The following is a 57,671-nucleotide window of genomic DNA, read 5'->3' as shown; positions in this document are numbered from 1 at the left end:
AAAAAAGGTATAACCCATAGCAAGTCTTGCGGATTCAGGAGATTGATCTGGCACTTTTCCTGGGAAAGGAGAATGAAGATAGTGTGTGAGTGGTTCAGCTACACCCCAAAAGACAATACCAACACCTAAGCCAGCAGAGAATAACATACCAAGCCATGACATGAAAGAAAATTCAGGTTCTTCATTATCGTCTCCTAATTTGAACCGACCATATCTAGAAGCAGCTAAAGAAATTAGAAAAATATCTAAAATAAATATAATAAGTAAGAAAAGCCAACCAAAAGTATTTGAAATAAAATCGTACATCGTTTGAGCATGTGTACCAAATGTCTTAGGAAATATACCAGCAATTGCAGTGATAATAATAATAATAGACACTGAAATGATATAAACCAGTCTGTTATTTCTTTTACGTTTGTCATTCATGAATCAATTAAGTCATCCCTTTATAAATTAGTTGTTTTGATTATACATATAATTATGAATATTTTCAAAATTCATTTTAATCGTTTATATATTATTTTAAAGAAAGTTAACATTAAATTTGAAAATTTTTTCCAAAAGAAGAAATAGCCTAATGATGACAATATGAAATGATATAATATCTTTGAAATGATAAGAAATTTTATAGAAAAGAAGGGGTATCATGTCTCAATATGTCATTACAAATGGAAGAATTTATACGGAAGCACAAGTTATTGAAAAAGGGTATCTTGTCGTAGAAAATGGCAAAATTAGTGATATTCAAAAAGGTGATTATAAAGGTCATTTAAATCAAATAGATGTAGCAGGAAAGCATGTGTTACCAGGTTTTATCGATATTCATATTCATGGTGGCTATGGAGAAGATGCGATGGATGCATCGTATGACGGCTTAAATCATTTAGCTAAACAATTATTGTCTGAAGGGACAACAACATTTTTAGCAACAACGATGACGCAATCTGATGAGAATATTGAAAAAGCATTAAACAATATTGTCGCTTGTTATGAAAATCAAACGTTAGGTGAAGCGGCTGAAATCGGTGGCGTACATTTAGAAGGACCATTTATTTCTGAACACAAAGTAGGGGCACAAAACCCTAAATATGTACAACGTCCTACTGTTGAAAAAATTCGACATTTTCAAGAGGTAGCGAAAGGATTAATTAAAATCATTACTTTTGCCCCAGAAGTTAAAGGTGCTCATGAGACGTTAAATGAATTGCGTGATGATATCATCTTTTCAATGGGACATACTGTCGCCACATTTGAAGAAGCAAATGAAGCGGTAGAACGAGGTGCGAAACATGTAACGCATCTTTACAACGCTGCAACACCTTTTGAGCATCGTAATCCAGGTGTGTTTGGTGCCGCATGGACCAATCAAAGTTTAAACACTGAAATTATTGGTGATGGGATTCATTCACATCCTGCTGCTATAGATATTGCATATAAGCAAAAAGGACCTACTCACATGTATTTAATTACAGATGCCATGCGTGCCAAAGGTATGAAAGATGGTGAGTATGATTTAGGTGGACAAAATGTGATTGTTAAAGGGAAAGAAGCACGTTTAGAAAATGGCGCACTTGCAGGCAGTATTTTAAAAATGAATGAAGGACTGCATAATTTAATTCAATTTACGCATGATAGTTTAGACCACTTATGGCGAGTGGCAAGTTTAAATCAAGCCATTGCACTTAATATTGATAAGCAAAAAGGAAGCTTAAGCATAGGAAAAGATGCAGATATCGTAATTGTAGACGACCATATACAAGTGGATACAACGATTAAATCAGGTACCATTCATCATTTTTAAGACTACTCGCATGGTGAAAAATGAATAATTTAGTATCTCTTTATCTTTTTAGGTTTATATATATGAAGTTTAGTGTATATACATAGTAAATCTACATAATATATGAATTCGAAGTAAAGGAGGGATAGATAATGCAAAATGATTTGAGATTTCCAAGTGCAAAAAATTTCTTTACTACTTTAGGGTGGTTATCAGTCATTGCTTTATTAGCGGTTGTAGTGGTCAATGCGCTTTATAATAGTTCTTTTAAAAGTTGGTCAGATATCAGTGTGAAATTCACTCAAACGGATTTAATTTTCTTGATTACTTTCGCAATTATTGCGATAGTTTGTATTATTATTTCATTGCTTTTAAAATTATTTAAACATCCATAGTAAGTAAAGTTAACATATTAAAAGGGACAGAACTCGAGCGTTCTGTCCTTTTTAGTGGTTTAAATAATTAAATATGACATCATCAATGATAATGTCTACATTCGGATGCGTTTGTAAAATAGAAGCAGGTAATGTTTCAGTTTTCGGTCCATTCATTAAACGCTCAACAGCTTCTTGTTTACGTTCTCCAAAAGCTAATAAAATGATACGTTTTGCGCGCATAATAGATTGTAATCCCATAGAAATGGCTTGTTTTGGAACATCATCAATCGTATCAAAATGAGTACTATTTGCTTTAATCGTAGAATCAGTTAAATCTACAACTCGTGTTTGACTATCAAAAGATGTACCTGGTTCGTTGAAACCGATATGACCATTTTCTCCAATACCTAATAATTGAATATCGGGTTGTCCTATAGAGGATAGACGCTGTTCATAAGCATGTGCTTCGTCTTCAAGATCAGATGCGTCTCCTCTTGGAATGTAGATATGATCTTCATTCCATTCGTTATGATTAAATAACAGCTCATGCATATATGTGTAGTAGCTTTGAGGGTGTGATGAATTAAGACCCACATACTCATCTAAGTTAAATGTTTTAATATCATTTAAATTCACACGATTTGCCGTTAATAATTCAGATAATCGTGGATAGATTTCTGTCATCGTATTACCTGTCGCTAATCCAAGAGTAGCTGTCGGCGTACTTTGTATTAACTTTAATAACTCAACTGCTACATAATCACTTGCGATAGATTTGTTTTTTAAATTGATCAATTTCATCATCTAAACGCCTCCATATGTTTATGAATGATTTTTTACTGCTTCAACAAATCGTTCGGTAATTTGTTTAGGTCGTGTAATCGCACCACCAACTACTGTACAATGAACACCAAGTTCGTTCACTTTTTTATACATGTCAGGTGTGATGACATTACCCTCTGCAATGACTTTTGTGTTTACTTGATTAAGTACTTCTTTTAAAAATTCAAAATCATTTTCATATAATATATGACCCTTTGTATAAGATGTATACCCTCTTAGAGTGGTTCCAATATAGTCAAAACCTAATTGATCTGCATAAATAGCTTCTTCAATCGTTGAGATATCAGCCATAATTTCAATATCAGGCGCTTTTTCTCTAATATATTTCACAAGTTCTTCAAGAGATTCTTTTGGACGTTTTTGTTTAGTAGCATCTAAAGCAATGACTTCACAACCGCTTTCAATGAGTTCATTTACCTCTTTTGAAGTTGCAGTTATAAATACACTTGAGTTAGTGTAATCTCGTTTAACAATTCCGATAACTGGTAAATTGATTTCCTTGCGAATAGCTACAATATCTTCTATAGAGTTAGCACGTATACCTACTGCACCGCCTTGATAAGCAGCTAAAGCCATTTTTGACATAATGAACGAAGAATGTAAAGGTTCTTCAGGTAAAGCTTGGCAAGAAACGATTAATCCTTGTGGTAACATATCATTCACTCCGTAACATTTATATTTATAAATAGAATATATCGAGTTTGTGGTTATTTATACAATACTGTTGAATTGATTTACTCATATCATAACATTGAGAAAATTATTATCAATTTAAAATTATAAATTGAAAAATATTTTCATTTATAATAAATTAGACATAAGTTATTTAATTGAGTAAAGAGGATGATTGTAAAATGAAATTTGAAAATAGAGTTCAGCGTTGTCGTCATTTATTAACAAAAACAGATAAACGAATTATAGAATATATACAAAAGCATCCACTTGATGATAGTTTCTCAACAATTAATTCATTGGCTTATGCAATTGAAACATCGCCAGCTACAATAACGCGTTTCAGTAACAAATTAAATTACGATAATTTTCAAGATATGAAGTTTAGTTTGCAACATGAAAAATCAGAGAAATCTGTAGAAAATGCACCATTAGTACAACTTATACATCGTTATCATCAAAATATCATTCAACAAACTGGAGAGTTTATTTCTGAGGAAAAAATTAAACGCTTAGCACATAATTTAAAAACATGTAGACAGGTGAATTTCGCAGGTTTAGGGAGTTCAGGTTTAACAGCAAGTGAATTTTATTATCGTGCCATGCGTATGGGGATAAAAGGTTTAGTATCCACAGATGCTCATCAAATGAAGATTTCTGCGTCATTATTATCATCGAATGATATGTTTGTAGCAATTTCAAATAGTGGTGAAACAAGTGAGCTTATCGATGCGGCTAAAATAGCACGAAATCAAGGCGCTTATGTTGTTGTAATTACTAATTTTGAAGGAAGCACAATTACTAAAAATGCAGATTTAGTGCTGATTACGTCTGCGCAGTCCAATAATAATGATACAAGATTTATTAATTCACAAATTGCAACTCACTTTTTATTAGATCTTGTGAGTTACATTCTTCTTGGAGATCCTTACATGCATAAACTCTATCAACAAACACGTCAAGTTGTGCTAAACCATGGGAGCAAATAAATAAGAGGACTAGAATGCGTAGTCCTCCATGTTTATAACTACTATTGTATTGCACCGTACAAAGCTGCATTATTACCACTTCGAGTCGTCTGAAGACGTGCTATTCCATAATGAGGCGGAAGGTAATAATGAATTTTAGGCTTAATATATTTTAATAGTGTATCTTTTTGAGAAGAGATACCTCCACCAATCAAGATAAGTTCAGGATCATAGATAATTTGTAATTGAGCGATACCTTCAGCTACTGAATGGCTCCACTCTTCTAAAATATTGATTGCTACAGTGTCATTTTCTTCAGCTAATTCAAATAATTTTGGTACGTTAGTGTCATACTTAAAGTGATGTAATAGCATTAAATCTTTTAGCGCTGAAGTTGAAGCTCTTTGTTCAAATGTTTTGTCATCGGAAGAACGATAAAGCAAATAACCAATTTCATTTGCTCGATGACGTGCACCTTGATAGATTCCAATAGATTTATTATAAAATGCACCGCCAATTCCTGTTCCTAAAGTAAGACAAAAGATGTTATTTTCTTCATAATTATGCAAAGAAAGCTCCCCAAGTAATGCTGCATCTACATCGTTGTAAACAGTTATATTTGAGGACAATTCCTTGAAAACATTTAAAAAATTTGTACCATCAAAATTTTGAATAGTTGGTCCAGTGTAAACAATTTCTCCACGAGTTGAATCTACAACGCCAGCACTTGAGATACCAATGTGAGGATTTTTAAGCTGATATTTTTTTATAAATGCATCAATGATTAAGTATATTTCGTTCGTTATTAAAATGTGAATATTGTCTGGAGTAGCAATTGTTTTATAATCAATAATGTTTAATTCATTGTTAATTACTGCAAGTTTTATATTAGTGCCCCCGATATCAACTGCAATTTTATACATATAAAAAACCTCCTTAGTTTTCTTTATAACTACTATAAATCATTTTTAGTACTCTAGTTTTAATTTGAAAATTATTTTCATCAAATTTAGAATTATTTGTTAATATTTTTCATATAGTATTGTATAAAAATATGATAGCGTTTACAATTCGAAATATAAATAGAATATATTGCTGTTGAATTAATAATAAAATTATAAAAAATTCAGATCATATATTGGAGGATTTCGAATGGAAGAACAATTAAAAGGATTATATGCAGCGTTACTTGTCCCATTTGATGAAAATGGTCAAGTTAAAGAAGAGGGATTAAAACAAATCGCAAAGAATGCAATAGAAGTTGAACAATTAGACGGTTTATATGTAAATGGAAGTTCTGGAGAAAATTTCTTAATTAGTAAAGAACAAAAGAAACAAATCTTTAAAGTTGTAAAAGAAGCGGTTGGAAATGATGTGAAATTAATTGCTCAAGTAGGCTCACTAGATTTAAATGAGGCCATTGAACTTGGGAAGTATGCCACAGATTTAGGATATGACGCATTATCAGCAGTAACACCATTCTATTATCCGTTTTCTTTTGAAGAGATTAAGCAATATTACTTCGATATTATTGAAGCAACGCAAAATAAAATGATAATTTATGCCATCCCAGATTTGACTGGTGTAAATATTAGTATCAACCAATTTAAAGAATTGTTTAATAATGAAAAAATTGTAGGAGTAAAATATACTGCGCCAAATTTCTTCTTACTTGAAAGAATTAGAAAAGCATTTCCAGATAAGTTGATTTTGTCAGGATTTGATGAAATGTTAGTTCAAGCAGTTATTTCTGGAGTAGATGGTGCAATTGGTTCTACATATAATGTGAATGGCCGTCGTGCACGTCAAATTTATGACTTAGCTCGTGAAGGTAAAATTGAAGAAGCTTATAAAATTCAACACGATACTAATAATATTATTGAAACAGTTTTAAGCATGGGTATTTACCCTACTTTAAAAGAAATATTAAAAACACGAGGCATCGATGGTGGAGTACCTAAACGTCCATTTTCACCATTTAATGAAGCAAATCGTAAAGAATTAAATCAATTAATTGAAACTTATAGCTTGTAATTACGACACAATTTAAACGACAGAATATAAACAAGGGGTGATCCTTATGCAACATATAGGATTTGGGTTATGGAATTGGATAGCAGTTATCGTCTATCTTGTAGCAATGTTATTAGTAGGTGCCTATTTTACTAAACGTGCAAGTCAAGATACTGATAGTTTCTTTAAAGCAAGCGGACGTTTACCATCGTGGGCAATTGGCTTTTCTATTTATGCGACTACATTAAGTGCAATTACGTTTATGTCTACACCTGAAAAAGCTTTTTTAACTGATTGGGCCTATATAGCAGGAAATATTGCAATTGTAGCAATCATTCCAATATTAATTGCTTTTTATGTTCCATTCTTTAAAAAATTACATGTAACTTCAGCTTATGAGTATTTAGAAGCACGATTTGGACCAAGTATACGTTTAATTGGATCATTATTATTTATTATTTTTCACTTAGGACGTATTGCAATCGTTATTTATTTACCAACTTTAGCAATAACTGCTGTATCTGATATTAATCCATACATTGTAGCAAGTTTAGTAGGTATTTTATGTATTTTATATACATTTTTAGGTGGATTCGAAGGAGTCGTTTGGAGCGATTTTATCCAAGGTGTCATTTTACTTGGTGGAGCACTGCTTATCATTATCATCGGTGCTTTTGAAATAAAAGGTGGATTTGGCACAATTGTACATGATGCTATTGCGAATAAAAAAATTCTTAGCGCAGATAATTGGAAACTTAACTCAGCAGCAGCGGCGATCCCAATTATTTTCCTGGGAAATATTTTTAATAATTTACATCAATATACAGCGAGCCAAGATGTAGTACAACGTTATCAAGCATCAGAATCTATGGAAGAAACCAAAAAATCATTATGGACAAATGGTGTCTTAGCACTAATTTCAGCGCCTATTTTCTATGGCATGGGTACGATGATGTATTCATTTTATCAGCATCAAGAAACATTGCCTAAAGGTTTTAATACATCATCAATTGTTCCATATTTTATTTTGACTGAAATGCCCCCATTTATTGGTGGATTACTTATTGCAGCAATATTCGCTGCAGCACAATCAACAATTTCATCAAGTTTAAATTCAATTTCAGCATGTACTTCTGAAGATATTAAACATCGCTTCTTTGGAAAAAGGGATGATAAATCAGAAGTGAAATTTGCTCGATTAATTATTGTGATAGCAGGTTTATTAAGCTATGGTATTTCGATGTATTTAATTGCAGCAGATTCTAATAATTTATGGGATTTATTCTTACTTATTACTGGATTATTTGGTGTGCCGTTAGCTGGAATATTTGCAGTTGGGATATTCACAAGACGTGCAAATACATTTGGTGTCATTGTCGGACTATTTGCAGGAGTAATTATCGCTTATTTACTTCATGGAATAGGTGGAGGAAACTCACCATTTTACGTATCAATTATTTCATTTTTAGTTGCTTTTATTTTAGGTTATATCGTAAGCTTGCTTGTACCATCTAAAAATGTAAAAGATATTACTGGTTTAACGATTTACGACAAAAATAAAGCTTCTACATATATATCTAAAATAGCAAAAAGAAATTGATTTTTAATATTAAGAGAGTAGGAAAATGAATTCATTGTCAATTCAATCTTACTCTTTTTTCTATGCTATGATAAATTTATATACATCACTTATATTGGAGAATAAAAATGAAAATAATAAAAATTGTTGGTATGTTTCTTTTAGCGATAATCATTATGGTTATTTCTCAAACGATTGCGCTATTATTTGATACATTGATACCATTTTATGGAATTGGAACAATTTTATCGAGTATCACTTATATTTTACTTACATTTTTCATCGTAAGATGGATAATTACTCATGTATTTAAAGAGGCGCTATCTTCATATCGAATTACAAAACCTGTATTTCATCCGATTTATTTGATTTTAGGGATTGCATTACCGTGCGTAGTATATGCGATTTACTTTATTTTTATACCGGGAGATTTTAAGATACATCATTTTAACTCAATCAGTAAGACGATACACGACTTGAGTTACATTATTTTTATGCAAGCTGCAGCTGGTGCTATTGTCGAGGAAATGGTGTGTCGAGGTCTTTTAATGGGCTATATTGAAAAGAAAACGAACATTCGAATCGCAATCGTTGGTACTTCACTGTTTTTTGGCGTGATTCATTTATTGAATGGTGCTCTAAATGTTACAAGTTTCCTTTTATTGTTAGCTAGTGGCACTTTAGTTGGTATGATGTTTGGTATAGCAACATATCGATTTAACACCATTTGGGCGAGTATCACTTTACATTTCTTTTGGAATGTCTTTCAAGTCGTTTATATCACTACAAAAGAAACTGACTATAACGTCTTTCAATATGTTTTACGTTTTAAAAATATGGTGCTTACGGGAGGACAGTTTGGTTTTGAAGCATCTATCGTCTCTATCATAGGCTATATCATTGTGATTATTGCTCTGTTAATGTGCCGTACTCCATATAAAGATAGCAACTTATAACGCATTCAAAAATAGTCGTAATTGGTCTATACTTAAAGTAAAGATGAATAAACGTAGTTAAGGAGAAAAGTTATGAAAAAGATAGTGATAGTAACGCTTATTCTCATATTATCTATTGGCTTAGTGGGATGTCATCGATTGTCTAAAGAGGATAGTGACCATTCGGACAAAGCGGATACACAAGAAGAACATTCAACAGAAGACAATAAGAGTTCTGATGATCAAGATATCAGTCTAGAACCAGATACAAAGGTACCGGATCATGTTTTTGAAAAAACATCAGTACGACATGTACAGATTTCTGAGAAAACGATTAAAAAAGATATTAAAAAGTATATTAATATTGATAAAAAAATCAATGATACGATGAATACATATAAAATGAAATTATATTCCAATCAAAAATTATCCAATACAGAAGCAAATAAATTAAAGAAACTTGTTCAATTAGAGAATGAGAATGATGCAAATTTTGCACAATACATTCAAAATAATCAGATGCCAAATAATGACTATGCGATCTATACTGATAAAATAAGTCGTTATATTTCAACAGCCAATCGCATAGAGCAAAAAAGTTTAGAAATATCATTAAAATCAGATGATGATACATCTATTTTTAATGATATTGAGCAAGTGAATAAAGATCAAGATATTGTAAATGATCGAGAAAAACAAGATATTACAAATTTCTTGGAAGAAAAAAATATTAAAACTGAAGCGTTTAATGAGGATTCAAATCATATTGATATAGATTAATCGAATGAATTAAAAAAGGAGTGGGCCGACGAATTTAAAATGAATTCCGTTCCACTCCTTTTTTGGCGAGATAGTTGTCGACTTAATTTAACTAGTATACTTTTTTAGCTAAACATTGCGATAAAGTAACTCACAATAATTACAATACCCGTCACGCCATTATGAATCATATGAACCATCATACTGTCTCTAACGTTATGACGACGATGATAAGCGAGATAAAAAATCATCGCCATCGTGATATACATTAAAACAGCTACCCAATTTGAAATACCATGTTGAGAAGCGAAAATAAGTGAAGATAAAATAAATGGTAACCAAAAACTGCTACGTTTAAATAGTGTCTCTTTAAAGATACCTCGATAAATTAATTCTTCTAAATAAGGTGCTACAAACGTAAGGGTGAGTGCAAATACAATGACAGGAAACGCTTGTCCAAGTTGATCGGGAGAAGGTTTCGCGCCTTGAAAGTTACCAAGTAATGCTTTATCATTTTCTGTTTGTGCTTGACCTGTTATTGCCATCATTAGAAAACTCATTCCAATAACAATAACGCGAAGTAATAGTGCCCATCCGATATTAATCATAATATCTTTGCGTTTAAACGGTTTAATTGGCTCATATGTATGCCGTTGATAATAACGTCTAACCAGCCAAATAACGACAGCGGCTAACATCATAAATAATAGTGTTGCTAGTGTTCCACTTGTAATATCCATTTTTGCAGAAAAGTTAGTAATAAATAAAATAAGAACAATAGGAATCTGAGCAAGTAACATCCATCCTATAAAAATAAGAACATTTAAGAAGCGATTTCCTTTAGGATAGCGTTCATCATTTTTATAATGGTGAGAGTCAAGATTTGAATCTGAATGCATACGTGTTTCTGTAATACCTTGTTGAGTCATGGTTGTATCACCTCTAATGTTTTTATTTGAACGACGTATACTACAACTTGAACATAACATACTCTGATTTCAACCTACAACTTACTTTATAAAATAGTTGAACGATTTATGAAAAGAGTGAGACAAAACGCATTATGAATTTGTTGTCCCACTCTTTATTTTGAACTAACCAACATTTAAATGTTTACCAGACAAAGCTTGTAATACATATGAATCATGCGTAATGATAATTAATTGTAAATATTGAAACTCTCGTAACATCTGTAAGATGATATCTTCATTCATCACATCTAAATTTGTTGTTGCTTCATCTAAAATCAAGATATTTGGTTCTACAAGCAATGCTTTTGCTATCCATATGAAAATTTGACTGCTTTTGCGTTGAAAGTTGAACCGTCATTAAATTTAATGTTGTGTTTTAAATGGAATGTAAAATCTTTTCCATTATTAGATACTTCCCAAGATTTAGCTAAACCAGGTTCAATCTTTCCATTTTCTCCATATGTAACAAAAGATTGATATATTGCACTGTAGACAGGCATTGGAATGTCAAATGATTGTGCATCTAACTGACTCGGGTTAAATTCTCGTGCAAGAGATACTTTCACTTCTTTGTGTTGATGCTAATCATGTGTACATCCAGTTAATAGTAGTGAGGCACACATCACGAATGACAAAAGCAGATGCTTTCTCAAATTTAAAACCTCTTTCAATTTGTATTCATCACTTATTAATGATACATGGAAACATTTATTTTGAAAGTAAAAAACGTCTACAAAATTATATATTTTGTAGACAAAAAGAATTGTTTTAATTATAGAAATTGTATCTTATCTATAACTAATTATCTCATTTTCTAATGTGTTTCTCCTAAAGCTACTTTAACATCAGGATGGTCTGAAATCGCATGGATTGCTGCTGTAATTCCTTTTGTAATCGTATCTAAAGACAGCGAAGGTGTATTAGGTTTATCTATGACTTGTTCTGGAATAAAGGGAACATGGATAAAGCCAAATCGTAAGTTAGGATAAAACTTATCTGCAAGGTAGCCTAATTGATAAAGTACATGATTGCAGACAAATGTGCCTGCGGTATTCGATAAACTTGCTGGAACACCCGCTTTTTTAATCGCTTCTGTCATTGATTTTATAGGAAGATTTGAAAAGTAGGCTGGTGCACCATCTGGATGAATGGCAACATCAATGGGTTGATTTCCTTTATTATCCGCAATACGTGCATCATCAATATTAATGCCTACACGTTCAGGTGTAATATTAAAACGTCCCCCTGCTTGTCCAATCGATAATACCACGTCGTAATGATGATGTTCTAATTCATGTTGAATCACATCTTTTGATTTGTGAAATACAGTTGGGATTTCTAATGTTGTAATGGTATGTGCCCCAATAGTAGGGTCCAGTTGTCTAACCGCTTCTAATGCCGGATTTACCTTTTCTCCGCCAAACGGATCAAATGCAGTAACTAAAATATTCATAAGAAAACCTCTCCTTTAATTTTTTACAGTTTAATACGTAAGGTATAAACACTTATTTACATCATTAAACAGATGATGATATAAGGCAACGTAAAAGATATATGAACAGTTTGTGAATTATTTAAAATTAAGAATAAAATTAAACTAGAAGGGTAAAATAATTATGTAAAAGGAGTGGTATTATGACAAAAACAGCAGTCATTACAGGTTCAGCAGCAGGATTAGGAAAAGGAATTGCTCAACGTTTAGCCAATGATGGATTTAATATTGTGATTCAAGATATTAATCAAAAAGCTCTAGAAAAAACAGAACAAGAATTTAAAGAGAATGGATATAACGTGGTAGCATTTCATAGTGATGTTTCTAAGAAAAAAGAGCAAGAAGAATTAGTTCAATTTGCAGTGGCAGAATTTGGTCAAATTGATGTATTTGTAAATAATGCTGGTGTAGATGCGGTATCACCTATTTTAGATATTACAGAAGATGAATTGGATAAATTATTCCATATAAATGTATATGGCACGTTATTTGGAATTCAAGCGGCAGCAAAACAGTTTATTAAGCAAAATAGTAAAGGTAAAATCATTAACGCATGCAGTATTGCAGGACATGAATCTTATGAGGTATTAGGTACATACTGTGCTACTAAACATTCAGTACGTTCTCTCACTCAAACTGCAGCGAAAGAATTAGCTGAAAAAGGTATTACGGTGAATGCTTATTGTCCTGGAGTTGCTAAAACTGAAATGTGGGATCGTATTGATGCTGAAATGGTTAAATTAGATAGTAATCTAAAACCTGGTGAAGCATTTGAACAGTTCTCATCAGCAATTAAACTCGGGCGTTATCAAGAACCAAAAGATGTGGCTTCTTTAGTATCATTCTTAGCATCATCAGATTCAGATTATATTACTGGACAAGCCATTTTAACTGATGGTGGATTAGTTTATAGATAAAATAAAGAATGATAAAAGTAAAAAAATAATAAGCCTCTCTTACATCAAATTGTAAGAGAGGTACTTTATTAGATTTAAAAATATGTTAGTCATTCACTTTTTCAGTATATAACCCTTTATTCTTTCTCGAAAAGACTACCAAATCGTCACGATTTATTAAGTCATCGGTAAGTTGTAATTCTGTAATGGTATTCGAGTCATAATATTTAATATAGAGTGTTTTTGTCGTTAAATTAAAAACAGTTTGATATAACGTATAATAAAATCCATTGTCTGAAGGGCGAACAGCGCCTTTTGGTACACTCACATGGTCTAAAATTCTAAATGCATCTAAGATAGGATGGTCATCGCTATTTGGTAATAAGTGATGAACAAGATAAGCTGCTCGAACAAAACGTTCGCCAGATGTATACCCTCCAGGTAAACCGAATGTGCCATTCGTATTCCCTAAGTTCAATTGTTTTGAAAATGCATTGTCAATGTTATATGGTGTCACATGCATATAGTGTTTCAAATTTTCATAATGCCAATTTAAATCTGGGTTATTTGTGAGTACGCCAATTGGATTATCAATCACGACGATACGTCCTTCAACAAATGTCACTTCCACAGTGCGCCCTGTCGCATCAGATAAATGATAATGTAATGGAGGAACTTCGTTAATATCACTATATGAATAGGCTACAACGTTAACTTGTTTCGCATTTTCAATAAGTTCTTCAATAGTTCTGTTATAGCCGAGCGCCCACACAAGGACTTCTGTTTGCGAAATATTGATATAGCCTTCACGAATGTCTGTCGCATATGACGCATATCCACGATCGTATTGATTTGACATGGCAAGTCCATGTTCATTGACGCCATCTCCAAAAACAAATCCCTCCATATCAGAACCAGCACCTGCAAAGGCATACAACGTTTCCCCTTCATAGTCGACATGCGATTTAAAGGAGTATCCTCGAGGTTGAACTGCAGGAAACCCGTTCAAAGGATAATCGTAATCCATCGTTCTTCCAAAAATAACATCTCCATTGCTGGCTTGAAATGTAATGCCTGTACACATATCGTCGTCTCCTCGTAAATTAATTTTTAATTGCTGTTTTAAAATATAAACCTAAAACAAATGTTAACACATAAGCAACGCTACTAATTACATATGCCCACATCACTCCTTGATTATCTACAACAAGAGAAATACCTAAAGTACCAAGTGAGAAAAATATACTGCTTAATAAATTATTCAGTATATAGGTGGATGTTAGGGCTTCTTTTGGTACTTCACGTTGTACAACTGAGTTTAAAGAAATATAGCGTGAATCTTCGAAAATTCCCATTAATAATGACATGAGTAAAGCAAGTAACACAGATTGATGTAGGATAAAGCTGGCATTAATAAAAGCTAATATGAGCGGAATATAAATAATAATAGGGTAACTTATTTTTGTGAAAAATTGATCTTTACCATTTATCCATAATCCAGCAATAATCGTCCCACTAAAGAAGGCAGCATTGATGAGTCCAAACCAAAAATCATCGACATGTAAAAATGTTCTCGTATATGTAAGGATAATTGCAGCAACCCAAATGGACGTTGCGACAGATTCGAAAATTGTAGATAGATTTAGATATAAACTCAGTTTATTGGAATAGTTATGATGTAATACAGTTTTAAAGCTATTTAATATATTTTCTTTTTCATTATTATAAATATGCCGTTCTGAAAGTTGAATAATAAAGAAGTAGGATAGGATTTCTAGTACAAGCGCAAATAAAAATAAATATTTAGCGCCAATCAGACTCATCAGAAATCCACCTAATGCCCATATCGACAATTGAACCATACTACTCATCATATTCATTAAAGCGTTCGCCGAAGTTATGTATTCTTTCTTTTCAATAAAAGGAATCATCGCGTTCTTAATTGGATTGGTAAATCCATCAAATAGAGCATTTATAAATAGTAGAATAAAAATAAATATTGGAGATTCCTCGAATATAAGTAGACTTGCGATGATGGATAGACTCACAAGTTTAAGCCCTTGGAAAATCCATAATACTTGTTTTTGAGTAAAATACTGATAAATATAATTTGAAATAAAGCTACTAACAAAGAGACCGGAAGTAAAAATAATTGGAATCATAGAAGCGGCAGTCGTTTTTGAGGTCATACTATATACTACCGAAATTAAGCCGACAACGGTTAACACGTCTCCAGTATTTGCGAATAGCTGACTATAAAAAAGATGGAAGTAATCTTTACTGTGCTTCTTCATAACAATCACCTTAGGTAAGTTTCAATTTAAGTTATTATAGCACAGTAATTATGTAAAAGTACCCTTTAAAAGTAGGTTGATACTTATAAAGGGTACATGTCATTATGCGTGAATATGTTCAGGAACATCTTTAAAGTTTTCTAAACGACGATTCCATTCCTCATCACTAATATGGTGTTTTGCAACGTAGCGATTACGTTCATGTTTGGCACAGTCATATGAACATGCGCCAAGATATTTTGCTTCATTTTTTTCGGATACTAAAATTTGTTTATTACATTCTGGATTTGCACAGTTAATATAACGTTCGCATGGAGTGCCATCAAAGTGTTCTTTACCAATCACTGTTTTATCTACATGGTTCACATCGACACTAATACGTTCATCGAAGACGTACATTTTGCCATCCCAGTACTCACCTTTTGTTTCTGGGTCTTTACCATACGTAGCAATACCGCCATGTAATTGTCCTACATTTTCAAAGCCTTCTTTTACAAGCCAGCCTGAGAATTTTTCACAACGGATGCCACCCGTACAATACGTCACAATGTTTTTACCATCTAATTTTTCTTTATTTTCACGAATCCAATCTGGTAAATCTCTGAAGCGTGTAATATCTGGGCGAATGGCGCCGCGGAAATGACCTAAGTCAAATTCATAATCATTACGTGCATCTAAAATAACAGTATCGTCATCTTCTAATGCAGCTTTAAACTCACTAGGTGAGTAATATTTACCAGTTGTCACACGTGGATCTACATCATCTTCTAAACCTAAAGCAACAATTTCTTTTCTAGGACGTACGTGCATTTTTTTGAATGCATGCCCCTCAGCTTCATCAATTTTGAAAGTCATATCTTTAAAACGTTCATCTGCATGCATATGTTCAATATATTGATCTGTATCTTCTTTTGTACCAGATAATGTACCGTTGATACCTTCTGTAGATACTAAGATTCTACCTTTTAAGTTATGCTCTTTACAAAATGCTAAATGTTCGGTAGCAAATGTGTCAGGGTCATCAATTGTTGTATATTTGTAATACAATAACACTCTATAATCCATTTTCTGATTCTCCTCTAAAAGTTAATTTATCTGTATGTTAAACGTATCTAAATTGTTATTTATATAAAAATCGACATTATAATATTTTAACAAAATTATAACTTCTTTCAATATTTGCGCTCATAAATCAGTCAATTGACCTATACAAGGAGAATCATTTTACTTATTGAAATCGATTACATATAGTAAGCTTAAGTTTAGAATGTTTCAAGCGTATAATAAACTATGTAAATGAATGACATAAGGAGGCTTATTTAATATGACAAATAATGAATTACCTAAATTAACGTATAGTGGTAAGTCTAAAAGTGTGGTTCCTATTGTTTCTGAAAGTGAATTACAAACAGTTACAGCTGAACCATGGCTAAAAATTTCAGATGAAGGACTTCAACTTGAAGGACTTAATTTTGATAGAGAACATAACTTATTTTTATGTGAAGTATTTGGTGGAAAGATTTTCAAAGTTAATCTACCAAGTAAAGATATTTCTGTAGCGTTTCAATCAGAAAAACAAAATCCAGCTGCAGTAAAAATTCATAAAGATGGACGATTGTTTACATGTTACTTAGGTGACTTTGAATCTACAGGTGGTATTTTTGCAACTGATGAACATGGAGAACACTTTGAAGAGATTATTTCAGAAATCAATACAGATTATTGTATTGATGATATGGTATTTGACAGTAAAGGTGGTTTTTATTTCACCGACTTTAGAGGGTATTCAACGAATCCTAAAGGTGGCGTCTACTACGTTTCTCCTGATTTTAAAACGGTAACACCAGTGATACAAAATATTTCTGTTGCTAATGGTATCGCACTTAGTACCGATGAAAAAGTCCTGTGGGTAACTGAAACAACGACGAATCGCCTTCATCGTATCCAATTAGAAGATGATGGTGTGACTATTGCACCGTTTGGAGCAACCATACCGTATTATTTCACTGGTCATGAAGGACCTGATTCTGTTTGTATTGATAGTGATGATAATTTATATGTTGCGATGTATGGACAAGGCCGAGTTCTTGTCTTTAATAAAAGAGGGTATCCAATTGGACAAATTTTAATGCCAGGTCGGGACGAAGGAAAAATGCTACGTTCTACGCATCCACAATTTATACCAGAAACGAATCAGCTGTTAATATGTACAAATGATATTGAAAATGGCTCAGAAGGTGGATCAATGATTTATACAGTGGAAGGCTTCGCTAAAGGTCATCAAAGTTATCAGTTTCAATCCTAGACAAGTAACAGAGGCGTTTTCAATTCAATACTCCCTTGCTCATTATAGTAGTGAGGGAGTTTCTTAATTTAAATACATGTTTATGTTGTAAGTTATGACGTGATAAAGATCGTTCAATTTAAAGTATAATGTGAAACATCAAAGAATATAGATTATACTATAAGAAATAATATGACATACATCATGTATGAGAGGAGTATTGGATGAAAGACAATTGGATAAAACATAAAGCAGATAGTCTCGTAGGATCATTCTATGACCAACAATCATCTCAATTTCAACAAGAAGGGTTTGAAACGACACTTTCCTTTGGAACAGCAGGTATTCGTGGTCAATTTGGTTTAGGACCAGGACGTTTAAATCGATATACCATTCAACGTCTAGCTTTAGGAATTGCATATTATTTACAAGATAATATGACACAACCTTCCATTGTCATTCATTATGACATTCGTCATTTATCAGCTGAATTTGCAGAAATTATCGCACATATTTTAGCAACACATCATATAAAAGTGTATTTATCAGATACATATCAAACAACGCCTCAATTATCCTATGCAGTGAGGTTTCTTCAAACATCTGCAGGCATTATGATTACAGCCAGTCACAATCCTAAAGACTATAATGGCATTAAAGTGTATGGTGCTGATGGAGCACAGCTCGATGATATCGCCTCACTTGAAGTGGCTAATTATATTGAGCAATTAGATGATCCACTTCATTTAGAAATTGAATTAAATGAGGCGTTAATTAAAGAAAATATTTTACCCTTACCAGAAGAGATTAATAAATACTACTTTTCGGAAATTAGCCAATTGATTGGTGACATACCTCCATCAAACTTAAATGTGGTGTATACGAGTTTGCATGGTACAGGAACACCTATTATTCCGAAGGTGCTAAGCCACCTTCACTTTAATAACATTGAACTTGTTGACTCACAATGTAAAATTGATCCTGATTTTAGTTCTGTAAAAAGCGCCAATCCAGAAGAACATGAAGCGTTTGATTTAGCTATCAAACAAGCCCAATACTCTAAAGCTGATTTAATCATTGCGACAGATCCTGATGTGGATCGAATGGGATTCGTTGAACGAGATCATGATGGTCATATTCACTATTTTAATGGTAGTGAGATTGGTGCGTTAATGATTAAATATTTAGTTGATCATACGACGCTTCCTAAATATCCAGTCATGATTCAATCCATTGTAAGTGGTGAACTAGGAAAACGTTTCGCAAAGCAACATGGAGTCACTGTGAAGGAAGTCTTAATTGGTTTTAAATTTATTGCCAAGGCCATTCGCGAATTAAATAACGATGAAGCGTTTATCTTTGCTTACGAGGAAAGTTATGGTTATCTTGCGGGAGATTTTGTGAGAGATAAAGATGCCATTCAAATTGTGCCACTTGTGATCAAATATGCGTCAATTTTAAAAAATGAAGGTAAAACCTTACGCGATGCATTAACTGACATTTACGAAGAAATAGGATATTATTGTGACCAACCTATATCTAAAGTATTTGAAGGGCAAAAAGGTCAACAAGAGATTGCAACGTTAATGGAACATCTTCGTCAACACATTCCAGATACGTTGGGCGGATTAAAAGTGATAGCGGTTGAAGACTATCAAAGTCAAAAGAGAATCAATAAACGGGATGATAAAGTTGAAACGATATCTCTGCCAAAGTCAAATGTGATTCGGTTAATCTTTGATGAGGGATTTGTTGCATTACGTCCTTCAGGAACAGAGCCTAAACTCAAATTCTATCTTTCACTTAATGTTGACGATTTTGAACAAGTTTCGCATGATATCTATCAATATATATTTAATGATAATAAATAAAAATAGAAAAATAAGTATAAAAGAATAACACCTTATATCGAGTCTTTATACTCATGATATAAGGTGTATTTTAATTAATATTTTCTTAAAAAGTCGAGTTGGCGATGATACAATTTATCAGCAATATAAGCTTGGACGCGTGTAAGCACTTCTTCAATTTCTTGTGTCAGATTAGATAATACACGTACTGTAAAACCATGTATAGGTAATTGCGTAATACCAATACGGTAATCGTATTGTTTTGTATAATCATTAATGTCATCATACACATCTTCAATGAATTTTTGCATTATATCAGGGTGTATACAATAAGCCGAACCAAGATGTGTATAGTTTTCCATATAACCAATCGGACTCATTTTTGTTTCTCTTGGAGGCATGCGTAATTTATCGTAGATGATAAGCGCATCATCTACATAAATTTCGTTAATTAAATGCATGTAGTCGTAAGTGAACGGTGTGCTTTAGGCATTAAGATGTTTCTAAAAAGCATCAATGTGTTTAAAAATATGAACTATAGGGGTAATTATTAAGAAAAGGTAAAGGTGAGCTTGTGAAGTATTTAGAAATATTTTTAAAAAATGTTGCTCAAGTTGTATTTATGAATAATAAATGGTCTGGGCTGTGTATTTTGATAGGATTATTTATTGCAAATTGGAAGATTGGATTAGGAGCAACAGTGGGAAGTCTCATTGCACTTATTCTAGCGCCGCACTTTAATTATAGTGAGGATGAAGTCCATGATGGATTAGCTGGATACAATTCAGTATTAACAGCAATCGGGTTAGCGTTATTCTTAGAAGCATCTTTAGTGAATTGGATTGTACTTATTGTAGCGACCACTCTTACTTTACCAGTTGGAGCTGCAATCCGAGAAATTTTAAAACCATATGGTCTACCCATGTTAACTTTTCCATTTGTCTTTATGACTTGGTTAATTTTAGCAATGGGCATGCAATTTTCAAAAATGCATATCACAATAGATATTTTGCCTACTAAAATTAAACATCCAGACATCAGTCATTCACATGTGAATTTTATTAGCGGTATCATTACAAACTTTAGTGAAATTTTCTTAGTGACATCAATCATTGGTAGTCTGTTAATTATTATTGGTATTTTTATTGGTTCAGTAAAAGGCGGGATCTATGCAGTAGTATCAAGTATTTTAGCAGTGATATGTATCACATTACTAGGTGGAGACTATCCCACTATTACTGATGGATTGTACGGCTATAACTCAATATTAACGGGTATTGCGTTGGGTGCGACGTTTAAAACAAAATTCAATCCGATTCTTGCAGTGATTACTGGTTTATTATTAACAGTAGTGATGCATGGTGCATTAGCTACAACATTAGCCCCAATTGGTCTTCCTATTTTCACCGCTCCATTTATTTTTGCAACGTGGCTTGTGATGTTTGCAGGTAAAGAGCAGCATGAAGTTAAAAGTTAGAACATATTAATGAGAGTGAGACCGCATTTCTTTTTAAATGTGTTGTCTCACTCTTTTTTTTATTATTTATGCTAATTTAGATATGATATGGATGAGAAAGAAAAAGGAGAGGGTTAATATGAAACGTATATATGTTGTGGGAAGTATGTCGATGGATTTGGTTGTGTCGACTGACCAAGTGCCAAGTAAAGGTGAAACAGTATTAGGAAATACATTTTTCACTACACCAGGCGGTAAAGGCGCGAATCAAGCAGTGGCAGCAGCAAGATTAGGTGACCATGTTCACATGGTAGGGTGTATTGGCGATGATATGTTAGGTAAACAAATTCTTGAAAATCTAAAGCATAATCATGTAAATGTTGAATATGTAAAAAAAGTAAAAGGACCTTCAGGTACCGCACACATTACACTAGCTGATAATGATAATAGTATTATTGTTGTACCTTCAGCAAATCATAAAGTCACAGTCTCTTTGGTAGACTCAGCTTTATCAAAAGCAAATAAAGGAGATATTGTGTTACTTCAACAAGAGATTCCAGCTGATGTTGTTGCTCACACTGTTCATTATTGCTATGAACATGAACTCACTTCTATTTTAAATCCAGCTCCATATAGAGACATTTCAGATGATATATTGGAACAAGTGACATACTTAACACCAAATGAAACTGAAAGTGAAAATATGTTTGAAGGAGACATTGAACAAGCTTTAGAACGTTATCCTGATAAACTGATTGTGACACAAGGTGCATTGGGCGCTGTATTTTACGATGGTTTAGAACAAGTTGAAATTCAAGGTATTGAACGAGAAGTAAAAGATACAACAGGCGCAGGGGATACATTTAATGGTGCGCTTGCAGTCGGATTACAAAAAGACTATTCACTTGCTAAAGCTATTGCATTTGCTAATGTCGCCGCTAGTCATTCAGTTACAGCACTTGGCGCACAAGGTGGTATGCCCACAATAAATGATATAGCTCAAGATTTAGATATGTAGGTTTTGTATATAAACGTGTTAAGTCTATTTTAAAATAAGCGTATTCAAAAGTTGAAACACATCTATTATAAATAATATAAAATTATTATATAATGTTGGGAGGTATTATAATATTTCTATAACTTAAAGGAGTAACTATATGACTAAGACATATTTACTTAGCACGCTTATTGTTTTAATATCTATAGTTTTATGTGCATGTCAATTTTCAACATTGTCATCATCAAAGAAAGACACTAAAAAGGATAAAGAAAATATCGCAAATATATATGCGAAAAAAAGTACTCAGAATAAAAAAGATTGGCAAGTGTATCAAGGTGATATTGCACATGTATTTTATCATCCAGTGATTACTGAACCTAAAGTAGCTTTTACACAAGAGAAGAATCAAGCTAAGGGTAATTTTGATTGGATGATTACAGCTGATGAGTTTAAGCGTTCATTAAATGAACTCTATAAACACCATTACATATTAATAGATCCACATGAGGCTTATGATTTAAAAGGGAAGACAGTTACTAGAAAAGAATTAAAATTACCTAGGGGTAAGAAACCATTAATTTTATCCATTGATGATATGAATTATTATGAGTACATGAGAGGTCATGGATATGCAGATCGTTTAGTGTTAGATCAGAAACAACATGTCGTTTCTGAAACTAAAGATAAAAATGGTAAGGTAACAACAAGTGAAACAAATGATATTGTACCTATATTGAATCAATTCGTGAAAGACCATCCTGACTTTTCACTCAATGGTCAAAAAGGCGTCGTTGCGCTAACAGGATACAATGGCGTGTTAGGTTATCGAACAAATGAGTTAAATAATAAAGATTATCTAAAACGTAAAAGAGATGCTAAAAAAGTTGTCAAAGCAATGAAAAGAGATGGTTGGACATTTGCAAGTCATTCATGGGGACATATCGATTTTGCAAATAGTTCATATGATCAAATTATTCGTGATACGAAACGTTGGAAAAACGAAGTAGAGCCCATTATAGGCAAAACAGATGTATTTATCTATCCACACGGTGCTCAAGATAGAGGGTCTAAAGCATATCAATATCTTGTTCATGATGAAGGATTTAAATTTTTAGCAGGTGTAGGACCAAATAATTTTACAGATATCGGCAATGATAGTGTCTATCAAGATCGTGTTGCGATTGATGGATTAAATTTATATGATTTTAAGTATAAATTAAAACCATTTTTAGATCCGAGTAAGGTGTATAGTGAGAAAGATCGTCAATATTTTAAAGGAGATAAATCCTATCAATAGTATGCTATAAACAAAAGAGTTGGACAAAATTCATAAGACCATTTGTTCAACTCTTCTTTATTTTATAATTAAAGAATATATATTAGATACTTAGTTGTAATTCGCCTATAAAGTTGTTATAAAATATATTATACAATATTATAAAAATAAAAAGTAGGTAATATAATGTTTTTGAAAGTAACACAAAGTATTGGAATACTTAGTTTATTTACATTATTAGGAACTTCAATCTCTCATGCAGCAGAAACACCCGTTGATATTACAAATAAAGAAGGTAATGTCGCAGTAAGTTCAAATTATGAACCTGATGGTGTAACGCTTACGACACAACAAGGCCAAATATTATATAATTTCCAAGGAAATAAAGAAGCGGATCCTGCTTCTTTGTCTAAAATGATGACCCTTTATTTAACATTAGAAGCAGTTCATCAAGGAAAACTTAAGTTAGACGATAAAGTTAAAATCACGAGCGCGTATGATCAATTATCTAAAAAGCCAAATTTAACATCTGTCCCTTTAAATCAAGGTCAAATATATACTATTAAAGATTTATTAACACAGGCAGCCTTACCTTCAAGCAATTCAGCCGCAATGATTTTAGGAGAACAAGTGAGCGGCAATACGTCAACGTTCACAGACAAAATGAATGCACAAGCTAAGGCTTTTCATATGAAACATACACATTTTGTGAATCCAGCAGGTGCTGCTAATGATTTACTTGGACAACAAGCACCAAAGAAATATAGAAAAGATATTTATCCTAAAAGTACGTCAGAAGATATTGCGATATTATCTCATCACTTAATCGCCAAACATCCGAAAATTTTAAACATAACGCAACTTAGTCAAGATACTCAAAAAGGTTATACTTTTAACAATACTAATTTATCAATTAAACATGAGCCACTTTACTTAAAAGGTACAGATGGATTGAAAACGGGTACGAGTGATAAAGGATATAATATTGCTTTAACTAACCAACAAAATCACCTTCGACTCAATGAAGTGGTTATGAATGTGGCACCGTATATGGATAATAATGCTAAATACAATCGTAATCGAATAGGGAATGCGATTTTTAAACATTATCGCAAAGAATATGAATACAAAAAAGTATTATCTAAAGGAGAACATAAGATTGGCGGTAAGACATATAAAGTAGATAAAAATTTATATGATACCGTTCCTAAAGATAATAAAAAATGGGATATACGAATCAATAAAGACGGAAAAGCCTATGTGCATTATAAACGTGATTTCTTACCAGAAACGACGTATCCACGAGTAAATGCTAAAAAAGTATGGAAATGGTTCTAAATAAAAGCGGGATATCCTTTACCGTACTATTAATTGTGAGATGAAGGTCAAACAATTTAATAAGTCAGTACGATATTTGTTTCCCGCTCTCGTTTTATTTTAATAACTTTAAATGAACTTCTCTCGCTCCACAAATCATGGTAACGATATCTGAAGACACGTCATCAATGGATTGTTGACCATACTGAATCCAGTTTAGAATAACGCTTAAAATGCCTCCAGCTAGAAATTCTCCATAAATGAACTCATCTATGTAAAATTGTCCAATTTGTTTATCAAATTCAATTTGTCGTTTAACCACTGCATAAATTTGATTATATAAAATTTGATAAACTTCACTATAAATATTGATAGAAATGACACTTTTTACCATTGCTTTGTTATCACTAATGAAAAGTAAAATATCTTTCATAAATTTATTGAAAAATTGTCTCGGATCTTTTGGATCAATTTCAGGCAAATGTAACGTTCGAAAATATTCAATTAATGTACCAACAATATGATTAAGTAAATCATACTTATCATTGAAATGACGGTAAAATGTAGAACGACGTACATTTGCTTTTTCGCATAAATCTTGAATCGTGATATTGTCAAAAGATTTCGTTTCAAGCAAATCTGAGAATGTAGTAATGAGTGCTTTTTTTGTTCGTTGTACACGTAAATCTTGATTATTCATGTTGTTCACCTCTCATTTAGGACATTTTATCAAAAATGTCACTTAAGTTACATTTTCACTTAACTGACTCACAATAATATTTTATAAAATGATTATAATATAAGCGAAGGGTAGATTAATTTCTAAAGCGTTTACTTATAGTTTACTACTTTTCATAGATTACTTAAAAATATAAATAAAATGGGAAGTGAATCATATGTACTATAGTAATGGAAATTATGAAGCATTTGCACGTCCGAAAAAACCTGACTATGTTGCACAAAAATCTGCTTATCTTATTGGCTCTGGATTAGCATCTTTAGCTGCTGCATGTTTTTTAATTAGAGATGGGCAAATGGATGGGTCAAACATTCACATTTTAGAAGAATTATCTAAATCTGGTGGAAGTTTGGATGGAACTGAACTTCCAATGAAAGGCTATGTCATGCGTGGTGGCAGAGAAATGGAGAACCATTTCGAGTGTTTATGGGATTTATTTCGCTCCATCCCATCACTTGAAATTGAAGATACTTCAGTTTTAGATGAGTTTTATTGGTTAAATAAAGAAGATCCAAACTACTCACGATGTCGTGTTATTGAAGAAAGGGGTCAACGCTTGCCTACAGACGGAGACTTTACTTTAACGAAACAAGCAATGAAAGACATACTTCAATTATGTTTGATGAAAGAAGAAGATTTAAATGATGTAACAATTTCAGATGTCTTGTCAGAGGATTTCATGAATTCGAACTTTTGGATTTATTGGAAAACGATGTTCGCATTTGAACCTTGGCATTCTGCGATGGAAATGCGTCGTTATTTAATGAGATTTGTGCATCACATTGGAGGATTAGCTGATTTTAGTGCTTTAAAATTTACTAAATATAATCAATACGAATCACTCGTACGCCCTATGGTTGCATACTTAACGTCCCATGGTGTGCAATTTGAATATAATGTCCAAGTGCTTGACGTTAAAGTAGATGTTACTACCAAAGACAAAGTTGCTAAAACAATTGAACTAAAACGAAATGGTAATAAAGAAACGATTCAGCTCACACCCGATGATCTCGTATTTATTACTAATGGTAGTATCACAGAAAGTTCAACATATGGTGATAATGACACACCCGCACCTCCTACAAAAGATATTGGCGGAAGTTGGAACTTATGGCGTAACTTAGCCAAACAAAGCCCTGAGTTTGGTAATCCTGAAAAATTTTATAAAGATTTACCAGATAAAAGTTGGTTCGTCTCAGCAACGGTAACGACAAATAACAAGACGGTCATTGAAGCTATCGAACGTTTATGTAAACGGGATCCATTAGCTGGAAAAACAGTTACAGGTGGGATTATCACAGTGAACGATTCTAAATGGCAAATGAGTTTTACTGTGAATCGTCAACAACAATTCAAACAACAACCTAAAGATGAAGTGAGTGTATGGGTATACGCTTTATATTCAGATGAGAAGGGCGATTATATCCATAAACCGATTGTTGAATGTAGTGGTCATGAAATATGTCAAGAATGGTTATATCATATGGGATTATCTATTGATCAAATAGAATGCCTCGCAACACAACATTGTAATACGATTCCTGTATATATGCCTTATATTTGTTCATATTTCATGCCAAGAGCGATTGGCGATCGACCACTTGTTGTCCCTCAGCACTCTCGTAACTTAGCCTTCATTGGTAACTTCGCAGAGACAGAAAGAGATACAGTGTTTACTACAGAATATTCTGTAAGAACAGCGATGGAAGCAGTTTATCAATTACTGGACATAGATAGAGGTGTTCCAGAAGTCATGGCGACAGAATTTGATATTCGTGTCTTATTAGATGCGATGTATGAACTTAATGATCGTAAAGACTTGAAAACATTAGCCGAGCAAAATAAAATACAACAAGTTGCATTACACACGTTCTTGAAAAAAATAAAAGGTACGTTTGTAGAAGAACTCTTGAAGCAACATAAATTATTATAATAGTGTGTAGGTAAATGTTAACCCCCGCGTGTTTGAGGGCATGCGGGGGTTAAATCATTATTATTCAATATATCGTCTTAAATGTTTTGCTGTAACAGAGTTGTTAATATCTAGGAGTCCTTTAGGTTCTCCAGCATACAATAATTGTCCTCCATGTTTACCAGCAAATGGTCCAATGTCAATAAATCCATCTGCTTCTGTCATCATTGTTAAATTATGTTCGATTAAAATGACAGTATTCCCTTCATCAATCAAATGATTAAAGTAGTCAACGAGAATAGGTAAATCGTCTTCATGAAGTTTTGTTGTAGGTTCATCAAAGATAAATATTTTTTCAGTACTGAACATGCTTTTTTTAAGACCAGTTATGTTTACTAAAAAAAGTCTCACACCTTCAAAAATATTCAAATACGTGAGTAGATTAGAACGATTTGATACGTGTACAGGTTTTTGATTAATCAATATAGCATCTTCATTTTGTTCAAAAGCTGTGGTAATAAGTGAGCTTTTTCCTGAACTAGCACTGCCTGTAACTACAGTCATCGCATGTTTAGGGAATTCAGTTGAAATATTTTTTAAGTTATTTTGTGTTGCCCAATAATTTCGATATCGGACATAGTTTTCACCTCATTGTTGTTCTTACGCGACAGTAGTAAATGTATTCACTTTTCTAAAGGAAGAATAGTAACGTCAAGATTAAAATAGGTTTTTAAAAAATCTTTATAATTTTCACGTGTGACAGCGAATTGCTCTTTTTTATATCTTTTAGTAAGGGTAAGGTGATGATAAGACATCGTAGCTCGACCAAAATTTTGTGGTTTTGTAATCATGAGTTGCTTTACAAATATAGATTCAGGATGTGAGGTATTGTAGTTAATCATTTTATCAAAATCATGAATATCACGAGAAATAAACTCTGCTTTATAACGTGTTACCCACGTTGTTTCTTCCAGTTTTTGAAGAAGATACGTCGTAGGGGTTTCAAAAATGGCACGAAATTGACCTGTCTTTTCAAACACAATTTGTGTCGCTTCAATTGAAGTTATTGGGAGTGCTTGTAATGGTAAATCGCCAAATCCCACATCAGCAATATAGTAACCATTGTTAATAAGAACAACTAGTGATAAATGAGAGCCTTTAGGGCTGTAGTTGCCATTAGGCTGATGAACGGTTGCTGACATTCGAAACACTTTAAAACCTTTAGCTTCTAAGTAGCTACCGAAGAAGTGATTCATTTCATAGCAAAACCCACCACGATGTTGATATATAAATTTATTAAATAAATAATCTAAATCAACTGAAATCTTTTCTTTATTTTGAACACTAATATTTTCAAAAGGAACGGTTAGCATAAAGCGTTCCATATAATAGTTAAGTGCATCTAAAGTAGGTTGAGGATAACGTTGAGACTCAATATTTAAATAATCTTCAATTGCTTTAATATCCATAGTTTCTCCTCCTTAATCAATATGTATCCAAAATATAAAATAGAGCAAACGTGTGTTCTTCAATGAACACACGTTGGTGATTATAGTTCTTGTTTCTTAAAAATAGATAGTGATGAAAAATAAGAAATGACAAAAATAATAACACCAAGCAATGCATAACTACCAGTTGCTACTAAAACGAGTGGGTTTGAAGCGATTTTACTTATTGAACCTGCTTTTATGAGTATTGGCATAACAGCAAAGAACCACATGGATAAAAATAATGCAACAGCAACAACTGCTGTAGTAAGCATAATGACATTTGAATTCTCAGGACCAAATTTAAATGTGAGTGGAAACATTAATGCATACGTACAAGCCATCCCAATACCTATGAATGCTGAAAATAATGTAACCATGATATCTTGAGTCACGATAAGACAAATGATGGCGCCAATTATCAAACCAAGTAAAATGAGTAAACCATAAAAGGCAAAGTATGCTTTTACATAAGTATGTCTATGTGTAGGAAGGGTAGACACATAGTACATCCATTTAGAATCTTTTTCACGTTTTAAGTTATCTGATACGGGAGATAATAACATGACCATTAGCATGAAACAACACATCATTGGACTAAAAAATGCAAACACAATACTTAATACAATACCAATAATTAAATAGGTTATGAGCGATTTTTTAGAAGCATAAAAACTACTAAGTATAAGTCCTTTCATTATTTATCACCTCGCATAATTAATTTTGTAGCATCATCAATACTTTGAAGCGGGCGTGCTTGTTCAAAGTGTTGACGTTGCTTGACTAACGTTTGACGTTGACCTTGACGTATTCGTGAAGCAATGATTACCTCTTGAGGTAAGTCTAAAGGGGAAGTTTCATCTGTTTCGATAATGCCATAATCAGTTAGTAATATATGTTTGTCTTCTTGTAAAAGAATATGACCATCGCGCATAAAAATAAGTTTTGTAGCAAGTTGTTCCATATCCTCTGAAATATGAGATGAAAGTAAAATACCATGCCCTTTTGATACATAATCTTCGAGAATTTCTAACACTTCTTCTCGTCCTGAAACATCCATACCAGCTGTTGCTTCATCTAAGATTAATAATTTTGTCTCATGAGAAAGTGCGATGGCTAATGCTGCTTTCATGCGCATCCCTCTAGAAAAAGTAGAAATTTGATTATTTTTAGGTAATTCAAATGATTGAATAAGATTGAAAAATTGATCACTATTCCAATGTTTAAAAATATTTAAAAATACTTTATCAATCTCTGTTATTGTCAATTTATTCGGTACACGTAAATCATCAAAAACTACACCCACGTGCTCTTTATAATCTTTATCTTTTTCGGAAATAATTTGATTGAAAAAAGAAATCTCTCCTGAATCTTTAAATCGATTACCCACTAATGTGTTAATAAGTGTGGATTTACCTGATCCATTTTTACCAATTAAGCCAATGACCTCACCTGGATTTAAAGTAAATGAAATATCATTTAATTCGAAATTTGAATTCTTATACGATTTATTAAGTTGTTGTACTTGAAGTAAATGTGTCATCTAATGATCCTTTCTTTATAGAAGTGAAAACTATGAATGATAAAATTTATATGTTTTTAATAAATGACTAAATCCATTATAAATAAACAAAATGATTAAAATAAAGATTCCTAACGTTTGGGAATGACCAGTTTCTAACGAATAAAAACCTAAAAATATTGCACCAATCATAATTAAAGATAGGTTAATATAGAATGTTTTGAACAAGGAGTTAAAGTAAATATGTCGTTCTCCTTCATCTAAAATATTAATTAATTTCTCGGCATAATTTTTTTCCCCTAATTTGGGGTAGCGAGAATCAAATTTACGATAAAATAATCCTGTAATTACCGAAGAAATAATCGTTGTCATAAAAGGGAGTAAGGCCCAACTACTAGTACTAGAATTTCCATTTCCTAAGACAATGATAAAAAGAGCAATAAAGCTAATTGTTAATTCTAGATAATAAATAAATGAATTTTGCATATATGCTAAATTAGCTTTCTTATCATATGAATCTGCTTCATCTTCATCAATATGTGTTTCAGATAAACGTTTGTAATGAACGGCTTTTTTTTGAATCATAATTAAATACATACTTAAGACTAGGATAAGCGTCACACAGATTAATGAGATTAAAATGACATTTGAATGTGTAGCATAATGATAATTTCCAAAGAAGTGAAAGCTATGGTTGTAGTCAATGAATAAAGCTATACATCCTCCAATCAGTCCGCCAATTAACAAAGTGATTATAAAACGACCTATTTTCATAAATCTTCCTCCTCAATTATAAAGATAGATTCAACAGGTTCATTAAAAATACGAGCTATTTTTATAGCAGTTAAAATAGAAGGTGTAAAGTCATTTCTTTCAATGAGAGATACAGTTTGACGTGAGATGCCTGCTTTTTTAGCAAGTTGCGTTTGATTATAACCTTCTCTTGCTCGTAATTCTTTCAATCGATTTCGCAATCATCATCATCTCCTCACAATCAGTGTATATTATCATAGTCATTTTGACAAATATATTTGTCAAAAAGTATCTAAAGTAAATTATGGGTAAGACTAACGATTGTCTGATGTTAGACATCCGGATGTCTAAAGCGTCTTACTATTTAATCTTATCCACTGTGTAATGTCTTCAAGATTATAAAGCTTGATAATATCTTGATATATATCGTCTAAATTTATATTAGAAAGTGTAGAAATCAATGTATGTTCAATATGATTTAAAGCTATACTGATGTTACATTGTTGTGCTTTGTGTCCTTCTTTTTCTCCTAAAAAGTTGGTAAGTAAATGTTGACTTGAGAAGATATTGCCACGACCTTCAATAGCTAAAAAGACATCGTAAAAAGTAATATCTTTGAGTTTTTTTCTAAGTGTAAATCCTCCATTTTTACCAGTTGTTGAATATACCAAATTTTCTTTTACTAATGCTTTTACTATTTTTTTTAAGTAAGAATCAGAAACTTTAAGTCGCTTGCTTAAAGCGGTAGATGTCATTACTGACTGACGAGGGAGTTGGTTTAAAATTAATAAGACATATATTGCTTGTTCCCAACCGGTAGATAATTTCATATATAAGCCTCCTATCAAACCTATTATATAATATTTTTATATTATATTTAAAAAATAAAGTAGTTCCTATATAATTGTATTTAAAGACAAAATATATCTCAATTATCTTTAATTAAAAATAGGGAGACGACAGCAGTGAAAAAACATTTAAATACTTCAATAACATTTTATATGTCCATTCTTTTTACGACTATTTTTATGGGATCATCTTTTCCAACTGGCAAATATTTAATTTCAAATGAACATGTTCCACCTATGCTTCTTGGTGGATGGCGATTTGTTATCGCAGGATGTATGATGTTAATCCTTACATTTATGAGAAATGGGGAAAGGGGCATTCTACCCACAAGTAAAGGGAATAGTTATAAAGGATTTATATTAGTGTTCGTTATTGGATTTTTACAAACAGCAGGGACGATGGGATTATTAAATTTTGCAATGGCATTTGGCGTGTCTTCTTCTATATCATCTATTCTATTATTTACGAACCCGCTATGGCTGGCCTTTTTAGCACATTTTATTTTAGATGAAAGGTTAACAAAAATTAAAATTACTTCACTTATACTTGGTGTGTTTGGAGTAGGATTATGTCTCGGATTAGATGAAACATTATTTGGATGGGGGACGCTTTTTGCACTAGCTGGTTCATTATGTTGGTCAATCAATACAATAGTGACAAAAAAGGTAGTGTTTGATAAAGGGCCCTGGGTTTTAACAGGATGGCAACTATTATTCGGTGGTATGTTTATGCTGATAATGAGTCTCGTTTTAAAAGAACATTATACACTTAGTTCGCTTAATCATTGGGGATGGATATGGTTCTTTTGGCTTATTATTCCAGCTTCTGTAGGTTCATTTGGATTATGGTTTTATAGCTTAAGCCAACGAGGGGCAACTACGGCGAGTAGTTTCTTATTTTTAGTACCACTATTTTCGACACTATTTTCAATTATAGGATTAAGAGAGCCCTTCACGCTTCATTTAATTTTAGGAGGTTTATGCGTTGTTGTGGCATTAATGTTAATTCATCGTCAACCGAGGAAAAATGTTTTATAAAATACAATATTCAATACATTGAATATAAATACATATATTAATAGAAATTAGATTATATAAAACTTTAGTTAAGCCTTTTGAAATTGTCTTACTTTTAACATAATGAAAAAATATGAAAACTTGTCATTACTATATTTTTGAGAAATAAAAAATTTAAAAAAATCTCTTCACAGAGAATGTAATTTTGTGTAGTATATCTTTCATATGATTTTTAGAGAGAAAAAGGAGGAAACAATAATGAAAGATAACAGAATGATGTTCTTCATATTTATGTTAGGTACATTTACAGTTGGAATGGCAGAATATGTTGTTACTGGTTTATTAACTCAAATTGCAAGCGATATGAAAGTGCCTATTTCGAGTGTAGGGTTATTAATTAGTGTGTATGCTATTAGTGTCGCATTAATCGGTCCGTTAATGCGTATATTTACTTTAAAAGTACGCGCACAACGTTTACTCCCAGTATTGATGGCCATTTTTATTATAAGTAATATAATAGGGATGTTAGCACCGAATTTTCCAATACTACTGTTATCTCGATTATTGTCAGCCTCTATGCACGCACCGTTCTTTGGCGTATGTATGAGTGTGGCGGCAGCCGTCGCGCCACAGGGTAAAAAACCACAAGCGATTGCTCTAGTTCAAGCTGGATTAACAATTGCAGTGATGATTGGCGTGCCATTCGGTTCATTTTTAGGTGGATTTGCGAATTGGCGCTTTGTCTTTGGCGTCATGATTTTGTTAGCTGTCATTACTATGTTAGGAATGATGAAGTTTGTACCTCATGTCGCTTTGAGTACAGAAGCGAGTGTGAAAAAAGAATTAAAACTATTTAAAAATCCACATATCTTAATTGTAATGGCAATTATTGTCTTTGGTTATTCAGGCGTATTCACAACTTATACGTTTATGGAGCCAATGATTCATAAATATGCACCATTTGGAATTGTTGGTTTAACTGTATGTTTATTTATGTTTGGCCTTGGCGGTGTGGTTGGTAACTTGCTTACAGGTAATGTACCAGAACATAAACTTACCCAGTACTTGTTCTATACCTTTGTGTTACTTTTTATAACGATTGTTTTATTTGTAACAGCAGTGCATAGTGCGATTTTAGCAATTATTATTTGTTTCTTATTTGGTTTCGGCACTTTCGGTACAACGCCTCTATTAAATAGTAAAGTGATTTTAAGTGCACATGAGGCACCGTTACTTGCAAGTACACTTGCAGCTTCAGTCTTTAATATTGCAAACTTTTTAGGTGCAATCGTGGGATCAATACTATTATCAATGGGATTCCCATATCTTACGATTACATTTGTATCAGGCGGGATCATTATCTTAGGAATTATAATTAATACAATTAATCATTTTTATGAAAAAAAACATATAACGTTTAATCACTAATAAAAAGCGTTCTAAATTGGACTTTTTCAATTTAGAACGCTTATTTGCTATTCAGGTTTAACTTTTAATGTTGGTTCATACATTTCGTGATTAAAATGATTTTTAGAAAATTGACGTAAATCATTGATGAAATGTGAAATGTTTTTATCTAATTTATCTTTCGTTTTCACAATGATTGTACGGTCGAAATCACTTTTTTCAAAATAATCTCCATAAATACGAGCAGCTATAGAAAATTTAGAGATATAACTTTCAAGTGTTTCATAACAATTTAATAACGCACGAATAGGTGCATTGGCTTCTTCCTCGTGATGGCTCATTGTCCCTAACAACTCTTGGATTTGATGATCTAGTTTGTTAAATAATTGGGTAATATCTTCACAATATTCTAATGTTTGTTGTTTATTATATTTTGCGCCTTTTTCACCTAAGTCAACCTTACATATTTTTGAGGCTTTATAGGCGGTTAGGTCAATCATACTCATGATGTCATTTTTATAATCTTCCTTTTTTTCCGCTTGTTGTTTTGTAAATTGATATTTAATACCTAAAAATGTTCCAATAAGTGCGAAAACACCACCTACGATTGCTGCTAAAAATTCACTCAAGTTTCTCAATCCTTTCAATAGTAGTCAACTATATTTTACACCATAAAATGTAAAGTGAATGTTAAAGAACAACCTTAAAATCGACAACTTGAGGAATACGAGATAAATCGTGGTGCGTCATATAATCAATTAGTACTTGTGCGCCTTCTTCTTGAATATCTTTAACGACTGGCGCTTCTGCAAACATTTTATAATCTCCGCCTCCAACTGCACGATAGTTGTTCACACATATGGTATACGTTTTTGTGTCTTCTAAAGGTGAATCGCCGACTTTAATATCTGAAACACGTTGTCCTATAGGTGCACCAGCATGAATGGTATAAGAGATTCCTCCATACATATCATAATTAAAATGTTGAGGTTTTGGAGATAAAAATGTGTCACTGACTGTGATTTCATTATTGTCACTTACACTAAAATAACTTGCTGATTTTTCTAAAGCAGCTTTAATTCCTTTGCCATTAAGTTCTAAAACTTGGAATGTGTTAGGAAAAGGATAGTTATTAATGATATCTCGCATTGTGACTTGTTGATTAAAGCCTTTAGCTGAATCAAATAGTGCAGTGCTTGCTATATCTGCACCACTTTTTTCTAACAGAATATAATTTATCAGATTAATAAGTGAATGAGGGTGCGTTCGAGCTTCGAATTGATGAGTTACTAGCATTGGTTCTGATAATGTTGTAATGTCCGTATCAAGCCAATCTTCAAGTTCATTTAAAAGTGAATGATCGTTGTTAGATAATGTTAATGAAAGATGAGAGGGCACAGATACAAGAGTGCTCTGTTTATCTGTAATTTGATGTTCATGATCTAAAGTTAATGTCACCTTACCAAATTCTGTACCTCGTGTACCTGGTTGGATAATAGCGGTGTCATTTTTTATCATTGCAATATCACGATGTTGGTGTCCTGTTATAAGCACGTCAATATCTTTATGGAAACGTTCTAGTATGTCAAATCCTTCATTTTCTCCAGTTAATTCTTCAGTAGGTATATCAGTATCAAGACTTCTTTCAAAACCGCCATGATAAGACACAACGACAACATCTGATTTTTTACGAACGTCTGGTAAAATACATTTTAATGTTTCAACTGCACTGTTGAACGTTAATCCTTTAATATTGGCAGGTTGTTCCCAATTTGGAATGAATTGTGTTGTTAATCCAATGACGCCAATAGTTATATCGCCACGTTTAAAATAATTTACGCCTTGACCAGTCAAAGGTGCGTTATTGTAATCAAAAATATTTGCACACAAGATAGGATGATGAAGATGGTTTAAAGTATTTTGTAAATAAGGTAATCCATAATTAAATTCATGATTACCTAATGTACCAAAGTCAAAATTAAGACAATTATAAATATCCGTAAGAGGTTGACTTGATTGTTCTTCAGTTGCTAGGTAATGGCATAAAGGAGAACCTTGTAAAAAATCACCATTATCAATTTTAAAACTATAGTCATCTTGTTGACGTTCTTGTTCGATAAGTTGATTTACTTTTAATAATCCCATAGGAAGATTTTGGTTTCTTTTTGAAAAGTCAGTGGGAAAAATATAGCCGTGTATATCACTTACGATATAAAAAGAGAGTTGTGTCATAGGTCATTTCCTTTCATAAATAAAGAGATAAAAAAGGGAAGTAGTTTATTGAACGCCACATACCTTTATTATCTCTTATGTGTTGTATTACTATTATAAATTATTGAATTGAACCTGTAGCAAGTGTTTTACTACCTTGTTTTAAACGAATATTCGCACCTGAAATAGATTCAGATGTTTTAGCTGTAAAAGTTAACGTTGCGTTACCTTGGTCGTCAGTGGTTACACTTTGTTCTTGACTATAGCCTACCGTATCATAATTTTGCCCATCTTGAGAAAAACTTGCAAGCTGTCTACCACCATCTTGATAAACACCTAATTTTAAATGATCAATAGTTGTGTTTTTAGCCATGTTTGTTAATTCAACTTGAATATTAAATGGTTGATTTACTGATACATTATCTGGTAAATGGAATTGAATATTATTGCTAGAAATCATTGAATTAGAAGTAGTTGTATCTTGAGAAGACTGTGATGTATTTGTATCCTCTTGTGAATGATTATTTTCAGTCGTATTATCTTCTGTACTATTCGCTTTGTTATTACCATTATGGCTACCATGATTTTTATGATTACTATTTAGTTGTGATGATGTACTGCCATAACTACCTAGTTTAAATGTTGAACGATCATACCATTTATATCCAGAAGGTGGTTGTGACCATGGTTCTTTTTCAGGTTCAGTTGAATATTGTGGTTGTTCAAAATTAAGAAGTGGCGTAGGTTGATCTAACTTAATACCTGTTTCTTTTAAATTCGGTGTATTATCTTGTTTTCCAAACCAAGTTGTAATATTTTTAAGTAATTTACTATTATCTTGTTCTTTAAATCCATCATACGTTTTCTTAGTTCTTCCATTATCTTCACGTACATATTTAGGTGTACTATCTTCGACTAATGATGAATCTCCAATGAAGGCTGCCTTTCCTTTACCTACTTTTGAGATAGCAACATAAGGACCCTCTGCTATACCACCGCCATTGTAAATACCTTGATCGACTGCATGAGACCAACGTTGTTTTTGAGATAAGTGTTCTGGTAAGAAAATGATACCTTTTGCTTTTGTAGGATCTGTAATTACAAGAGTTGAACCAGCATGCATTGATACAGAATGTACACCTTCAGTAATACCAAAGCTGTCACTAGATGACACAATATTTTGAGTGTTTAAATCACCTAAAGCGTTGTAACGGAAACGTACGCCGAAGTGTTCAGAAAGCCAATCTGAACTTTTAACATTGCGCATAGCTTTAGAATGTTTTTCCTCATTTGTTAAATCTTTGGTGATATCTTGATATGCACCACGACGATAACCATTCATCACTTCTGAAGAATCGAAACGATTTAAGTTTCTGTCGGCATTATAATGATCAGCGATAAAGATGATATTGCCACCTTTTTCAACAAAATTAAGCATAGCTTGTTGCTCTCTCTTTTTAAAAGGAATATTGGCTTCTGGAAGAACGAGAATATTGATGCCACGTAGTGTATTAGGTGTAATATTAGATTCTCCATCGATTTGTTTCACAGTATAGCCTTGTTGACGCATTGAATCAGCATAATCGGAAAAACCACCATCAATGACCCAATCAGCAGCTCCTGCCGTTTGGCCGTGTGAAGCGTCAAAAGCGACAGTTTGAGTGGTAGTTTGATTTGGTGCAGCATGACTGATTGGCGTTGCAGATAATGTAATTGCTGAAGCTAAAATAGTACTACTTAATACTTTTATCCATTTCATATTTTTATCTCCCAAATATATTTTTAAATGATTTATAGAAAAAGTATAATAAAAAAATAAGTTGATAATAGATTATTTAGAGAATGTTTAAATAAATTTTACAATTCTTTAACAGTGTAAAACAATTCTATAAAAAATTCACACATAATAAATATTATTTTGGTTAATATTGTGCTACTCTTAGTATTGTCAAATGAAATGCGTTGACAAATTAAATGAATGTATACATAGCGAACGGGGGCAATATGTTATGAAGCAATTGAAGTACCTTTTAGTATTAGCGCTATCAGTTATTATTTTTGCAGCAGCATGTGGAAATAATAGCTCGTTAGACAATAATAAAAGTAGTAATTCGGATGGTGGATCAAGTTCAAGTAAAGATGGCTACACACCTAAAGAATTAACTGTACAATTCGTACCATCACAAAATGCAGATACACTTGAAGCAAAAGCAAAACCGCTTGAAAAATTATTATCTAAGAAATTAGGTATTCCAGTAAAAGTTTCTGTATCAACAAATTACAATACAATTGTTGAAGCAATGAAATCTAAAAAAGTAGATGTTGGTTTCTTACCACCAACTGCATACACTTTAGCACATGATCAAAAAGCAGCTGATTTATTATTACAAGCACAACGTTATGGTGTGAATGAAGATGGTTCTAGTAACAAAAAACTTGTAAAAGATTATAAATCAGAAATCTTAGTTAAAAAGAATTCAGGTATTAATAGCTTAAAAGATTTAAAAGGTAAAAAAATCGCATTACAAGATGTAACTTCAACAGCAGGTTACACATTCCCAATTGCAACAATTAAAAAAGATACTGGTATTGACGCTACTAAAGATATGAAAATCGTAAACATGAAAGGTCATGACCAAGCTGTTATTTCATTATTAAATGGCGATGTTGACGCTGCAGCTGTATTCCAAGATGCACGTAACATTGTTAAAAAAGATCAACCCAACGTATTTAAAGATACTAAAATTCTTAAACTAACAAAACCAATTCCTAACGATACGATTTCAGTTCGTCCTGATATGAACAAAGACTTCCAAAATAAACTTAAAAAAGCATTTAAAGATATCTCTAAAACAAAAGAAGGACATAAAATTATTAGTGAAGTATACTCTCACGAAGGCTATACAGATGCTAAAGACTCAGACTTCGATATCGTAAGAAAATATGAAAAAGAAGTTCAAGATATGAAATAATTTTCACATAGATAGAACTAAATAAGTGATAAAGAGAAGAGGCTAGGGCAATTGAGTCATATAAGAAATGCATATATCATTTCTTATGATCTTGTCCCGACCTCTTTCTCTGTATTAAAAAGAAGGGTGTAAACATACATGAGTCAGATAGAGTTTAAAAATGTGAGCAAGATTTATCCTAATGGTCATGTGGGGTTAAAAGATATCAATTTAAACATTGAAAAAGGTGACTTTGCTGTTATCGTAGGTTTATCAGGTGCGGGGAAATCTACATTATTACGATCTGTTAATCGTCTACATGATATTACTTCGGGAGATATTACAATTGAAGGTAAATCGATTACGAAAGCGAAAGGTAAAGAATTATTAATGATGCGTCGTAATATAGGAATGATTTTCCAACATTTTAATTTAGTCAAACGATCTACTGTGTTGAGAAATGTATTAAGTGGTCGTGTCGGTTATCATCCAACTTGGAAAATGATATTAGGATTATTTCCAAAAGAAGACAAAATTAAAGCAATGGATGCGTTAGAACGTGTGAATATTTTGGATAAATATGACCAACGTTCAGATGAACTGTCTGGAGGTCAACAGCAACGTATTTCAATTGCACGCGCCTTAGCGCAAGAGCCAGCGATTATTTTAGCAGATGAGCCTGTTGCATCTTTAGACCCCCTCACTACTAAACAAGTTATGGATGACTTGAAAAAAATCAATGAAGAATTAGGCATTACCATTTTAATTAACCTACATTTTGTTGATTTAGCTTTAGAATATGGAACACGTATTATTGGTTTACGTGCAGGAGAACTGGTTTATGATGGTCCAGCAAGTGAAGCGAATGAAGATGTATTTAATGAAATTTATGGTCGTAAACTTAATGACGATGAGAAGCTAGGGGTGGAGTAATATGGCAACACCTACTACAGGTAAATATGATCAATATTTAAATAAAAAATTCTCTTTCAAAACTAGTTTAACCCTATTTTTAGTGATTGCGCTCGTAGTGTGGAGTTTTTTATACACTGGCTTTAACTTTAGTGACTTAATGGTAGGGATTCCACAAATCGGTTCTTTCTTTGGACAAATGGTTCCACCAGATTGGAGTTACTTAAGTACCATTACAAAACCTATGTTAGACACAATTCGCATGGCGATTGTAGGAACATTCTTAGGCTCCATCGTATCAATTCCAGTTGCATTGCTCTGTGCAAGTAATATTGTAAAAACAAAGTGGATTACGATTCCATCACGTTTTATTTTAAATATTGTACGTACCATTCCTGATTTATTATTAGCTGCTGTCTTTGTTGCAGTTTTTGGTATCGGACAAATTCCAGGGGTATTGGCATTATTTATTTTAACAATATGTGTTATTGCGAAATTGTTCTATGAATCGCTTGAAACAATTGATCCAGGTCCAATGGAAGCGATGACGGCCGTAGGTGCAAATAAAATAAAATGGATTATGTTTGGAGTAGTTCCACAAACAATGTCTACATTTTTATCATATGTATTATTTGCATTTGAGATTAATATTCGTGCCTCAGCAGTTCTTGGATTAGTAGGTGCTGGTGGTATCGGTTTATTCTACGACTCAACTTTAGGATTATTCCAATATCCAAAAACAGCGATGATTATTCTGTTCACTTTAGTCATTGTTGTCATTATTGACTATGTCAGCTCGAAAGTGAGGGAAAGACTCGCATGACACAAGAACAGCATCAGTTAGAAAAGAAATATCCAGTGAGATCAAAGGAACACAAACAAAGAATGATTAAACATTGGCTGATTACCATTGTTGTTTTAGCTATCATTGTTTGGGGTTTTGCAGGTATGCCTGCTTTAGAATTAAAATCTAAATCAATTGAAATTCTTAAATCTATTTTTAATGGATTATTCCACCCCGATTGGGATTACGTTTATATTCCAGCTGGAGAAGATTTGCTTCGTGGTTTACTTGAAACGTTTGCCATTGCTGTTATTGGTACATTTATCGCAGCAGTGATTTGTATACCATTCGCATTTTTAGGTGCACGTAACTTAGTAAAAGTTCGACCAGTAACAGGGGTTACTAAATTCATTCTTAGTGTCATTCGCGTATTCCCTGAAATTGTTATGGCGTTAATTTTTATAAAAGCAGTAGGTCCTGGTTCATTTTCAGGGGTACTTGCATTAGGTATTCATTCAGTAGGGATGTTAGGTAAATTATTTATAGAGGATATTGAAAGTTTAGACTTCTCATCAGCAGAGGCTTTAAAAGCAAGTGGTGCGAATAAAACTAAAACACTTGTCTTTGCGGTGATTCCTCAAATTTTACCTTCATTCTTATCCCTTATTTTATATCGTTTTGAATTAAACTTACGTTCAGCATCTATTTTAGGTTTAATCGGTGCTGGTGGTATTGGTACACCACTTATCTTTGCACTTCAAACACGTTCATGGGATCGAGTAGGTATTATATTAATCGGATTAGTGATTATGGTAGCCATTGTTGACTTTATCTCGGGAGCTATTCGTAAACGTATTGTGTAATAGAAGACATAATTTGAACATTTTTATAAACAAATAGAGCTATTGCCAGGACTTAGAAAACTGGACAATAGCTCTTTTATAATGCATGAAAGAAATGTTGTTACAGTATTAGTAACAGATACTTAGAACAATACAGTTAATGTTTTTTAGGAATAACGCGTCTAAAGCTAATACTTCTAAGGCTAGTATAAGAGTGAATATGCTAAAATCATTATATTTTGAAGTATTAGTGTCATATTCTTTAGTAAGGGGCGTTACTAAAGAATATATAACGTTATTTAAGGATTGTGAATGATGATAACTAAGTGTAGGTTCTGTTTTTAAATAATACGGTGGTTCATTGATGTGTGATTCGATACATAAAACGTGTTGTCAGAGTAACGTGTTGTTTGAATAGCATTTAATTTAGTATCATGGAGTTGAATCGTCGTTGTTCGCTGTTTCATTAAGTTCTGTTTTTCAACATAACTATTAAAATCGTTGTCATTATTTTCTAGGGTGTCTTTACTTCATCCATTTTCCTCTACAAGACTATTGAAACCGATACTTGTCTTCAGATAGATTTCACTGTTGGGCTGAAACATGATAAAAACATGTGTGTTGATTCTAACGGATGACGGGAATGTGATTCATGTTATAGTTAATACCCTGATTTATATTGTAATCATTTCTAGGTGTAATGAGTCATTTTTTGGGTCATGATTAATTAGTATCGTTTTCTGAAGCAATAAGCTGATGAGGTATATAATCATTATATTGTTAATCAATATTCTGCTAGGATGTAAATGCGTGACCTTGAGAAAAAATAAATGAAGATGCTATAAGTGTTGTACCAAATACCTATTTAAAATGATGTATAGTCAAAGGTAGTTAGTTCTTAGTAATGATCATTCTATATACATAAAGATAATGATTTTATTTTTCAAAAATAATCATAACTATGTACATTTATAAACTAACATATTCATAAAAAAACAACCTTAATATTTCCTATCATCTATATGACAGATTTGTCATACACTTAAAAGTTGATAGGATAAATCGCTATTAAATAAAACTATATTATGACATTGAAAGGATGTAGAAGATGAATTTTCGAAATGTAGTGGCAGATGATTTAGAACGTTTAATTCAATTAGAAAATGAAGGGTTTACTAAAGAAGAAGCAGCAACAACTAAAGCTTTAAAACAGCGTATTGAAATCATTCCGGATACGTTTATTGTTGCAGAAGAAAACAATCAAATCGTTGGCTATATTAATGGTCCAGCTATTTCGAATAAGTGTATTACAGATGATTTATTTGCATCGATTAGACCTAACCCCAATATGGGTGATTATTTAAGTGTACTCGGTTTAGTTGTAGCGAAAGATTTTCAACATCAAGGCATTGCAGGACAACTGTTAAATAATTTTGAGAATATAGCAAGGCAACATGTACGTTTCGGAGTCACTCTCACTTGTCGTGATACTTTAGTAAGTTTTTATGAATCACATGGATATATTAATAAAGGATTATCAGATTCTAATCATGCAAATGTAGCTTGGTATAATTTAGTAAAGGAATTATAAAAATAGGAGTGATACATTGGAAACAGTATATCTAGCTGGAGGGTGTTTGTGGGGTGTACAAGCATTTATTAAAACATTGCCAGGCGTTATAGCTACTGAAGCAGGACGTGCGAATGGAACGACGCAGCGACTTGATGATGAATATGATGGCTATGTAGAATGCGTTAAAACAGTTTTTAATCCTGACATCACTTCAATTCATGATTTAATGCATTATTTATTTGAAATCATAGACCCATACAGTCTGAATAAGCAAGGCGTAGATAAAGGACCTAAATATCGTACAGGTGTTTATAGTGAAAATGAAAACCATCTTAAAGAAGCACAACAATTCATTCAACAACGTTCAGATAGAGATAAAATCGTTGTGGAAGTACGTCCTTTAGAAAATTATGTTAAAAGTGCAGACGAACATCAAGATAGATTAGATAAACATCCTGAAGACATCTCGTTATGTCATATCTCTAAAAGTATATTAAATAAATACAATTAAAAAGAATGGGACAGCATTCATATCGTATTCGTTGTCCCATGTGCGCTTTATTATTTCTTAGAAAATGTATCGATAAGACTAAGTGCAGCTAAACCTAATAGATCTAAAGCATGTTGTGCGCCAACCTTACCATGACCTGCCTCAAGGCGTTTATATACTGCAACGCTTAATACACTAAACGTGACAAGTGATCCTAAGCGAGAGATATTTTTATGCAAGACACTTGTGGCAAACAAACCCGATGCAATGAACTCAATCACACCTGCTAATTTCATTGCACGTTCCGATAATTTAAAATCTTGTGTAAATAGTTGTTTAGTATAAGGGTTACCGGTAAGTTTACGTTTTGAAGCGGCATACAAATCTTTAGCGAGTTTTAAATTGGTAGCATAACGTAATATCATTATCTAAACGCTCCTTTATATTATATTTTTTAGTTAAACTAAGTATAAAAGTCGCGTTAAAAAAAGTTAAATAAAAACGTTCAGCATAAATGTGTAATGCATTCACGCTGAACGTTTTTATTTATATAGTTATTGAATTAGTTTTTACCGAATGTATCAGCAAAACTTAAAGCAGCTAAGCCAAGTAAATCTAAAGCGTGTTGTGCGCCTTCTTTACCATGACCAGCTTCAAAGTGTTTGTAAGCTGCAACGCCTAATACACCAAATGTTGCAATAGAACCTAAACGAGAAATATTTTTGTTTAAGAAGCTTGCAGCAAATAATGCAGCAGCAGTAGCTTCTACTGTGCCTGCTAATTTAACTGATTTTTCTGGTAAACCAAATACATTTTTAAATGTATCAATCATTTCTTGACTACCTTGTAATTTTGGTTTTGATGAATCATATAATTCTTTTGCAAGTTTTAAATTTGCAGCATAACGTAAGATCATTAATAAGTACTCCTTTTTTAGTTAAATTATTTTATTATAAAATAAGTATAATTTTTATACTAGAAATTATATGATTATTGGTAAGTAAAGTCAATAAAAAGCGTTAGATAATTATCTTTTTATAAGAAAGTGTTAATCAGTACACTTTAGAAACTATATTGAACGTGTCATAATAATACTGTTGTGAAAAAATCTATGAAAGGAGTTATACTATGGAAACATCGGTGAATTATAATCGAATGACTACAATTTTCTTTATTTCAGGTATTATTGTTATGGCAAGTTTATATACTGCTTTACCCCTTACCTCGGTATTCGCAAAAGATTTTGGCATTTCAAATGCTGTTGCCTCACTAAATGGTGTGATCTTTTCATTTACGTATTCAATAAGTTGTCTATTTTATGGTACAATTTCTGAAAAATTTGGACGTATTCGTACGATTTTATTTGGACTTATTGGACTCGTCATTATATGTTTACTTATAGGCTTCATTCATTCGTTCACACTACTTATTATTCTTCGTGCAATTCAAGGTATATGTGCGGCAGCTTTTTCACCTGTATCTATTACTTATGTCACTGAAATATATTCACCAGTAAAACGTGTGACTGCGATTAGTTTTATTAGTACAAGTTTTATGTTGTCTGGTGTCATTGGCCAAAACTTGAGTGAAATTGTAGTACGTTATTCTAATTGGCATATGGTTTATTTCATATTGACATTACTCTACATTCTTATAGCAATACTCATTTATAAATTCGTTCCAGAAAGTCCAGTGAAAAATCCTCAACTCAAACTAGTAGGTTTCTTCAAAAACTTTAAAGATTTTAAAGATAATAAAATAGTCATATTATGTTATCTTATTTCTTTATCCTTACTTACCATGTTCATTAGTATGTATACAATTTTTAATCATTATATTACTTCTGATATTGTGGGTGGCTCGGAAGCAACAGCAATTAATGCTAAACTCTTTGGTATTATTGGGATGTTACTTTCATTATTAGCAGGTCGTATGAGTGAGCGAATAGGAGTTAAACAAGTGATTGTAGGAGCATTAATTGTTAGTATCGTTTCTCTTATTTTAATGGGCTTCACTACAAACGTTATTTTATTGGTGATATGGAGTGTAATATTTGTAGGAGGTATTGCGTTTGCAATTCCATCGACGATTTCAAAAGTAGGCATGGTTGTTAATCGTAATCAAGGTTTCTTCTTATCCGTTAATACATTTATTCTGTTTTTAGGAACAGCCATTGCGCCATTATTGATGATTCTTATTCAACCATTATCTAATTTTACATTACAATTTATAATAATTGCGGCCATTGGAATCATCGCCCTTATAGTCGCTTTACTTTTACCACGTAGAAAAAATGTAATACGATGACATTATGGGTATCGAAAGCATTCAAATTCAAAATGAGTTTGGATGCTCATTTTTTATAAGTTGAGTTGTCAAATTAAGTGCAACAACTTAGAATTTAAAAGTTCATAGGACATCTTCCAATTAAGACACTTTCTAGGTCGATGGTTAATAGAGATGCCCACTATTCCTTTCCATTAAAAAATGAATTAAACAACGTGGAGCAACCTACTTGGCTAGATGTCTTCCATTGATAACTTATGTAGAAGTAGATGGACATGTGATGACAGGACAAAACACATAATCCACTTTTCAAGTAGGACGTGAAGTCAAAGCATTATTAGACTATTTACAGTTTAAAGATATATCTAAAATGTCATGCAATGTAGCAAAAATCTCATCTACACTATAATTGTAATCATTTTCTACCCAACGTCTTAAGACCTCTATCATGCCACTGCTATAAAAATCTGCAATAATTTCAGGATGATGACTGTGTTTAATTTTTAAAGAAAGTGGATCATTTTGACTTTTTACGTTATCTAACATTAATTCACGACTTACATGCGTTAGATTACGAAAGACATCCGCTTGACGAGAAGAGGTCAGTAAATGTTTAAATACTTTCTTATGTTCTCCGATAAAATAGATGAATTGTTGAAAAGATTCTTCTGTAGAAAGAAAAGGTCGAGTATCTTCATGATGAAATTGAGTTGCGATATAGTCAGGTAAAGAGAATAGAAGATCGTATTTATCTTGGAAATAACGATAAAATGTACTACGATTAATTTCTGCGTTATCACAAATTTTTTGAATTGTTATTTCGTCAAAATGATAATCATTTAATAATTTAAATACAGTTGCGTTTATATGTTTAATCATACGCTTTTGATTGGCAGTAGGCATAATCCGAAAATACTCCTATTCATTTTTTCTAGTTCGAAAGTTTGACTTATTAAAAGTAAAGTATCATAAACTTTAGAATAATTCCAAATATACATCTTTAATATGATAATAAAAAAGTGTGACGATAGAATATTTAATATTCTTCGCCACACTTAATTGTCAAATAAAGTGTCAATTTAATATTTATTTAGTGTCGATATCTTTTAACCAATCATCGACGTTGTGATCATGATTGTCTACATAATCTTTTGCTACTTGTTCAGGATTTTTACTTTTAACAAAGATGTTTTTAGCTAAACGTTCCTCATCTTTTTGATCCCAATCTTTTGCCATACGTGTTGCAATGTCATATGCCGCTGGATGTTTTTCTTTAAAATTATGATTGAATACTAAATCAATATGTTGCTTATTATTTCCATAAATTTTGTCTGGATCTTTAAGCATTTTGACATCTAATTCTTTAGAGAACCAATTTGGTTCCATTGATGTGAAAAGAATAGGTTGTTGTTGTTGATATGCTTTTTGAATTTTTTTGAATTGTTCCTGATCGGAACTTTTATCTAGGCTATATTTACTCAAATCGTCTCTATCTAATTCATCATTCGTTTGTTGCATAACACCATTTCTGTTATCAGTACCTTGAATTGTCCAATCTACAGATTTACCAAAATCTTTATCATCTTTTAAATCTTTAATTGAATCAATGTTCTGAACATATTTAGGTACTGCTAATCCAACATTAACATGATCAATTAAATGTTTCTCATCATATAAAGTAAGTGTATCTTTAAATTTATCATAATATCTTTTATCTGTTTCTGGAAAAATACCTGAAGCATGAAATGCATCATCACTTGCAGACACTGTTGCATATAATGGTCCACTTGCTGGCACAGGTGTAGTTGTAACATCATAACCAGCTTTCTTTAATACTTCCGCAATCACAAGTGAACGTGCAGTTGAATTATCACTTGCAATATAAGGGATTTCAATCGTTTTGTCTCCTAATTCGGTTTTACTTTGTGTAGAAGAGTTGGATTGACTATTCCCACAGGCACTTAAAACTATGGCTAGTGTGAGTGTGGCTAATAGTACTAAAAATTTTGATACGCGTGATTTAAGCATCAATATCTTTCGCCTCCCTGATCATCTTTTCTATTGTCTGTATGACTCGTTTGATATTTATCGTAAACATGTTGATTATGTTCGCGGGCATAAAGCATCAATGCTTTAAATAATACATCCTGCTCCGTATTATTATCAGTTAAATCTTTGTATAGGTGTGTGGTTTTATCAAAATAAGTTGTAGTGTCATGCTGTTCTTGTCGCTTAGAATGAACCGTTTCAGGTGTACCTTCTTCGGTATATAAAGCTTCGTAATCAACATCATCATATGCATTATAATTATTAGAATGGGTAGCATAGCTGCGATTTTGATGTTGATAAGATACATCTTGTGTATCAACGAATTCTCTATAACGAGGGGCCTCTGAATGTTTGTAATTAGAAGTAGAAGATTCATGATGTTCTTCTAATGCTTTACCTTCAACGTCAATTTTAGGTAATATAACACCTAACCATTTCGGTAAGTACCAAGATGCATTACCGAATAATTTAGTTAAAGCAGGAATTAATGTCATTCTGACAATAAAAGCATCAAATAATACACCAAATGCAAGAGAAAGACCCATTGATTTAATTGCAGTATCATCTTGGAAGATAAAGGCAATAAACACACTGAACATAATTAATGCAGCGGCAACGATAACTGGACCACTTTCTTTAATACCTACGCGAATAGAGTGATCATTATCTCCAGTTTTGCTGTATTCTTCATGAACACGTGTCATTAAGAATAATTCATAGTCAATGGCTAATCCGAATAATAAACCGATTGTAATAACAGGTAAAAAGGCAAGTAATGGACCTGTATTGTCTACACCAAATAGACTACTCATCACACCATCTTGCATGACTAAGGTTGTAAATCCAAGGGTTGCCATTAATGATAAGACAAATCCAAGTACTGCTTTTAATGGCACAAGGATAGATCTAAATACAATCATAAGTAAAATAAATGCTAGTATAATGATAACGCTAGCGAATACTGGGATAGCATCATTCAGTTTTTCTGACATATCGATATTAATGACGCTTTGACCAGAAATCTCAGTGTCATAATGATATTTATCTTCGGCATCTTTGTGATAATCTCTCAATTCATATACAAGATCTGTGGTAGATTTAGCGTTTGGACCTTCATTTGGAATAATCGTAAAGATAGCATAGTGATTATTACCATTCAATTGTGCTTTAGATACTGTATCTACATTATCTAAATCTTCTATATCTCTACGCATATTACTTAAATCATTTTCAATTGATGTTTTACTTCCACCATCTTTAGTATTCACTAACATTACAATTTGTCCGTTATAGCCTTCACCAAAATTATCTGAAATCAGTTGATACGCTTTATGCTCAGAAGAATCGTTTGGTTTAAGACTGTCATCAGGAATACCAAGACGCATGCCTGTGATTGGAATGATAGCTAGAATAAGAATCACTAAACTAATAATCGTTGCAAGCACAGGTTTACCTACAACGAATTTAGCCCATGGATGATGTTTAGGGTCTTTATTTTTAGTAGGCTTATTTTTAATTTTAATACTTTTATGGAAAATACTAATTAATGCAGGAAGTAATGTTAAGGCTGCTAAAACAGCGAATAACACACTAATAGCTGAAGCAAATCCCATAATTGCTAAGAAATCAATGCCTACTAGTGATAAACCACACACTGCCATCATTACTGTAATACCAGCAAAGATAACAGCACTACCTGCAGTACCTACTGCTTTACCAATTGCTTCTACCGTGGCAGTACCTGATTTTTTAATTTCTTTATATCTAAATAGAATAAATAAAGAATAGTCAATACCTACCGCTAAGCCAATCATTACAGCTAGTGTTAATGTGAAGTTTGGAATGTCAAACATAAATGTAAGTAATGAAATCATACCGACACTTGTTGCTAAACCAAGAATCGCACTAATAATTGGCATACCTGCTGCAATAAGAGAGCCAAATGTGATAAGTAAAATAATGAAAGCAACTACGATACCTACTATTTCAGAAACACCACCAGGTTCAGAGCCCATTGACATACCAGTTGTTTTTTCAATTTGAATGTTGTGATTATCTTTAATATCTTGAAGTGCTTTATTTACTATCTTTTTAGATGAATCTTGCATACTTGTTTGAGGGACAACATAGCTGATATTAGCAATAGCTGTATCGCCTTCACTATTGACCTGTCCCGACTCATATGGATTAGAAATGTTTTGTATATAATCATCATCTTGTTTAATATTATCTAAGGCATCCTCTATGTCTTTTTTCGTTGTTTTATCTTTCAATCCATCCTCTTTATTTGAATGAAAGACAATCTTCATGGACGCTTTTTCACTGTCTTGATGAAATTCTTTACTGATTTTATCATTCGTATCAATGGATTTTAATCCATTCATTTTGATATCACTATCAAATTTTGGTGAAGTAACTAATAGAGGCGCAATCACTACACCAAGTACGACTAACCATATAATAATACTTAGCCATTTATGCTTAGCGATAAATGTACCAAGTTTATATAATAGATTTGCCAATATAATACCTCCTTTTATTGTTAAAATAGCGTTATTAGACAATGTACGTTAATAGAACGTATTTTATAATTTAACAAGAGTTTGATTATATGTGTACCATTAAAAAATTTAAGACGTTGGAAAATGCAACATTTTATTAAAATTGTTGTTTTTTTATAGAAGAAGTGAGGAGGAGCATAAAAAAGAGAAGGATAACATTCATTTAAAATTCGTTATCCTTCTCTTTATGATATGTATAAATTTAAGCTACGAAATATCCGATAAGACAAATTGCACCAATGAGTACAAATAAAACGCCAGGTAAATATATTTTTTCTCTAAGATCAATATCTTGTCTATATGCGACGAAGCTACTAATAGAGATGAGTATGATACCAACTACTAGTAAAATAATAGAAAGTATAAGCATCAACTCAGCCTCCTTCATATCAAAATTGATGAAAACGGTGTTCTCTTAATTTTATTATATTAGGAACAGACAAATTTTTATAGCGATTTATTAATATAATGTAAAAATGTTATCATTTTTATAGTTATTTATTAATAAAATTTATAATAAATTTACATTTAATAAAATAATTAAAAGGAGTAGAAAATGAATTCTACAAGAATTGTTTTCTACTCCTTTGGTTATATAAATGATCTTTTCATCTCATTGACGTCTAAATACTTTCATTTTTTAAAGAATAGATTAATGTCATAAAGTTTTGAATAAGAGCAGTGAGATGATGATCTGCCCGGTAAACGATAGAGATATAACTTGAAGGTGGGCCTTCTTTTAATGACTTGCCAATAATATTAGGATGATGGAATAAGGTGCTTTGACTTACAAGACTCAGATAATTAGAATCTTTAATAATGGTTAATATACTACTAATACTATTTGATTCCATATGAACATTTAAATCAATAAAATTGTTTTTTCGCCAATCATCAATACTTTCTCGTGTTGAACCACTACTATGAATAATGAAACGATACGCATTTAAATCTTCTAATGAAATATCTGTTTTTGAAGCCAAAGGATGTCTTTTATCCATTGCGATAACAAGTGGATTTTCTTGAAGACGTTTCACTTTCAATTCTTTTTCATTGAATCCTTTTTCTGAAATAACGCCGATATCAATTTCTCTATCTTTTATTTTCTTTAATATCATAGGAGCAGTATCTACAATTAAATTCATATCAATATTTGGATAATCGTGCATATATTTTTTTAAAGTGGTAGGAAGAATACTATAAATAGGTGCATGACTTGCTCCAACGCGTAAAGTCCCACGTTTGGATTGTTTGAATTCTTCAATCATATGTGTTGTTTCATCAATTAAATTTAGCATTTTATTAGAATTACGATAAAGTAAGTCTCCAGCATCTGTTAAATTGAAACATTTCCCTTTTTTAAAATATAAGGGTATTCCAAGTTCGTTATTTAAATTTTTTAGATGAAATGTTACAGTTGGTTGCGTTATCCCCAGTTTTTCAGCAACAGCATTTTCATTCTGCAATTCAACAAAATTTTTAAAAATCATCATTTGTTTTGTATTCATAAATTAATTCCCCAAAATATATAAATTTTTTCTATTCTATTGTTTATATTAAAGAAAGAATTTTGAGGTTACGTTAATAAATTGTTTAAAGTTAGTTAATGTTGATACATTATAATGGAATATACAGTATTATCAGTAGAGGATTGAATAAAAATTTTGTTACGCTCTCATGTATTAAATTAAAAATTGAGGGTAATAACAATGTTGCTTAACAAATCTTACAACATAAAGCATTTACATTTAAGGAGAGATTTACATGTCAGAAAGACTACTTGTGATTTCTGATATTCATGGACATCGAAAAGCCCTTTCCATACTTTTAAAACGAGCAAAATATAATCCCAAAAAAGATCAACTCGTACTTATGGGGGATTACGTCAATAATGGGCCGGATTCATTTGGAACATTAAAATTGGTTAAAAGGTTAAAACGACGTGGTGCGCTTGCTTTAGCAGGTAATCATGAAATGCGCTGGTTAAATAGTAAAGATAAAAAGATTAAGCGTTGGCATCCGTTCTTACGTGAATTATCTGCTGTTGAAGTGATTGGTAATTATATTTTTGCACATGCAGGAATAGATACCAATAAACCTTTGAATAAGCAGATTAAAGAATATACTACTGGACATTATTCACATTCGCTTAATCGTCAGATTCCTAAAAATAAATATTTAGTTCATGGTCATGTACCGAATGATCGCTATGGATTAAAGAAAGACGAGATTTATAAAAATAAAAATGAATTATCTATAGATACAGGCGCAGGACACAATAAGTTTTTATCGCTGATTGATTTAACAGGTCAATATCAGTATTCAGTAGAGGTAACGAATATTCGAAAAATGAATATAAAACGCTTAAAAATATAATAGTTAATGATGTTTAATCTTTGATTAAAACGAATAAATAAAAATATAATAAGACATTCAAGTTTTATGTAAAATGTTATATAATGAAATGGAATATCACTAAAAAAGGGTGGCATTAATGAATAAAAATACGCAAAACAAAAATCGTAAAATGTCGAAGCTAAGTTCGTATTTAAAAGTGTCATGTTCAGCTTTAATATTAAGTAGTTCACTTGTAGGTTACGGGTTTACTAAAGATGCATTTGCAGCAACACAAGATGCAGAAACAGCAACTTCTGAAACTACAACACATGTTCAAAAAGATTTACAAGATGCAATGAATAAAGCGAAAAAAGACATTAAGCAACTAAAACATTTAAGTGCAGTTGAGTTAAAAAGTTATAAAGAAGATATTGAAAGTGCTAAAAATCAGAATGAAATTAAAGATATAATCAAAGAAGCGAAAAAAGAAAATAAAGTAACAGCACAAGAAAACACAACTGACGTTTCAAACAAGGATAATAGCACTGAATCATCTAGCACTCAAGATGCTTCAACAGAAGAAGAAGAAAAGGCTACAACAAGTCACGACACTTCTGCTGATAATACATCTAATATATCAAATGAATTAGATAACATCGTATCAGATCTAGATACTTTATCTAATAAAGTTGATAGCGGTCAACAAAAAGATGCAACAACATCAAATGAATCCTCGTCTTCTGAATCAAATACTTCTGAAAACACAACTGATGAAGTAACGAAAGAGGAACCTACTACGGAAGAATCACCAAAAGAAGTGCCAACAACAGAGAAACCTTCAAACCAAACAACCTCTTCTAAATCAGAAACGTCTATTGTTGATAAATTAGATAGTATTAAAAATGATATTGATAGTGCTAAAAAAGACATCGAAAGTTCAAAAGAAAACGATTCAAATCAATTACCAAGTGATGAAAATAGTACAGAAGAGGAGACAACTGAATCATCTAGCATTCAAGATGCGCCAACAACAGAAAATACAACACATTCTAATTCAAACCATCATATATTAGATGGATTAGCTAAATTAAACGATACTCATAAAGATCAAGACTTAGATACAGATGCACGACATCACCAATTCGATAAAGTGAATCACCAATTATCTGAAACTGAAAAAATTAATCAAGCTATTGCTAAAATTGAAAATAGTAAAGATGATGCCAGTCATTTATATATCAATCGTAAATTAGATCAATTATCTGATTTACGTGATAACATTCAACATCAAGCTGATTTAGCGAAAAAAGATAAACAAGCTATTGATAATGACATTGAAACTGTACGTAAAAATATAGAGAATAACCGTGATATTATTCTTAATCGTTTGCAACAAGCGTCTGACAAACAACATGCAGCTGAAGATATATTAAACAGCGTGTTTAGTAAAAATGAAGCACAACACATCTTGAAAAATATTAAAACAAAAGGGCAGTCTGATAAACAAATTGCAGATCAGATTATGAAACAAATTGATGGATTAACTTCAACAACGAGTGATGACATTTTAAAATCTATGTTAGAACAAGCTACTAATAAAGAGGATTTATTAAAAACAATTTTATCTACACGTTTAGGGCAAAATGAAGCGGCTACTATTGCGAAACGATTAGCCAATGACCATTTAACAAATTCACAAATTGTTGATCGCTTAAAACAAGCATTTAATCAACATGGTCTTGTGTCTAGTGATGATATTTTAAATGATATTTTAGATAAAACGTCTAATCGTAAACAAGCTATTGAAACAATGTTAGCAACAAAATTAAACCAAGCAAAAGCGAAGGTTTTAGCTGATATTATTTCAAGAGTACAATCTGACAAAGCGAATGCTTTGGATTTAGTGAAAAGTACAATTAATGGTAAAGCAAATGACTTATTACAACTTCAAAATAGCTTAGGTCAAGCCAAAAATAGATTAAATTATATTCTTGATCCAATTGTAAATCGCCCATCATTATTAGATCGTATTACGGGTAACACAAGTGGTTCAAATCTCGGTTCAAGTCTATTAGGTAATCTTCCTTCAGGTAGTAGTTTGCTTGATGGATTAACAAATGGAAATAGCTTACTTGATGGTATAAGTGATATTCCTAATCCAACACAAGGTTTATCATTAGGTAATTTAGGCGATGATGGTTTACTTAGCGGTTTATTTAATAGTGATGGAAATTTATCATTACCTGCAACAGGTGAAGCCATTAAGAAAAACTGGATTCCAATTGTAGCAGTGATTGCTATTGCAGGCGGTGCACTTGTATGGTTCAGTCGTCGTAAACATCACCAATCTAATAACTAAACCAAATAAATAGGAGTAAATAATTAATGTCATTGAACATTAATTATTTACTCTATTTTTATATATTGAGTTGTTGCACTAAAATGGACAACTCAACATATGTAAAAGATGTATCCAAAGTATGAATAGTAATCAATTTACTTTAAATCATCATTGAATGTCATATGCATTAGACATAAACTTAAAGTGTGAAAAAACAATTTTAAAATGACTCAATTGTAATTATGACGTGGTACATGTTGAAGTGATTAAGATTAAAGGGGTGGGGAGCATGGAACACAGTGAACGCGTATCGCATACAGCATCTGATAGAAAAGAGAAAAAACGGTTTCGATTAAAAATGCCTGGTGCATTTACAATATTATTTATTTTAACCATTATTGCAGTGTTAGCAACTTGGATTGTGCCAGCAGGTGCGTATTCTAAGCTTTCTTATAATGCAGGAGCGCATGAATTTAAGATTGTCGATGCACATCATAAAACAACGACAGTCCCAGGGACACAAGATCAACTTGATAAATTAGGTGTCAAAATTGATGTGAACCAATTTAAATCAGGTGCTATCAATAAACCGATATCGATTCCTGGAACTTACGAGCGCTTGAAACAAAAGCCAGCGGGTCCCGATCAAATTACGACAAGTATGGTAAATGGAACGATTGAAGCTGTCGATGTCATGGTATTTATTCTTGTGCTTGGTGGTTTAATAGGCGTCGTACAAACGAGTGGTGCTTTTGAATCGGGATTATTAGCATTAACTAAAAAAACGAAAGGGCATGAATTTTTACTGGTTTTTATGGTATCCATCTTAATGATTTTAGGTGGAACGTTATGTGGTATTGAAGAAGAAGCGGTCGCTTTCTATCCAGTGTTGGTACCTATTTTTATAGCGATGGGCTATGATTCTATCATATGTGTAGGGTCTATTTTCCTGGCGAGTTCTATTGGGAGTACGTTTTCAACCGTTAACCCTTTTTCAGTAGTCATTGCCTCTAATGCTGCAGGAACAACATTTGTAGATGGATTATATTGGCGTATTGCTGGACTTATTGTAGCAACCATCTTTACGATTGGATATTTATACTGGTATGCAAAACGCATTAAAAAAAATCCGAAACGATCATACACGTATGATGATAAAGTGAAGTTTGAACGACAATGGTCAGTAATTAAGAATAATGGTGAAGACAGTATCTTTACCTTACGTGAAAAAATTATTTTAATACTCTTTATCTTGCCATTCCCAATTATGGTTTGGGGCGTCATGACTCAGGGATGGTGGTTCCCGATTATGGCGTCTATGTTTTTAGCCTTCACCATTGTGATTATGCTTATTGTCGCATTAGGTAAGAATGGATTAGGTGAGAAAAAAGTGGTCGATGCATTTGTTAATGGTGCATCAAGCTTAGTAGGCGTATCATTAATCATTGGTCTTGCACGTGGTATTAATAGGATTATGAATGATGGACTGATTTCAGATACAGTGTTAAATTTTTCATCATCACTTGTAAAACATGTGAATGGACCACTGTTTATTCTTGTATTATTGATTATCTTTTTCTTCCTAGGATTTATTATTCCTTCATCATCAGGATTAGCTGTACTTGCGATGCCAATATTTGCACCACTTGCTGATACAGTAGGTATTCCTCGATTTGTGATTGTTACAGCGTATCAATTTGGACAATATGCGATGCTATTTTTAGCACCAACAGGATTGATTATGGCTACATTACAAATGTTGGATATGAAATATTCACATTGGTTTAAATTTGTATGGCCAATTGTCGTTTTTGTATTTATCTTTGGCGGTGGATTATTAGTTGCCCAAGTATTAGTATATTCATAATAAAAAAGCCATTGAGTTTC

At 32.3% G+C, this 57,671-nt stretch carries 54 protein-coding genes and 4 pseudogenes (1 of these 58 running past the window's edge); 27 read left to right on the top strand and 31 right to left on the bottom strand.

Translation table 11 applies throughout. The features are described 5' to 3' along the window. Nucleotides 1–426: the 5' end (the start) of a BCCT family transporter gene (locus NR218_RS02440; protein ID WP_131566187.1), read on the bottom strand. The gene continues 1,182 nt to the left of window position 1, outside the view; the window shows 426 of its 1,608 coding nt (coding positions 1–426); its start codon is at nt 424–426; its stop codon lies off the left edge, out of view. A 220-nt stretch (nt 427–646) separates the two neighbouring features. On the opposite strand from NR218_RS02440, the gene nagA reads away from it, so the two are divergent. Both nagA and NR218_RS02430 read left to right on the top strand, forming a co-directional pair. After that, complete coding sequence (gene nagA / locus NR218_RS02435) at nt 647–1,801, top strand: N-acetylglucosamine-6-phosphate deacetylase (RefSeq protein ID WP_131566184.1); 1,155 nt, start codon at nt 647–649, stop codon at nt 1,799–1,801. A 131-nt stretch (nt 1,802–1,932) separates the two neighbouring features. Continuing rightward, nucleotides 1,933–2,175, top strand: a complete 243-nt coding sequence (locus tag NR218_RS02430; protein WP_002449323.1) for a hypothetical protein — start codon at nt 1,933–1,935, stop codon at nt 2,173–2,175. A gap of 51 nt (nt 2,176–2,226) precedes the next feature. On the opposite strand, the gene nagB is transcribed toward NR218_RS02430, so the two are convergent. Together nagB and NR218_RS02420 are read right to left on the bottom strand one after the other, a co-directional pair. Then, nucleotides 2,227–2,958: a glucosamine-6-phosphate deaminase gene (gene nagB / locus NR218_RS02425; protein ID WP_049379421.1), complete on the bottom strand. Its 732-nt coding sequence runs from the start codon at nt 2,956–2,958 to the stop codon at nt 2,227–2,229. Between the two features lie 21 nt (nt 2,959–2,979). After that, nucleotides 2,980–3,654: an N-acetylmannosamine-6-phosphate 2-epimerase gene (locus tag NR218_RS02420; RefSeq protein WP_002449363.1), complete on the bottom strand. Its 675-nt coding sequence runs from the start codon at nt 3,652–3,654 to the stop codon at nt 2,980–2,982. Nucleotides 3,655–3,854: 200 nt separating this feature from the next. On the opposite strand from NR218_RS02420, the gene NR218_RS02415 reads away from it, so the two are divergent. Beyond that, nucleotides 3,855–4,661 carry a MurR/RpiR family transcriptional regulator gene (locus NR218_RS02415; RefSeq protein ID WP_002454700.1) on the top strand — a complete coding sequence of 269 codons (807 nt, stop codon included), beginning with the start codon at nt 3,855–3,857 and terminating at the stop codon, nt 4,659–4,661. Between the two features lie 41 nt (nt 4,662–4,702). Here the strand turns inward: NR218_RS02415 and NR218_RS02410 are convergent, their stop codons facing one another. Next, nucleotides 4,703–5,563: an ROK family protein gene (locus NR218_RS02410; protein WP_002454701.1), complete on the bottom strand. Its 861-nt coding sequence runs from the start codon at nt 5,561–5,563 to the stop codon at nt 4,703–4,705. Nucleotides 5,564–5,792: 229 nt separating this feature from the next. Between NR218_RS02410 and NR218_RS02405 the strand changes: the two genes are divergently transcribed. From NR218_RS02405 to NR218_RS02390, 4 genes are all read left to right on the top strand, one after another. Next, nucleotides 5,793–6,674: an N-acetylneuraminate lyase gene (locus NR218_RS02405; RefSeq protein ID WP_017175530.1), complete on the top strand. Its 882-nt coding sequence runs from the start codon at nt 5,793–5,795 to the stop codon at nt 6,672–6,674. 46 nt (nt 6,675–6,720) lie between these two features. Beyond that, a complete protein-coding gene (locus NR218_RS02400) occupies nt 6,721–8,253 on the top strand; it encodes a sodium:solute symporter (protein WP_002449381.1) in 1,533 nt (510 codons plus the stop codon). Nucleotides 8,254–8,360: 107 nt separating this feature from the next. After that, a complete protein-coding gene (locus tag NR218_RS02395) occupies nt 8,361–9,188 on the top strand; it encodes a CPBP family intramembrane glutamic endopeptidase (RefSeq protein ID WP_265848312.1) in 828 nt (275 codons plus the stop codon). A 72-nt stretch (nt 9,189–9,260) separates the two neighbouring features. Next, entirely contained in the window at nt 9,261–9,947 is a 687-nt protein-coding gene (locus tag NR218_RS02390) for an NDxxF motif lipoprotein (protein WP_019834735.1), read from the top strand. Between the two features lie 104 nt (nt 9,948–10,051). Here NR218_RS02390 and NR218_RS02385 read toward each other — a convergent pair whose 3' ends face one another. The 4 genes and pseudogenes from NR218_RS02385 to pcp form a co-directional block, all read right to left on the bottom strand. Beyond that, nucleotides 10,052–10,855: a CPBP family intramembrane glutamic endopeptidase gene (locus NR218_RS02385; RefSeq protein WP_019834736.1), complete on the bottom strand. Its 804-nt coding sequence runs from the start codon at nt 10,853–10,855 to the stop codon at nt 10,052–10,054. 165 nt (nt 10,856–11,020) lie between these two features. Next, nucleotides 11,021–11,215 (bottom strand): annotated as a pseudogene (locus NR218_RS02380) (NAD+ synthetase); the annotation flags it as partial. Continuing rightward, entirely contained in the window at nt 11,206–11,397 is a 192-nt protein-coding gene (locus NR218_RS02375) for an ABC transporter substrate-binding protein (protein WP_232132904.1), read from the bottom strand. The pseudogene NR218_RS02380 and the gene NR218_RS02375, both read right to left, overlap by 10 nt. A gap of 314 nt (nt 11,398–11,711) precedes the next feature. Further along, the gene (gene pcp, locus NR218_RS02370; protein WP_019834739.1) at nt 11,712–12,350 is read right to left on the bottom strand and encodes a pyroglutamyl-peptidase I; all 639 of its coding nucleotides are present in this window, start codon (nt 12,348–12,350) and stop codon (nt 11,712–11,714) included. 182 nt (nt 12,351–12,532) lie between these two features. Between pcp and NR218_RS02365 the strand changes: the two genes are divergently transcribed. Next, the gene (locus tag NR218_RS02365; RefSeq protein WP_002488197.1) at nt 12,533–13,306 is read left to right on the top strand and encodes an acetoin reductase; all 774 of its coding nucleotides are present in this window, start codon (nt 12,533–12,535) and stop codon (nt 13,304–13,306) included. An 85-nt stretch (nt 13,307–13,391) separates the two neighbouring features. On the opposite strand, the gene NR218_RS02360 is transcribed toward NR218_RS02365, so the two are convergent. From NR218_RS02360 to NR218_RS02350, 3 genes are all read right to left on the bottom strand, one after another. Beyond that, nucleotides 13,392–14,369: a choloylglycine hydrolase family protein gene (locus NR218_RS02360; protein WP_019834740.1), complete on the bottom strand. Its 978-nt coding sequence runs from the start codon at nt 14,367–14,369 to the stop codon at nt 13,392–13,394. 19 nt (nt 14,370–14,388) lie between these two features. Further along, nucleotides 14,389–15,579, bottom strand: coding sequence for an MFS transporter (locus tag NR218_RS02355; RefSeq protein WP_232132893.1), 1,191 nt, complete (start codon nt 15,577–15,579; stop codon nt 14,389–14,391). 102 nt (nt 15,580–15,681) lie between these two features. Next, entirely contained in the window at nt 15,682–16,644 is a 963-nt protein-coding gene (locus NR218_RS02350) for a rhodanese-related sulfurtransferase (protein ID WP_019834741.1), read from the bottom strand. Nucleotides 16,645–16,903: 259 nt separating this feature from the next. On the opposite strand from NR218_RS02350, the gene NR218_RS02345 reads away from it, so the two are divergent. Further along, complete coding sequence (locus NR218_RS02345; RefSeq protein ID WP_019834742.1) at nt 16,904–17,884, top strand: SMP-30/gluconolactonase/LRE family protein; 981 nt, start codon at nt 16,904–16,906, stop codon at nt 17,882–17,884. A 203-nt stretch (nt 17,885–18,087) separates the two neighbouring features. Next, entirely contained in the window at nt 18,088–19,734 is a 1,647-nt protein-coding gene (locus NR218_RS02340) for a phospho-sugar mutase (RefSeq protein ID WP_019834743.1), read from the top strand. A 74-nt stretch (nt 19,735–19,808) separates the two neighbouring features. Here the strand turns inward: NR218_RS02340 and NR218_RS02335 are convergent. Then, nucleotides 19,809–20,189 (bottom strand): annotated as a pseudogene (locus tag NR218_RS02335) (urease accessory protein UreD); the annotation flags it as partial. Nucleotides 20,190–20,287: 98 nt separating this feature from the next. Here NR218_RS02335 and yut point away from each other — a divergent pair. The 4 genes from yut to pbp4 all read left to right on the top strand — a co-directional run bounded on the left by yut (nt 20,288) and on the right by pbp4 (nt 24,783). Beyond that, nucleotides 20,288–21,190 carry an urea transporter gene (gene yut / locus NR218_RS02330; RefSeq protein WP_242554067.1) on the top strand — a complete coding sequence of 301 codons (903 nt, stop codon included), beginning with the start codon at nt 20,288–20,290 and terminating at the stop codon, nt 21,188–21,190. A 118-nt stretch (nt 21,191–21,308) separates the two neighbouring features. Beyond that, nucleotides 21,309–22,187 carry a ribokinase gene (locus NR218_RS02325; RefSeq protein ID WP_019834745.1) on the top strand — a complete coding sequence of 293 codons (879 nt, stop codon included), beginning with the start codon at nt 21,309–21,311 and terminating at the stop codon, nt 22,185–22,187. 139 nt (nt 22,188–22,326) lie between these two features. Then, entirely contained in the window at nt 22,327–23,466 is a 1,140-nt protein-coding gene (locus NR218_RS02320; RefSeq protein WP_019834746.1) for a polysaccharide deacetylase family protein, read from the top strand. A 165-nt stretch (nt 23,467–23,631) separates the two neighbouring features. Then, on the top strand, nt 23,632–24,783 hold the full coding sequence (pbp4, locus tag NR218_RS02315) for a penicillin-binding protein PBP4 (protein ID WP_048683240.1): 1,152 nt from the start codon (nt 23,632–23,634) through the stop codon (nt 24,781–24,783). A gap of 94 nt (nt 24,784–24,877) precedes the next feature. On the opposite strand, the gene NR218_RS02310 is transcribed toward pbp4, so the two are convergent. Then, the gene (locus NR218_RS02310) at nt 24,878–25,462 is read right to left on the bottom strand and encodes a TetR/AcrR family transcriptional regulator (RefSeq protein ID WP_002449257.1); all 585 of its coding nucleotides are present in this window, start codon (nt 25,460–25,462) and stop codon (nt 24,878–24,880) included. Between the two features lie 196 nt (nt 25,463–25,658). Here NR218_RS02310 and NR218_RS02305 point away from each other — a divergent pair, with 196 nt between their 5' ends. Next, the gene (locus NR218_RS02305; RefSeq protein WP_019834748.1) at nt 25,659–27,434 is read left to right on the top strand and encodes an oleate hydratase; all 1,776 of its coding nucleotides are present in this window, start codon (nt 25,659–25,661) and stop codon (nt 27,432–27,434) included. Nucleotides 27,435–27,494: 60 nt separating this feature from the next. Here NR218_RS02305 and NR218_RS02300 read toward each other — a convergent pair. The 7 genes and pseudogenes from NR218_RS02300 to NR218_RS02270 all read right to left on the bottom strand — a co-directional run. After that, a pseudogene (locus NR218_RS02300) lies at nt 27,495–28,025 on the bottom strand (hypothetical protein); the annotation flags it as partial. 71 nt (nt 28,026–28,096) lie between these two features. Further along, nucleotides 28,097–28,882, bottom strand: a complete 786-nt coding sequence (locus NR218_RS02295) for an arylamine N-acetyltransferase (protein WP_019834750.1) — start codon at nt 28,880–28,882, stop codon at nt 28,097–28,099. 80 nt (nt 28,883–28,962) lie between these two features. Beyond that, the gene (locus NR218_RS02290) at nt 28,963–29,598 is read right to left on the bottom strand and encodes an ABC-2 transporter permease (protein WP_002449477.1); all 636 of its coding nucleotides are present in this window, start codon (nt 29,596–29,598) and stop codon (nt 28,963–28,965) included. After that, nucleotides 29,598–30,443: an ABC transporter ATP-binding protein gene (locus tag NR218_RS02285; RefSeq protein ID WP_019834751.1), complete on the bottom strand. Its 846-nt coding sequence runs from the start codon at nt 30,441–30,443 to the stop codon at nt 29,598–29,600. Before NR218_RS02285 ends, NR218_RS02290 begins: the two co-directional genes overlap by 1 nt. A gap of 30 nt (nt 30,444–30,473) precedes the next feature. Further along, nucleotides 30,474–31,196: a DUF3169 family protein gene (locus NR218_RS02280; RefSeq protein ID WP_019834752.1), complete on the bottom strand. Its 723-nt coding sequence runs from the start codon at nt 31,194–31,196 to the stop codon at nt 30,474–30,476. Continuing rightward, complete coding sequence (locus NR218_RS02275; protein ID WP_002449521.1) at nt 31,193–31,396, bottom strand: helix-turn-helix transcriptional regulator; 204 nt, start codon at nt 31,394–31,396, stop codon at nt 31,193–31,195. Before NR218_RS02275 ends, NR218_RS02280 begins: the two co-directional genes overlap by 4 nt. A 126-nt stretch (nt 31,397–31,522) precedes the next feature. Beyond that, nucleotides 31,523–32,005 (bottom strand): RrF2 family transcriptional regulator, encoded by a 483-nt coding sequence (locus tag NR218_RS02270; RefSeq protein WP_002449396.1) that lies wholly within the window; start codon nt 32,003–32,005, stop codon nt 31,523–31,525. Nucleotides 32,006–32,140: 135 nt separating this feature from the next. Here NR218_RS02270 and NR218_RS02265 point away from each other — a divergent pair, with 135 nt between their 5' ends. Continuing rightward, nucleotides 32,141–33,061, top strand: coding sequence for a DMT family transporter (locus NR218_RS02265; protein WP_002488263.1), 921 nt, complete (start codon nt 32,141–32,143; stop codon nt 33,059–33,061). 237 nt (nt 33,062–33,298) lie between these two features. After that, entirely contained in the window at nt 33,299–34,468 is a 1,170-nt protein-coding gene (locus NR218_RS02260; RefSeq protein WP_019834753.1) for an MFS transporter, read from the top strand. A 47-nt stretch (nt 34,469–34,515) separates the two neighbouring features. Here NR218_RS02260 and NR218_RS02255 read toward each other — a convergent pair whose 3' ends face one another. The 3 genes from NR218_RS02255 to NR218_RS02245 all read right to left on the bottom strand — a co-directional run bounded on the left by NR218_RS02255 (nt 34,516) and on the right by NR218_RS02245 (nt 38,417). Next, nucleotides 34,516–35,076 carry a hypothetical protein gene (locus tag NR218_RS02255; RefSeq protein WP_017175501.1) on the bottom strand — a complete coding sequence of 187 codons (561 nt, stop codon included), beginning with the start codon at nt 35,074–35,076 and terminating at the stop codon, nt 34,516–34,518. Between the two features lie 61 nt (nt 35,077–35,137). Then, a complete protein-coding gene (locus tag NR218_RS02250) occupies nt 35,138–36,679 on the bottom strand; it encodes a bifunctional metallophosphatase/5'-nucleotidase (RefSeq protein ID WP_019834754.1) in 1,542 nt (513 codons plus the stop codon). Nucleotides 36,680–36,779: 100 nt separating this feature from the next. Further along, the gene (locus NR218_RS02245; protein ID WP_019834755.1) at nt 36,780–38,417 is read right to left on the bottom strand and encodes a DNA-binding protein; all 1,638 of its coding nucleotides are present in this window, start codon (nt 38,415–38,417) and stop codon (nt 36,780–36,782) included. 250 nt (nt 38,418–38,667) lie between these two features. Here NR218_RS02245 and NR218_RS02240 point away from each other — a divergent pair, with 250 nt between their 5' ends. The 4 genes from NR218_RS02240 (at nt 38,668) to phnE (NR218_RS02225) (ending at nt 42,168) form a co-directional block, all read left to right on the top strand. Beyond that, nucleotides 38,668–39,630: a phosphate/phosphite/phosphonate ABC transporter substrate-binding protein gene (locus NR218_RS02240; RefSeq protein WP_049415810.1), complete on the top strand. Its 963-nt coding sequence runs from the start codon at nt 38,668–38,670 to the stop codon at nt 39,628–39,630. 138 nt (nt 39,631–39,768) lie between these two features. Then, a complete protein-coding gene (gene phnC, locus NR218_RS02235; RefSeq protein ID WP_002449541.1) occupies nt 39,769–40,542 on the top strand; it encodes a phosphonate ABC transporter ATP-binding protein in 774 nt (257 codons plus the stop codon). 1 nt (nt 40,543) lies between these two features. Further along, a complete protein-coding gene (gene phnE / locus NR218_RS02230; protein WP_017175497.1) occupies nt 40,544–41,344 on the top strand; it encodes a phosphonate ABC transporter, permease protein PhnE in 801 nt (266 codons plus the stop codon). Beyond that, complete coding sequence (gene phnE, locus NR218_RS02225; protein WP_019834757.1) at nt 41,341–42,168, top strand: phosphonate ABC transporter, permease protein PhnE; 828 nt, start codon at nt 41,341–41,343, stop codon at nt 42,166–42,168. Before phnE (NR218_RS02230) ends, phnE (NR218_RS02225) begins: the two co-directional genes overlap by 4 nt. Nucleotides 42,169–42,488: 320 nt before the next feature. On the opposite strand, the gene NR218_RS02220 is transcribed toward phnE (NR218_RS02225), so the two are convergent. Then, nucleotides 42,489–42,614 (bottom strand): hypothetical protein, encoded by a 126-nt coding sequence (locus NR218_RS02220; protein WP_256217906.1) that lies wholly within the window; start codon nt 42,612–42,614, stop codon nt 42,489–42,491. A gap of 641 nt (nt 42,615–43,255) precedes the next feature. On the opposite strand from NR218_RS02220, the gene NR218_RS02215 reads away from it, so the two are divergent. Continuing rightward, complete coding sequence (locus NR218_RS02215; RefSeq protein WP_019834758.1) at nt 43,256–43,738, top strand: GNAT family N-acetyltransferase; 483 nt, start codon at nt 43,256–43,258, stop codon at nt 43,736–43,738. A 16-nt stretch (nt 43,739–43,754) separates the two neighbouring features. Continuing rightward, the gene (locus NR218_RS02210) at nt 43,755–44,231 is read left to right on the top strand and encodes a peptide-methionine (S)-S-oxide reductase (RefSeq protein ID WP_002449282.1); all 477 of its coding nucleotides are present in this window, start codon (nt 43,755–43,757) and stop codon (nt 44,229–44,231) included. A gap of 50 nt (nt 44,232–44,281) precedes the next feature. On the opposite strand, the gene NR218_RS02205 is transcribed toward NR218_RS02210, so the two are convergent. Next, nucleotides 44,282–44,635: a hypothetical protein gene (locus tag NR218_RS02205; RefSeq protein WP_002449196.1), complete on the bottom strand. Its 354-nt coding sequence runs from the start codon at nt 44,633–44,635 to the stop codon at nt 44,282–44,284. A gap of 137 nt (nt 44,636–44,772) precedes the next feature. Beyond that, on the bottom strand, nt 44,773–45,126 hold the full coding sequence (locus tag NR218_RS02200) for a DoxX family protein (RefSeq protein ID WP_002449545.1): 354 nt from the start codon (nt 45,124–45,126) through the stop codon (nt 44,773–44,775). 212 nt (nt 45,127–45,338) lie between these two features. Between NR218_RS02200 and NR218_RS02195 the strand changes: the two genes are divergently transcribed. Further along, entirely contained in the window at nt 45,339–46,517 is a 1,179-nt protein-coding gene (locus NR218_RS02195) for an MFS transporter (RefSeq protein ID WP_265848309.1), read from the top strand. A gap of 321 nt (nt 46,518–46,838) precedes the next feature. On the opposite strand, the gene NR218_RS02190 is transcribed toward NR218_RS02195, so the two are convergent. The 5 genes and pseudogenes from NR218_RS02190 to NR218_RS02170 form a co-directional block, all read right to left on the bottom strand. Continuing rightward, entirely contained in the window at nt 46,839–47,399 is a 561-nt protein-coding gene (locus NR218_RS02190) for a TetR/AcrR family transcriptional regulator (protein WP_019834760.1), read from the bottom strand. A gap of 183 nt (nt 47,400–47,582) precedes the next feature. Further along, on the bottom strand, nt 47,583–48,524 hold the full coding sequence (locus tag NR218_RS02185; RefSeq protein ID WP_019834761.1) for a glycine betaine ABC transporter substrate-binding protein: 942 nt from the start codon (nt 48,522–48,524) through the stop codon (nt 47,583–47,585). A gap of 385 nt (nt 48,525–48,909) precedes the next feature. Then, nucleotides 48,910–51,067 (bottom strand): annotated as a pseudogene (locus tag NR218_RS02180) (MMPL family transporter); the annotation flags it as partial. Nucleotides 51,068–51,308: 241 nt separating this feature from the next. After that, nucleotides 51,309–51,476, bottom strand: coding sequence for a hypothetical protein (locus NR218_RS02175; protein WP_002449294.1), 168 nt, complete (start codon nt 51,474–51,476; stop codon nt 51,309–51,311). Between the two features lie 253 nt (nt 51,477–51,729). Then, on the bottom strand, nt 51,730–52,614 hold the full coding sequence (locus tag NR218_RS02170) for a LysR family transcriptional regulator (RefSeq protein ID WP_002449315.1): 885 nt from the start codon (nt 52,612–52,614) through the stop codon (nt 51,730–51,732). A gap of 256 nt (nt 52,615–52,870) precedes the next feature. On the opposite strand from NR218_RS02170, the gene NR218_RS02165 reads away from it, so the two are divergent. The 3 genes from NR218_RS02165 (at nt 52,871) to NR218_RS02155 (ending at nt 57,651) form a co-directional block, all read left to right on the top strand. Next, nucleotides 52,871–53,482 carry a metallophosphoesterase gene (locus NR218_RS02165; protein WP_019834763.1) on the top strand — a complete coding sequence of 204 codons (612 nt, stop codon included), beginning with the start codon at nt 52,871–52,873 and terminating at the stop codon, nt 53,480–53,482. A gap of 118 nt (nt 53,483–53,600) precedes the next feature. Beyond that, the gene (locus NR218_RS02160; RefSeq protein ID WP_019834764.1) at nt 53,601–55,802 is read left to right on the top strand and encodes an LPXTG cell wall anchor domain-containing protein; all 2,202 of its coding nucleotides are present in this window, start codon (nt 53,601–53,603) and stop codon (nt 55,800–55,802) included. Between the two features lie 271 nt (nt 55,803–56,073). Next, nucleotides 56,074–57,651: a YfcC family protein gene (locus NR218_RS02155; RefSeq protein ID WP_019834765.1), complete on the top strand. Its 1,578-nt coding sequence runs from the start codon at nt 56,074–56,076 to the stop codon at nt 57,649–57,651. The last annotated feature ends 20 nt before the right edge of the window (nt 57,652–57,671 follow it).

Source organism: Staphylococcus sp. SUC_1.2, assembly GCF_026222585.1.
The sequence above is the reverse complement of the archived record's forward strand: the minus strand, read 5'-3'. Positions and strand labels throughout refer to the sequence as shown.

Bases quoted from the DNA above. Each gene is read 5' to 3' on its own strand.
- nagA (WP_131566184.1), top strand. From the start codon at position 647: ATGTCTCAATATGTCATTACAAATGGAAGAATTTATACGGAAGCACAA.
- NR218_RS02430 (WP_002449323.1), top strand. From the start codon at position 1,933: ATGCAAAATGATTTGAGATTTCCAAGTGCAAAAAATTTCTTTACTACT.
- nagB (WP_049379421.1), bottom strand. From the start codon at position 2,958: ATGAAATTGATCAATTTAAAAAACAAATCTATCGCAAGTGATTATGTA.
- NR218_RS02420 (WP_002449363.1), bottom strand. From the start codon at position 3,654: ATGTTACCACAAGGATTAATCGTTTCTTGCCAAGCTTTACCTGAAGAA.
- NR218_RS02415 (WP_002454700.1), top strand. From the start codon at position 3,855: ATGAAATTTGAAAATAGAGTTCAGCGTTGTCGTCATTTATTAACAAAA.
- NR218_RS02410 (WP_002454701.1), bottom strand. From the start codon at position 5,563: ATGTATAAAATTGCAGTTGATATCGGGGGCACTAATATAAAACTTGCA.
- NR218_RS02405 (WP_017175530.1), top strand. From the start codon at position 5,793: ATGGAAGAACAATTAAAAGGATTATATGCAGCGTTACTTGTCCCATTT.
- NR218_RS02400 (WP_002449381.1), top strand. From the start codon at position 6,721: ATGCAACATATAGGATTTGGGTTATGGAATTGGATAGCAGTTATCGTC.
- NR218_RS02395 (WP_265848312.1), top strand. From the start codon at position 8,361: ATGAAAATAATAAAAATTGTTGGTATGTTTCTTTTAGCGATAATCATT.
- NR218_RS02390 (WP_019834735.1), top strand. From the start codon at position 9,261: ATGAAAAAGATAGTGATAGTAACGCTTATTCTCATATTATCTATTGGC.
- NR218_RS02385 (WP_019834736.1), bottom strand. From the start codon at position 10,855: ATGACTCAACAAGGTATTACAGAAACACGTATGCATTCAGATTCAAAT.
- NR218_RS02375 (WP_232132904.1), bottom strand. From the start codon at position 11,397: ATGCCTGTCTACAGTGCAATATATCAATCTTTTGTTACATATGGAGAA.
- pcp (WP_019834739.1), bottom strand. From the start codon at position 12,350: ATGAATATTTTAGTTACTGCATTTGATCCGTTTGGCGGAGAAAAGGTA.
- NR218_RS02365 (WP_002488197.1), top strand. From the start codon at position 12,533: ATGACAAAAACAGCAGTCATTACAGGTTCAGCAGCAGGATTAGGAAAA.
- NR218_RS02360 (WP_019834740.1), bottom strand. From the start codon at position 14,369: ATGTGTACAGGCATTACATTTCAAGCCAGCAATGGAGATGTTATTTTT.
- NR218_RS02355 (WP_232132893.1), bottom strand. From the start codon at position 15,579: ATGAAGAAGCACAGTAAAGATTACTTCCATCTTTTTTATAGTCAGCTA.
- NR218_RS02350 (WP_019834741.1), bottom strand. From the start codon at position 16,644: ATGGATTATAGAGTGTTATTGTATTACAAATATACAACAATTGATGAC.
- NR218_RS02345 (WP_019834742.1), top strand. From the start codon at position 16,904: ATGACAAATAATGAATTACCTAAATTAACGTATAGTGGTAAGTCTAAA.
- NR218_RS02340 (WP_019834743.1), top strand. From the start codon at position 18,088: ATGAAAGACAATTGGATAAAACATAAAGCAGATAGTCTCGTAGGATCA.
- NR218_RS02325 (WP_019834745.1), top strand. From the start codon at position 21,309: ATGAAACGTATATATGTTGTGGGAAGTATGTCGATGGATTTGGTTGTG.
- NR218_RS02320 (WP_019834746.1), top strand. From the start codon at position 22,327: ATGACTAAGACATATTTACTTAGCACGCTTATTGTTTTAATATCTATA.
- pbp4 (WP_048683240.1), top strand. From the start codon at position 23,632: ATGTTTTTGAAAGTAACACAAAGTATTGGAATACTTAGTTTATTTACA.
- NR218_RS02310 (WP_002449257.1), bottom strand. From the start codon at position 25,462: ATGAATAATCAAGATTTACGTGTACAACGAACAAAAAAAGCACTCATT.
- NR218_RS02305 (WP_019834748.1), top strand. From the start codon at position 25,659: ATGTACTATAGTAATGGAAATTATGAAGCATTTGCACGTCCGAAAAAA.
- NR218_RS02295 (WP_019834750.1), bottom strand. From the start codon at position 28,882: ATGGATATTAAAGCAATTGAAGATTATTTAAATATTGAGTCTCAACGT.
- NR218_RS02290 (WP_002449477.1), bottom strand. From the start codon at position 29,598: ATGAAAGGACTTATACTTAGTAGTTTTTATGCTTCTAAAAAATCGCTC.
- NR218_RS02285 (WP_019834751.1), bottom strand. From the start codon at position 30,443: ATGACACATTTACTTCAAGTACAACAACTTAATAAATCGTATAAGAAT.
- NR218_RS02280 (WP_019834752.1), bottom strand. From the start codon at position 31,196: ATGAAAATAGGTCGTTTTATAATCACTTTGTTAATTGGCGGACTGATT.
- NR218_RS02270 (WP_002449396.1), bottom strand. From the start codon at position 32,005: ATGAAATTATCTACCGGTTGGGAACAAGCAATATATGTCTTATTAATT.
- NR218_RS02260 (WP_019834753.1), top strand. From the start codon at position 33,299: ATGAAAGATAACAGAATGATGTTCTTCATATTTATGTTAGGTACATTT.
- NR218_RS02250 (WP_019834754.1), bottom strand. From the start codon at position 36,679: ATGACACAACTCTCTTTTTATATCGTAAGTGATATACACGGCTATATT.
- NR218_RS02245 (WP_019834755.1), bottom strand. From the start codon at position 38,417: ATGAAATGGATAAAAGTATTAAGTAGTACTATTTTAGCTTCAGCAATT.
- NR218_RS02240 (WP_049415810.1), top strand. From the start codon at position 38,668: ATGAAGCAATTGAAGTACCTTTTAGTATTAGCGCTATCAGTTATTATT.
- phnC (WP_002449541.1), top strand. From the start codon at position 39,769: ATGAGTCAGATAGAGTTTAAAAATGTGAGCAAGATTTATCCTAATGGT.
- phnE (WP_017175497.1), top strand. From the start codon at position 40,544: ATGGCAACACCTACTACAGGTAAATATGATCAATATTTAAATAAAAAA.
- phnE (WP_019834757.1), top strand. From the start codon at position 41,341: ATGACACAAGAACAGCATCAGTTAGAAAAGAAATATCCAGTGAGATCA.
- NR218_RS02220 (WP_256217906.1), bottom strand. From the start codon at position 42,614: ATGAAACAGCGAACAACGACGATTCAACTCCATGATACTAAATTAAAT.
- NR218_RS02215 (WP_019834758.1), top strand. From the start codon at position 43,256: ATGAATTTTCGAAATGTAGTGGCAGATGATTTAGAACGTTTAATTCAA.
- NR218_RS02205 (WP_002449196.1), bottom strand. From the start codon at position 44,635: ATGATATTACGTTATGCTACCAATTTAAAACTCGCTAAAGATTTGTAT.
- NR218_RS02200 (WP_002449545.1), bottom strand. From the start codon at position 45,126: ATGATCTTACGTTATGCTGCAAATTTAAAACTTGCAAAAGAATTATAT.
- NR218_RS02195 (WP_265848309.1), top strand. From the start codon at position 45,339: ATGGAAACATCGGTGAATTATAATCGAATGACTACAATTTTCTTTATT.
- NR218_RS02190 (WP_019834760.1), bottom strand. From the start codon at position 47,399: ATGCCTACTGCCAATCAAAAGCGTATGATTAAACATATAAACGCAACT.
- NR218_RS02185 (WP_019834761.1), bottom strand. From the start codon at position 48,524: ATGCTTAAATCACGCGTATCAAAATTTTTAGTACTATTAGCCACACTC.
- NR218_RS02175 (WP_002449294.1), bottom strand. From the start codon at position 51,476: ATGCTTATACTTTCTATTATTTTACTAGTAGTTGGTATCATACTCATC.
- NR218_RS02170 (WP_002449315.1), bottom strand. From the start codon at position 52,614: ATGAATACAAAACAAATGATGATTTTTAAAAATTTTGTTGAATTGCAG.
- NR218_RS02165 (WP_019834763.1), top strand. From the start codon at position 52,871: ATGTCAGAAAGACTACTTGTGATTTCTGATATTCATGGACATCGAAAA.
- NR218_RS02160 (WP_019834764.1), top strand. From the start codon at position 53,601: ATGAATAAAAATACGCAAAACAAAAATCGTAAAATGTCGAAGCTAAGT.
- NR218_RS02155 (WP_019834765.1), top strand. From the start codon at position 56,074: ATGGAACACAGTGAACGCGTATCGCATACAGCATCTGATAGAAAAGAG.